Raw genomic sequence first — 54,168 nt, 5'->3', positions numbered from 1 at the left:
CCCGAGCTGGGCGGCGCGGAAGCGCTCCCGGGCGATCGCCGTGCGCTCCGGCAGCGTGGCGAGCGCGAACAGGCTGGCCACGATCCGGCGCTCGATCTCGAGCGTGCCGCTCGTGACGAGGCGCGCGAGCCCGACCCTCGGGTTCGGCGGCAGGCTCGCCTGGACGAAGTCCGCCTCGGCGACGCCGAGCCCGGCATACGCGGCCTGCAGGCCGCGATTGGAGAGCAGGGCCACCTGCACGGCGGCGTCCGGGCCGAGCGGCCGTGCCAGCAGGGCGTCGGCGCGCGCCTCCGCGGAGGCGACCTCGTCGGGCGCGACGACGCGCTCGACATCGGCCGCGAGCTCGGTGCGGACGATCTCCTGGACGGCGCTCATGCCGCCGTCGGGCGACAGGGTCTGGCAGCCGGCGAGCAGGGTCGCGCCGGCGAGAACGAGGGCTTTGCGGATCACGGCATCACCTCCCGGGGGGCCACGCGGCGGTTCACCGCGCCCCAGTCGAGGGGCTGAACCGGGCGGAAGGAGACGGTGCCGGCATCGACGGCGGTGTAGCCGGCGATTGCGGTGGGTGCGGCCGGGTCGGCGGCGCGCACGAGATGCGCAGGCGGGTTCGTGGCGCAGGCCGTCAGGCCGAGCGCCGCCGCCGTCGCGAGGACGGGCTTGAGCATGGAATTCTGGTGTCCGTATCGGAGCGATGGCGCCGTCTCGACGGGCGCGCATCGGCGACGAGGGAATCGGGTGGACAGCGGGCCGGACGGCCCATCGGCGTGTGCGCCGGGGTCAGGCCCTCGGCGGGCGCTCGATCCGGGCGGACAGGCCGTCGTCCACGAGCGCGTCCGCGCCCCAGGCACCGGAGACCAGCACCGCGAGCGGCACGCGGTGCGGGTGGACGCCGCGCACCGAGATGAAGGGATGGCACATCGCCATCTCGCACAGACCGACCTGGCCGGCCGATTCGGAGGCGCCACCGCAAGGATTGGGGATCACGGCGTCGTGGTGCACGGCGCGGTGCTCGCCCGGAGCGTTCAGCGAGCCCGATTCGCACGATCCCGCGCCCGAGGAGGCAGCGAGGTCCGCATGCGCCCCGCCACCACTCGCATGCGCATCGCCGTAGGCGGCGAGCAGCGGAGCCGCCGCGACCGACAAGGCGATGAGGAGAGCGAGGAGGACGGTGACGCGGCGCAAGAAAAGACTCCTAATCCCTCCCTGAGCAATTACCCGATCCCGGCGCAGTCGGGCAAGTGGCGGTTCTGCCACAGCCTTCCGGAAACCGGTGGCCGTATCGCGCCCGGTGCGAGCCGCGCACGCCGCGCCCGGAGGGCGGAGCGGCGGCCCCGCTCTAGACGGCCGGCTCGAAGCGGCCGATCGGCCGAAGGGCGGCCTTCTTGCCGCCGCCCTCCCCGCCATGGCGCTCCCCGCGTCGCGCAACCGCGCCGGAGCGCTTCGTCGGCGTCGCCCGGACCGGGGCCGCGGCTTCCAAGTCGTGCAGGATCGGGCAATCGGGCCGGTGGTCGCCGTGGCAATGCGCCGCCAGGGTCTCCAGGGTGGCGGCCATCTCCTCGAGCTCCCGGATCTTGCGGCGCAGGTCGTCCACCTGCGCCGTCGCGAGCCGCTTCACGTCGCCGCTCCGACGCGAACGGTCGCGCCAGAGACCCACCAGGTCGCCGATGCCCTCGACGCTGAAGCCGAGGTCGCGCGCGCGGCGGATGAAGCGCAGCATGTGGACGTCGCGCTCGCTGTAGACGCGGTACCCCGCCTCCGTGCGCGTCACCGCCGGGATCAGGCCTATCGACTCGTAGTACCGGATCATCTTCGCCGACACGCCCGAGGCGCTCGCGGCTTCGCCGATGTTCATGCCGTCCTCCTGTCGTCGTGCCGCAGCCCGGGGCGGCCGGCGCGGCCGCTCCGGGTGGCGAGGACGACCGCTGCCGCGGCCGTCCTGCGTCCCTCACTCCCCGGGCGCGAGGCGCGCACCGGCCAGTCCGGCGGGCTGCCTCGGCTCGCGCATCGGCGGCGCCCACCGCCGCAGTCGCAGCGCATTCCCGAGCACGAACACCGAGGACAACGCCATCGCGCCGGCGGCGAGGATCGGCGAGAGCAGGATGCCGAAGCTCGGCCAGAGGACCCCGGCGGCGACGGGGATCAGGGCGGTGTTGTAGGCGAAGGCCCAGAACAGGTTCTGCTGGATGTTCGTCAGCGTCGCCTTCGACAGCGCGATGGCGTTGGGGACGCCCTTCAGCGACCCGGACATCAGCACCACGTCGGCCGCCTCGATGGCGACGTCCGTCCCGGTCCCGATGGCGAGCCCGACATCGGCCTCGGCGAGAGCGGGAGCATCGTTGATGCCGTCGCCGACGAAGGCGAGGCGGCCGTGCTCGGCCTTCAGCTTCTTGACGGCATCCACCTTGCCCTGCGGCAGGACCTCCGCGACGACATCGTCGATGCCGAGCCGCCGCGCGATGGCCTCGGCGGTCCGGCGGTTGTCGCCGGTGATCATCGCGACCTTCAGCCCGAGATCGTGCAGGGCGCGGATGGCCGCCGGCGTCGTCTCCTTGATCGGGTCCGCGACGGCGACCACGGCGGCGAGGCGACCGTCGATGGCGGCGTAGAGCGGCGACTTGCTCTCGTCGGCGAGCCGAGCCGATGTCGCGGCGAAGCGCCCGACGTCGTGGCCGAGGCTCGTCATGTACCGATCGGCGCCGATCTCGATCCGCACGCCGCCCGAGAGAGCGGAGACGCCCATCCCGGTGACGCTGTCGAAGTCCGAGACCTCTGGCAGGACCAGCTTCTCCTGCTCGGCCGCCGCCACGATGGCACGCGCGATCGGGTGCTCGGACTTCGCCTCGACGCCGGCGATCCGGGCCAGCACGTCGGCACGGTCGAAGCCGTCGGCGACCTCGAGGTCCGTCATGCGCGGCTCGCCCTCCGTGAGCGTCCCCGTCTTGTCGAGCGCGACGACGCGGGCTTCCTTCAGGAGCTGGAGCGCCTCGCCCTTGCGGAAGAGGACCCCCATCTCGGCGCCGCGACCCGTGCCCACCATGATCGAGGTCGGCGTGGCGAGCCCCATGGCGCAGGGGCACGCGATGATCAGCACCGCGACCGCGTTGACGAGGCCGAACGTCATCGCCGGCTCGGGCCCGAAGAAGAACCACACCGCGAAGGTCGCCGCCGCGAGCGTCATGACCGCAGGCACGAAGTACATGGTGACCTTGTCGACGAGCGCCTGGATCGGCAGCTTCGAGCCCTGGGCTTCCTCGACCATCCGGATGATCTGCGCCAGCATGGTGTCCGCGCCGACCGCGGTCGCCCGGAAGGTGAGCGATCCCGTCTGGTTGATCGTGCCGCCCACCACGGTCGCACCGGCCTCCTTCGCCACCGGGATCGGCTCCCCGGTGATCATCGATTCGTCCACGTAGCTCCTGCCGTCGACGACCGCGCCGTCCACCGGCACACGCTCTCCCGGGCGGACCTCGACGATGTCCCCGGGTGCGACGTCCGCAACCGCGATCTCGTGGACGGCGCCGTCCCGGCGTACCCTTGCCGTCTTGGCCTGGAGCCCGGCGAGCCGCTTGATCGCCTCGGAGGTTCGTCCCTTGGCGCGCGCTTCCAGCCAACGGCCGACGAGGATCAGCGTCGCGATCACCGCCGCGGCCTCGAAGTAGACGTTCACGGTCGCCGAAGGCAGCAGGCCGGGCGCGAAGGTGGCCACCACCGAGAAGAGGTAGGCCGCCGCCGTCCCGACGGCCACGAGGCTGTTCATGTCGGGCGCCCCCTTGGCGAGCGCCGGAAAGCCCTTGACGTAGAAGCGCAACCCGGGTCCGAGGAGGACCACCGTGGTGAGGGCGAACTGCGTGTACCAGTTGCCCTTCATGCCGATCGTCGCCATGACGAGGTCGTGGATCGCCGGGACGAGATGGCTGCCCATCTCGAGGACGACCACGGGCAGGGTCAGGAGGCCGGCGATCAGCACGTCCCGAGCCAGCGCACGCGACTCGCGCTCCCGCTTCTCGGCGGCGGCGTCGTCGTTCGCGATGCCGGCTCCGTAGACCTTCGCGGCGTAGCCCGCAGCCTCGACAGCCGCGATCAGCGCCGACACGTCGGCGGTTCCCTTGACGCTGGCTCGCTCGGTCGCGAGGTTCACGCTGGCTTTGGTCACACCCGACACGGACCGGAGGGCACGCTCGACACGCCCGACGCAGGAGGCGCAGGTCATGCCTTCGATCGCGATCTCCGTCGAGGTCGCGGGCACGTCGTAGCCGACGTCCTCGATCGCCCGAACCAGGGCGGCGCGGTCCACCGGCTCGGCGAGCTTGATCTCCGCGCGTTCCGTGGCGAGGTTCACGTTCGCCTCGGCGACGCCCGGCACGGCGCGCAGCGCACGCTCGACGCGCCCGACGCAGGACGCGCAGGTCATTCCCTCGATGCGCAGCGTGACCGGGGATGGTGTTGTCGACGTCATCACTATGGCTCTCCTGCGGGCCGATTCCTTGTCGACCATGACCCTGCTCCTTCCAACAATGGGAAGGTCAAGGCGCTCATGCGCCTTTTTTCGCTGCGAGGCTCATATCCCGTCGCTCACGCCGGCGCGCCTCGCTCTGCGGGCGCCGCGGACGCGACCGGGCGAGCGTCCGGCGTGAAGAAGACGTCGGCGTGGATGTCTCCGATCCCGAGCGAGGCGCGCGCCGCGACCTGCAGCATCGCCTCGACCATCGCCGGCGGGCCCGCGAGATAGGCTTTCCAGCCGGTCAGGTCCCGGTGGTCCGCGGCAACCGCGTCGGCGACGAGGCCGGTGCGATACGCGCGGCTCGACGCTCCCGACAGGACGGGCGTGAACGAGAGGTTCGGGTGGCGTGCGGCCAGGGCCTCGAACCTCCCGATGTCGTAGAGGTCCCGATCGGTGCGAGCCCCAAAATAGACGTGGATGTCCTGGCGCATGCCGAGCGACAACGCCGTCTCCACGATGGATCGGATCGGCGCCAGCCCCGAGCCGCCGGCGACGGCGAGGATCGGGCCCGGATGCCCGATGCGAAGATGAGACGACCCGAAGGGGCCCGTCAGGACCACCTCGTCCCCGACCGCCAGGCGGTCGTGGATCGCCTCGGAGGTCGCGCCGCCCGGCACCCGGCGAACGTGGAACTCCAGTTCCCGGTCTCCCGGCCGGTTCGCCATCGAGTAGTCTCTCGGCGGTGTGCCCGGCACCGCCAGGCGGGCGTACTGGCCCGCCGAGAATGCGAGCGGGGCCCCCGGGATCGAGAGGCGCAGGCCGCGAATGTCGTGCGTGAGCGGATCCGCGGCGGCCACGCGCGCCGACACGGTCCGCACCGGATGGCCGCCACCGGCGTCCTCGTCGCCGAGCCAGACCACGGACACGTCGCCCTCGGGCACCGCCCGGCAGGCCAGGATCAGGCCCGCGGCCTTCTCCTCGGCGGTGAGCGCGAACCGCGAGTGATCCAGCAGCGTCACGCCTGCGCCGGTCACCCGGGCCTTGCAGCTCCCGCAGCGCCCCGAACGGCAGCCGTGCGGGAAAGCGACGCCCGCCTCGAGCGCGGCGTCAAGGATCGTCGTGCCGGCCGGAACGGGGATCGAGCGCCCCTCCTGGAGCAAGTGAAGCTCGTGCATGTGCCAATGTCCTCGAGAGCGTCGGTGAAGCGGCTCCGTCGCGAGAGCGCTTGGGAGAGCGGGATGGGAGGGACGGACGCGGAGGCGCAGGGCGTACGGCGCCGAGACGACGCGACGTCTCCGCCCGCCTCCGGGCAATGGCTGCCTCGGGGCAGCGCCCACTGCGATCGGCTCTGCGCCGTGCGCGGCGCCGCGTCGTGTCGCGGCCGTCCGGCACGTCCGAAGGCCAGAGGAGGCGCGCTAGGCGGGTCGGTGGCGTTCTGGTCCGGGCCGGGACGAGTCCCGATGGAGCGGACGGTTCCGGTATGCGGTCACGAGAGCCTCCTCTTGCGCGTCCATGATCCGCATTCGGGGGTCGGCTATTCCAGCGTTGGAAGGTCAAGCGGAAAGGCGGTCGGCTCGGGCGGGCAGGTGCGCTCGACCTCACGGGCACCTTGACCTTCCAGTCGTTGGAAGAACTAGACGATGCCGGGACGGGGCGACCGCGCCGTCGACCGTGAAAGAGCAGGAGACGAGAGATGGAGTTCCGGGTCGAGAACATGACGTGCGGCGGCTGCGCGAAGAGCGTAACGAAGGCCATCAGGAGCGCCGACCCGCAGGCGGACGTGACGGCCGAGCCCGAGCGGCGCCGGGTCGAGGTTCGCTCGACCCTTCCGCGCTCGGCCTTCGAAGCCGTCCTGAAGGAGGCGGGGTATCCCGCCGCGCCGGCGACCTGACGATGGCGACGGCCGCCGGTTCGCGCGTCGAGCCGGCGGCCCGGCTTCGAGCCGGGCGACGGGATCGCTGAAGCGTGACCGCCCCCCGGCCTACCGACAGACCTGCCCGAGGAACGTCCGTGCTCGATCGGATGCCGGGTCGGAGAAGAAGCGGTCGGCGGGCGCGCACTCGACGATGCGGCCGTCGCTGAGGAAGACGACCTCGTGGCAGACGCGGCGGGCGAAGCCCATCTCGTGGGTCACGACCACCATCGTGCGCCCGTGTTCGGCGAGCTGCGTCATGACGTCCAGGACCTCGCCCACCGATTCCGGGTCGAGCGCCGAGGTCGGCTCGTCGAACAGAAGCACCTGGGGCTCCATCGCCAGCGCCCGCGCGATGGCGACGCGCTGCTTCTGCCCTCCCGACAGCTGCGCGGGGAACATGCGCGCCAGCTCGGCCATGCCGACCTCCGCCAGCAGGCGGTGCGCCCGGTCCTCGGCCTCGGCGCGGGGGAGCCTCAGGTTGATCCGGGGCGGCAGCGAGACGTTCGCGAGGACGTCGAGGTGCGGGAACAGGTGGAAGCTCTGAAACACCATCCCGACCCGTCGACGCAGGGCGACGAGGTCGCCGGGGCGGCTGCGCACGCGGGTCCCCGCGATGCGCACCTCGCCTTCCTGCCACGTCTCGAGCCCGTTCAAGCATCGCAGAAGCGTCGACTTCCCGGAGCCGGAGGGACCGCAGAGGACGGTGCTGCACCCCCGCGGCACGCGCAGCGAGACATCGTCCAACGCCAGGAAGGTGCCGAACCACTTCGAGAGGCTCGCCACCTCGACCGCGACGTCCGTCATGCCGATCTCCCTCGCTCGCGTCCGCGCCCGATGTCGCGCTCGATGCGCGCGCTCACCCGCGAGAGCAGGAAGCAGAAGGCCCAGTAGACGAGCCCGACGAAGACGTAGCCCTCGGTGGCGAGACCCAGCCAACGCGGGTCCGCGACGGCGGCGCTGACGATGCTCAAGAAGTCGAACAGGCCCACGACGAGGACGTAGGTCGTATCCTTGAACAGCGCGACGACCGTATTGAGGATGCCCGGAACGACGGCCATGAGCGCCTGTGGGACGACGACGTACCGCTGCGCGGACCAATAGGTGAAGCCCAGCGCCGAGGCCGCTTCGCCCTGGCCCGCACCGAGGCTTTGCAGGCCGCCGCGGAAGACCTCCGCCAGGTACGACGAGGTGTAGAGCGTGATGCCGACGAGCGCGAGCACGAGGCGGGGCAGCTCGGTGCCGGGAGGCAGGGCCAGCGGGACCATGACGACGGCGATGAAGAGGACGGCGATCAGCGGCAGGCCGCGCCAGATCTCGATGAAACCCGTTCCCAGCAGACGCAGGGCCGGCAGCGACGAACGCCGGGCGAGCGCCAGGCCGAGCCCGATCGGGAAGGCGGCCACGAAGGCGACCGTCCCGACGAAGACCGTCATCGTCATGCCGCCCCATTGCGAGGTGGGAACGCGGGGAAGCCCGAGCAGGCCCCCCAGCAGGAGGAGGCCGGCGACCGGAGGATAGAATGCCAGAGCGGCGGCAACGACCGCCGCCCGGCGCCGAAACCCCGGCCCGAGGGCGATCGCCAGGGACACCAGCGGCCACGCGAGGGCGACCGCCGCGCGCCAGCGCTCCTCCGGAGGATAGAAGCCGAACGCGAACTGCGGCAGGCGATTGACGACGAAAGCCCAGCAGGCTCCGGCCGGATCGCATCCCGCTCGGTCTTCCGCCACCCAGGTCGCGTCGACGAGCGCCCACCCGACGATGTCGGGGAGCGTGATCCCGGCCGCGACGAGCGCAACGGCCCAGGCGAGCAGGCTCGAGGCGCTCCGGCGGGAGCCGAGTCCCCGCACGAGCCGATGTCCACGACCGACGTCGGGAACGTGCGTCTTCATCCTCACCGTTCCTTCAGCTTGGATCGCGCATTCCATGCCGCGGACACGGATGCGACGGCCAGGCACAGCGTCAGGTAGACGCCCGCCGTCATGGCCACGATTTCCACTGCGCGACCGGTCTGGTTGAGCGCCGTTCCGAGGAACACGGCGACCAGGTCGGGGAAGCCGACGACCGTCGCCAAGGACGACGCCTTGATCAGGTGGACGTATTGGTTGGTCAGCGGCGGCACGATGAGGCGCATCGCCTGGGGCAGGACGATGCGGCGCCGGATGAAGCTCGGGCGCAGGCCCAGGGCCATCGCGGCCTCGACCTGGCCGCGGTCGACGCTCTGGAGGCCGGCGCGAACCAGCTCGGCGATGAACGAGGCATTGTACAGGGTGAGCGCCAGCAGCAGCGCCGCGAGCTCCGGCATGAGCTTCGCGCCGCCCGTGAAGTCGAAGCCGCGGAGCGCCGGGCGCTCCCAGTCGACGAAGGCGACGGTCGAGACCAGCAGCGCCGAGCCGATGGCGGCAGCGGCAAGTGCGGCTCCGACGTCCTTCGAGGACAGGATCGGCGTCCGCGGGCGGAGCAGCCAGGCACCGACGACGAAGCCGGTTCCGAGAACGACCGCCACGCCGGCCGCGAGCGCGTGGTCGTCTCGGGGCCAGGGAAAATAGATGCCCCGATTGCTGAGGTAGACCGTATCGGCGAACGAGACGGCCTCGCGAACCACCGGCAGGGATCGCAGGACGACAGCCTGGATGAAGATCAGGACGAGCAGGAGCGGCAGGTTCCTGAGCAGCTCCACGAACAGCGCCGCCGCCCCGCGCACCGGAGCGACGGTCGAGGTTCGAGCGAAGCCGACGACGAAGCCGAGGGCGGTGGCGCTCACGAGCGCGAGGGCGGCGATGAAGATCGTGTTCGAGAGGCCCGCCAAGAAAACCCGGCCGTAGGTCGAGGATTCGCTCACCTCGATCAGGCTGAAGCTCATGGCGAAACCGGCCTCCTCGCGCAGGAAGCCGAAGCCGCCCGCCATGCCGCTCGCCTCCAGGTTCCTGGCGACGTTGCCGGCGAGATAGGCGAGGCCCGCCGCGACGAGGGCGAGCACCAAGGCCTGCTGCCCGAGCGAGCGCCAGGGCAACCGCCGCCGGGGCGGCCTGCGCGGCGTCGGCGCAGCAGCGGGTGCCGCGCCGATGGATGCGCACGTCGGCATGACGGGACGCGTCACCGGACCGGCGGGGCGTACAGGAGACCGCCCTCCGACCAGAGGCGATTGACTCCGCGGGCGATGCCGGCGTCGCTCTGCGATCCGAGCGTGCGCTCGAACAGCTCACCGTAGTTCCCGGTCGCCTGGATGACCTTGACGGCCCAGTCGTTCGGCAATCCGAGCTTCGCCCCGAACTCGCCTTCGGCACCGAGGAACCGCCGCATCTCGGGCCGTTGCGTCGTCGCTGCCGCCTGCGCGACGCCGTCCTTGGTCAACCCGAACTCCTCGGCGATGACGAGCGCGTAGAGGGTCCACTCGACGACGTCCTCGAACTGCGGATCGTCCTGACGGACCACGGGCCCGAGCGGCTCCTTCGAGATGACGTCCGGGAGAATGGTGTAGGCCGCGGGGTCCGAAAGCCCCAGCCGATAGGAGGCGAGGCCGCCGACCTCGTTGGTGTAGGCGTCGCAGCGGCCCGCTTCGAGATTGGCGATCGACTGGTCGGGCGAACCGACCGTGATCGGCGTGTAGCTCATGCCCTTGGTGCGGAAATAGTCCGCGAGGTTGAGCTCGGTCGTCGTGCCCGAGGTGACGCAGATCGAGGCGCCGTCCAGCTGCTCCGCGGACGTGACGCCGCTCGCCTTGCTCACGAGAAAGCCCTGCCCGTCGTACAGGTAGACACCCGCCCACTCGAAGCCGAGTTCGGCATCGCGCGAGAGGGTCCAGGTCGCAGAGCGCGCGAGCATGTCGACGCTCCCCGATTGCAGCGACGCGAACGCGTTCTTGAACTCCAGCGGGACGAACTCGACCGCGGTCGCGTCGCCGAGAATGGCGGCGGCGACGGCGCGGCAGAAATCGGCTTCGAATCCCGTCCAGTTGCCGGAATCGTCGAGGGTGCTCTTCCCGATGGAAGTGCCGGTGCTGACACCGCAGTTCAGCACCCCACGAGCCTTCACGGCGTCGAGAGTCGGGCCGGCCTGCGCCGCCACCGGCAGCAGGGCCGCCGTGCCGGCGATCAGTCGAAACAGCACGTTCGTTTTCATGTCGTCACCCCTCCGTGCGCCATGAAGCATCACCCCGGCGCGGCGCTTCGCCGGAGCGCTGGCGGTCAGCCCGCCCGAGCGATTGCGCACGTGTACCGAGCAAGGCCCCGTTCCAGGTCGGCGCGGAGGTCCGCCTCGGCTTCCAGCCCGATGCAGATGCGCACGAGCGGTCCGGTTTCCGCCCAGTCGGGCGTGCCTCGCAGGGCCTTCATCTCCGCGGGCGCGAAGAGGCTGTGCAGGCCGCCCCAGCTGGCACCGATGCGGAAGATCTCGCAGTTCTCGAGAAACGCCGGCAGGTTCGCGTCCAGCGAGCGATCGAGCACCACCGAGAATACCGCGCCGGCTCCCGTGAAGTCGCGCGACCAGAGCGCGTGGCCGCGGTCGCCCGGAAGCGCCGGGTGCAGAACGCGCGTCACGCCGGGTCGGGAGCGCAGCCAGTCGGCGATGGCGAGCGCCGTCCCGGCTTGCCGTTCCAGTCGTACGGCCAGCGTTCCGAGCCCGCGCAGGGTCAGCACGCAGTCCTCGGGAGAGACCCCGTAGCCGAGCGCTTTGGAGCGGTCCTTCAGGGCTCGGTAGCGCGCCTCGTCGGGCACCGCCACCGATCCCATGAGGACGTCGGAATGGCCGCTGACGTATTTCGAGAGCGCCTGGACCGCGTAGTCGACACCGTGGTCGAGGGACCTCAGGCCGAGCGGCGAGGCCCAGGTGCCGTCGACCGCCACCGCAACTCCCGCCCGTTGCGCGGCGGCGACGATGGCGGGAATATCCTGCATCTCCATGCCGAAGCTGCCGGGCGCTTCGATCCAGACCAGCTTCGTGCGGTCGGTGAAAAGCCGTCCGACGTCGGCATCGGGAGCGTAGTGACGCACCGACATGCCCATGGCGCGAAGCAGGCCCTGCCCGGCCTCTCGTGCGGGGCCGTAGGCGCTCTCGGGGATCAAGACCTCGTCGCCTGCGGACAGGACCGTCATGTTGACCAGCGTGATCGCCGCCATGCCGGACGGTGTCAGCAATGCACGCGCCCCGCCTTCGAGTGTCGCCATCGCCTTTTCCAAGGCCCGGCTGGCCGGGTGCCCGTAGAGGCCGTACGAGTACCCGTCGTAGAAGCCGGCGTGCCGCTCGTTGAAAGCCGCGACGGTGTCGAACAGCAACGTCGACCCGCGATGGGGAGGCACGGACAGGGAGCGGAACGGGAGGTCGTCGCCCCAATCCTTCAACAAGACGGTTTCGCGGTTCATGTGCGCCTCGGACGTTGCCGAGTAATGAGCGCATGCGGCTTCCATAGCCGCAAATACAAAAACATCCGCAGGCTATCCAAAAACCTGATAGGGTGCGGGCATGAATTTTCGTCAGATCGAGGCCTTCCGGGCCGTCATGCTCTGCGGGACCGCGAGCCGGGCGGCGGAGATGCTCCGCATCTCGCAACCAGCGGTCAGCCGCCACCTGGCCGAGCTCGAGGGCAGCACGAGGCTGACGCTCTTCCTGCGCGAGCATGGACGGCTCAAGCCCACCGCGGAGGCGCATGCGCTGCTCGAGGAGGTTCAACGCTCGTTCGTCGGCCTCGAGCGCCTCCGGTTCGCGGCCGAGAACATCCGCAGCTTCCGAGGTGCGCGCCTGAGAATCATCAGCCTCCCGGCCCTCGGGCACGCGTTCCTGCCCAGGGTCGTCGGCCGGTTCGCGACCGAGTTCCCCGACGTCCCGATCCTGCTGCAGATCCGCAGCTCGGAATACGTCAGGGAGGAGGTCGCCGCCGGCAATTTCGACCTCGGCTTCGCCGCCGACGAGATCAGCAAGGCGGGGCTGGACGTGCGGCCGTTCGCGAACGCACCGGCCGTCTGCATCATGCCCAAGGATCACCGCCTGGCCGGCGAGGACGTGATCGGCCCGGGCATGCTCGCCGACGAACGCTTCGTCACCCTCGCGAGCGAGGACGCCGCGAGAGCGAGGTTCGACGCGATCTTCGCGCGAGAGGGTGCGAAACCCCGCGTCGTCTGCGAAACGCAGTACTCGCTGACGATCAGCAGCCTGGTCCGGCACGGGGTGGGCCTCGCCCTGGTCAACCCCTTCTCGTTGGACGGCCTGGACCTGACCGATGTCGCCGTCAGGCCGTTCAGGCCCGCCGTGCACTTCAAGTCGTTGCTGGTGCGGCCACCGGAAGCGCCGACCTCGCGGATCGTCGAGGTCTTTCTCGAGGCGGCGGAGCGCACCCGGGACGACATGGCCGCGCGCGGCTATCTCGCGCAGTGACGCGCGACGGACCGCGCGAAGGGGCCGGCGCGACGACACGCCGGCTCGCCCGCCCATCGTGCACGCTCGACCGCGACCACGGCGCCTCAGCCCAGAAGGGCGCCCGGGACACCGATGCCGAGCGCGGCGTCGGTCTTCTTCATCGACGGACCCGCCGTCTCCGACAGGCCGGTCAGGGCGCGGATCGCGTCGATGGTCTCGGGGATCACGATGGCCTGGTTGTCGACCATGTAGGCGTAGAAGAGCTCGTCACCCTCGACCGTCAGCATGTCGGACCACAACGCGACCTCGTAGAGGTTGTCGTGCGGCCGGCCGAGATCGGCCATCATCTCCTTGACCGCGTTGATCGCACCGAGCCCGTCCCGCATGCGCACGAGCGCGATGCGCGAGGAGGCCGCGAAGGCGGTGAGGACATCCTCCTTGCGCGTCGGGCGCTCCAGCCGAACCGACCAGTAGTGCAGGTGCGCCAGCGTCTCGGGCACCTTGACCGCCATCGTGATCACGTCCAGCTCGGGGTCCACGCTCTGCGCGTCCGGCCCCTGGTGGCTGGGGATCTCCGCTTCCGGCACGAGCGTGTTCATGATGCCGCCCAGATGGCTTTCCCACGGATCGGTGGCGCGGCGCAGCAGCGTGCCGCGCGCCCGGCCCGCCAGGCCGGCCTTCTTCAGCGCGGTCAGCGTGCGCACGATCGAGGTCGTGTTACAGGAGACGACCCGTGTGCAGTCGCGCCCCAATGCGCCGTCGAAGCTCGCTTCGGCGACGAAGGAATGCCCCGTCACCTCGTGCTTCTCGCCGCCCTGGACGATGAACCGCTTGCCGAGGCGCCGATAGGTCTCGACGTTGCGCGTGGCGACGCCCTTCGGCGTGCAGTCGACGACGACGTCCGAGGCCGCCAGAAGATCGTCGAGCGTGCCGGCGACGGCCAGCCCCGATGCGCCGATCCGCTCGGCGTGCTCGGCGGAGGCGCCGAAATAGGCCAGTCCCCTGTGCCCGATCATCCGTGCACGCCAGTCCGTCGCGATGTCTGCCACGCCGGCCACGACCATGTCGTCCTGGGCGGCGACCGCATCGGCCACGCGCTTGCCGATGACGCCGTAACCGTTGATCGCCACGCGGATTGCCCGCCTGCTCGCACTCATGGTTTTTCCTCGTGTTCTGGATTGATGGGGTCCGGACCGCCGTCGGCCGCAGCCCCGGACCGCTGCTTCCGGCGGGCGCGCTCGGCCGCCTCGCAGCTGCAGTCGAGGAAGCCGTGGACCGGGCAGGTCAGGCACATCTCCTGCAGCCGTCGCTTGAGCGCCTGCCGGCCGCGGTGGAGCCGGACCGCCAGGTTGTTGAGGGTCAGGCCGAGGTCGGCGGCGACGCGCTCGCGCCGTTCCTCCAACAGGTCGATCCGCCAGATCACCTCGGCATAGTCGCCCTTGAGCGTCGGCAGCAGCGTGTAGAGGCAATTGCAGATCGCCTCCTCGATCTCCGCGTCAGCCTCCACGGGGATGTCGGCGAGGTCGTGCGGATCGGCGCTCGTCTCGCGCCCGCGCCGGCGCGCGGCGCGCCGCTGGTGGTCGGCGATGCTCGTCGCCAGGATGCGGCTCAGCCACCCGCGCACGGACGCGACGTCTTCGAGCTGGTGCGAGCGCTCGACGGCGCGCAGCATGAACGCCTGAAGCACCTCTTCGGCATCCTCGGCGCTGCCCAGCCGGCGGCGCAGGAAGCTCGAGATCTGCCCATGGCTGTCCTCGAGCGCGCGTCGCACCGCCGTGCCCGGCGGCTTCTCCGCCGCATCGTCCCCGTCGTCCGCCACATCGGACGGACGCACGTTCGTGCCTGCCATGGTCCACCTCCACGGCAAGAGACGCCGAGAGCGGACGGTCGTTACAGGGAGAGCGCCGCGCCGACGGCCGCTCGCGACCCGGAAGTCCCGGCCCGGGCCCGATGCCGAGGTCGGCCGGCGCGACCGCCGGGGATCGCGTGGGGCGACGCCCCGGGATCGCCGAAATGCACGGGCTCCGATCGTAAGGCGGCCCGCGGCCCGACGTCCTTGACCGGTGAAGCGCTCGGGCGGATCGGAAGCTGCGTCGCACGACGAGACGGCGGCTCGGGCGGACACCATCCTTTTCGAAGGCCATTGCCGCCATGCGCGTGCTTTTCGTCACGTCGGAGCTTCACCCGCTGATCAAGACCGGCGGGCTGGCCGATGTCTCGGCAGCCCTGCCGGCGGCTCTCGCGCACGCCGGAACCGATGTCCGCATCCTCATGCCGGGCTACGCGTCCCTGATGGAGAGGGTCGGGCACGAGGGCCCGAGCCTCGCGCTGTTCGAGCATCCGGCTCTCGGTGGGGTTCGCCTCGCGACGGCCAGCGTTCCCGGATCGGGACTTCCTCTGTGGCTGGTCGATTGCCCGGCGCTCTATGGTCGCGAGGGCGGCCCCTATCGGCGACCGGACGGGGTCGAATGGTCGGACAACGACCTGCGGTTCGGCCTCCTCGGTCTCGTCGCGGCCCGGCTCGCCCGGGGCACGCATGCCGGCTGGCGCCCCGATATCCTCCACGTCAACGATTGGCACGCAGGCCTCGCGCCGTTCCTGCTCGCGCGCCGGCCCGACCCGCGCCCGGCCACCATCATGACGATCCACAACCTGGCCTTCCACGGGCTTTGCTCGCGCGAACGCCTGGCGAGGCTGGGCATCGATCCGGCGGCGCTGCGCGGCGAGGCCGTGGAGCACGGGGGCCTCGTCTCGCTTCTGAAAGCCGGCCTCTCCCATGCCGACCGCGTCACCACCGTGAGCCGGACCTATGCGCGCGAGATCCAGTCGGAGGAGCACGGCTGCGGGCTCGATCCGCTGCTGAGCCGACGCGCGGAGCACCTGATCGGGATCCCCAACGGGGCCGACTACCGGATCTGGAATCCGTCGACGGACCATGCCCTGCCGCGGCGCTACGACAAGGCCGGGCTCCTCGGCAAGCGGATCTGCAAGCAGGCGCTCCAGCACAAGATGGGCCTCGAGGTCGAGGCCGACACGCCGATCATCGCCTTCATGAGCCGGCTGACCGAACAGAAGATGGCCGACCTCGTCGCCGAGGCGGTTCCGCAGATCGTGGCGGCCGGAGCTCAGTTCGCCCTGTGTGCCGAGGGCGATGCCGATCTGCAGACGCGATTTCGGGCGCTGGCGGAGCGGTACGGCGGCCGTGTCGCGGTCGAGATCGGCTACCACGAAGCCGACGCCCGGCGCCTCCTGGCGGGAGCCGACATGGTGCTGCATCCATCCCGCTTCGAGCCGTTCGGTTTGGTCCCCATCTACGCGATGCGCTACGGCACGCCGCCGATCGTGCGCCGGACGGGAGGCATGGCCGACACGGTCGTCGACCACGACGGCGACCCCGCCGCCTCGACCGGCTTCTCGTTCCCGGGCCGGCAGCTGGAGGACCTCCTCGCCTGTGTCCGACGGGCACTGGGCCTCTATCGGCAGCCGCTGGCCTGGCGCCGGCTGCAGGAGCGGGCGATGGCGCAGGATTTCTGCTGGGCGCGGCCCGCGGCGGCGTATCGCGCCGTCTACGACGAGCTCGCCGCGCACCGTCGCCGCCCGTGCGACGCGACGCCTTCGGGCACGCGCGCCGAGCCGCGAGCCGGCGGCCGCATGGCCGGAACCGGCCCGATCGACCACCACGAGCGCATTCGCGACCATGCGAAGGAGGATGCGATGACGGAAGACCGAGACAGCAGAATTCGCCGGCGGGCCTACGACCTCTGGGAAGAGGAAGGCAGGCCGGACGGTCGAGCGGACGAGCATTGGGCCTGGGCCGAAGCGCAGCTGATGGCCGAAGCGGACCCGACCCAGACGACGGCCGAACGGCGCGAGGCGGAGCCGGCCGCGAGCGACGACGCGGCGCCCTCAGGAGCAGAGCGGCCGGACGAGGCCGTCGGCCAGCGCGGTTTCGGCCGGTAGCGCGGCCGCGCACCCGATCCGACGGGGGCGACGGCCGAGCGATCCGATCGCGCGAGGCAGAGGCGCCTCGCATGGTGACGGAGCGCTTCGCGGCGTGGTGAGCGCGCTCGTGCACGGCGGCCCGCCGGTGAGGGCGAGCCGCCGCGGCCGCGCTTCAGCAGCAGTCGCACTCGGCGAAGCGGCCGTCGCCGCAGGTCGCGCAGACAGCGGCGATGGCTTCCTTCAGCGCCTGCCGGGCCCGGTGGAGCCGCACACCGAGGTTGTTCGCGGTCACCCCACAATCTTCGGCGACGGCGGCCCGCGGCTCCTGGTCGAGGTAGACGCGGCGGATCAGGTCGGCCTGATCGGCGCGCAGGCTGGCCAGAGCGGCGGCCACGCATCGGCAGGACGGCGTATCGTGCGCCTCCGCGCCGGTCTCGGTGTCTCGCGGTTCGAGACGATAGGCCTCCTCGCCGCGCCTGCGGGCGGCACGGCGGCGATAGTGGTCGACGATGGTCGACCGCAGGACGCAGCGCAGCCAGACTTCGGCATCGGGAACCCGGCTCGGCACAGCAGCGCTTCGGATCGCCCTCAGGCAGAAGTCCTGGAAGGCGTCTTCGGCCTCGTCGGGCCGGCTCAGGCGCCCTCGAAAGTAGCGCAGATAGTCCTTCCGGTGTTCGAGAAGGAAGTGATGAACCGCAGTGACGGGCTCGGGGCAGGCCGCGCCCGATGCGGAGCCGGCGGCATGATGGACGGACATAGGACGTCTCCGGACACAAGCTTGCAAGACGGCCAGCACGCACACGCGGTGCAGCGCTGGCGACTTTCTCAGGCTCGGGTCCGAAGACGGGGCGGCTTGAAATGCGGGTAGGCGGGGCCGGGCGGATCCCTCTCGCCGAGGCTCATGGACAGGCGGGCGGCGGCGAGGACGCGGCCCACCTCGACCGCTGCCGGCGGAAGATCGACGGCACAGGTCCCGGCGAGGCTGCAGCACCGCTCACCGGCCACCGATCGGTCGGTCCCGCCTGCATCTGTCGGGCCGGACCACCCATCCGCCTCGGCGGATGCCGAATGCCAATGGGCCACACCGCCCTCGACCGACAGGGCGGGCCCGGGAAAGCCGAGCGCCACGGCGAGCAGGACGGCGACAACCAGCCACAGCGCCCCGGCGCGCGAACGCGCCGAGCACCGATCCGCTCCCGCCGGTTTCCGCCACAAGCCCATGGGTCTCGCTTCTCGAGGTCGAAACGCCAGCCTCGACGATGGCGCAAGGCCCTGCCTTGACCTCGATCAATGTCACGACATCTCCGGGCCTGTCACGCGCTCGTGACGAACGCCGGCCCGCGTCAGCGCGACGCCGGGTGTGCACGGCCACGTTTCGGACATCGTTCATGGCAAAGCTCCTCGTCGGGCGAGCCTCTGCCGCCGCTTCGCCGAAGGGGCGCCGCAGGGCGGTGTCTATCCTGCACGCAACGAGACGAGCGATCCGGAGACGCGAATGGACAGGGGCGGTTGCCGACGGCTCGGCGAGGAAGCCGGCATCGAGGGGGTCGCGAGATGACCGCGGCGACGGGTCGCGGCGCCGGCCTCTCGAGGCGCTGGACAGGACCGCTCGGACGCAACCTGGCCGTGATCCTGCTCGCCGCGGCGCTGGTCGCCGGCTTCCTGGCCGTTCACGCCCAATGGAGCCCGATGCATCGCTGGAACCGGGCGTTCGGCGATGCGTCCTTCCTGCTCCTGGCGCTCGCCATGGCTGTCGGCGCGACGGCGCGCCTCTGGCGGCCGGCCGGCCGCGTCATCGCCTTCCGGCGCGAGCTGGGCGTCTACGCCACGCTGCTCGCCATCGTGCATCTCGTCGTCATCCTGGCCGGATGGGTGACATGGGATCTGTGGCGCCTGTTCGGCTTCGAGTTCCACCCCCAGCTCGGCCGCTACGTGATGGTGCAGCACGGTTTCGGGCTCGCGAACGCCGTCGGCCTCGTCGCGCTGGCGCTCGCGATCCCTCTGGCGCTGACGTCCAACGACATGTCCGTGCGGCGGCTGGGCGCGCAGACGTGGAAGGTGCTGCAGATGGGCGCGGTGCCGCTGTGGTGGCTCGGCATCGCCCACGTGGGCTATTTCCTCTTCGCCCATTTCCTGAGCTTCCACCGCCAAACGCCCGACCCCAACCCGCTGCAATGGCCGTTCGTCGGGCTCGTGCTCGCGGTCGTGACGCTGCGGCTCGCCGCCTTCGCGGCGGCGACCGCCCGCCCGCCGCGCGACCTGCGCCGTGCGGCGTGAGACACGGCCGGCTGTAATGGCCCGGCGCCGGGAGCGTCCTTGGCGGTGAGAGGATCGGCCGGGCGTGCCGATCGCCACCGAAGGAGGCTCGACCATGACCAGGGAACAGCACGCGGGCGTGCAGCCGCAAGAACGCCCTCCGGCCGCCGTCGAGCAGGCGGGTGGCAAGGCCGGCTGCTGCTGCGGCGGAGCCGGCGAGAAGGAACGGGCCGCCGCTCCGCCGCCGTCCGAGGATCGCAAGACCGGGTGCTGCGGCGGCGGCACGGCGCCGGACGCGGAGCCGCGGGACCGCCGATCGTGACCGATCAGGCCCCCGCCTGCGATCGAGACCCGACGGTCGATCGGGTCTAGCCCGGAGGCGATCACGACGCTGCGACGGCGGCTCCTCGGCGGCCTGCCGCGGACGGTTCCGCATGCAGGCCGCAGCCGATCGCCATGCGCCGCCGATCGAGCCCGCGCCTGCGCGCCGATCCGACCCCGAACCGGCCCGGAACCGGACGGCCGAGTGGACCACACGAGCGGCCGCCACACCGCCCCGTGGCTCGGCACCGGCCCGAAAGACCGGCGGAAATCCATAGATGCCAGTCCCGCCCCGGCTTCTGGCCATTGTCGTCATGGCGCTGTGGGCAGCCTGCTATCCGTTGATAGCCGTCGCGCTCGAGGATGCGCCGCACCTGACCTTCGCCGCCCTGCGCGCGGCGCTCGGCGGCGCGGCGTTAATGGCGGTCGCCCTGGCGACCGGCGCCGCGCGGCCGGCGACGAGGAGCCAGTGGCGCTGGATCGCCGTCGCCGGGATCGGCATGACCGGGATCGGCTATTTCGGCATGTTCCACGGCGCCGAGTTCGTCTCGCCGGGGCTGGCGACGGTCGTCTCCAACGCCCAGCCGCTGATCGCCGGGTTGCTCGCGGCCCTCGTCCTGGGAGAACGGACCGGCGCGCTCGGGTGGAGCGGCCTCGCGATCGGTCTCGTCGGCATCGCCGTCATCGCCCTACCGAGCTTCGCACCCGCCACGGGCGGCACCAGCCCGATCGGCCTGGGCTACGTCCTGCTGGCGACAACGGGCGTGGCCGTCGGGAACATCGCCATCAAGCGGCTCGCGAACGAGGTGGCGCCCGTCATGGCGATGGGACTGCAGCTCCTGATCGGCGCCGCCCTTCTCGCCGCCCTCGCGATCCTCTTGGAGGACCCGACCAGCATCGACTGGACCGGACGCTTCGTGGCGGCGCTGCTCGGTCTCGCCCTGCCGGGCACGGCGCTCGCGTTCTGGCTCTGGCAGATCACGCTGGCACGGCTCGCGGTCTCGCAGGCCGTGGCCTTCGGCTTCATCGTCCCCGTGATCGGCCTGACGGTCGGCTGGGCCTTCTTCGAGGAAACGGTGACGGCCCTCACGATCGCCGGCGCCGCGTTGTCGGTCGTCGGCGTCTATCTGGCGGCGGGGCCGCTCGGCGGGCGCCGAACCTGAACGCGTGACGATGCGCAGGCTCGGCATACGCGAGGGCTCGGCACGACGCGAAGACCCGGCGCGGTGCGACTCGGCCCGCGGGCCCGACCGGCCGCGTCAGACCGCGGCGACCGCCTTGGCCAGCATGTCGCGCACCTGGCCGGCGACCCTGCCGAGCTCCGCGTTGTCGATCGCCTGCATCGACGCGACCGGATCGACGGCACTGACCTCCACGCCCGCGTCGGTCTGGCGCAGGATCACATTGCAGGGCAGCATGGCGCCGACGCGCGGCTCGATGCCGATCGCCTCCCACGCCATCTTCGGATTGCAGGCGCCGAGGATCCGATAGGGCGCCATGTCCTTGTCGAGCTTGCTCTTCATCGTCTTCTGCACGTCGATCTCGGTCAGCACGCCGAAGCCGTGCTCGGCCAGCGACGCACGGAGCTTCGTGTCGACGGCATCGACATCACCGCCCTCGATGGTGCGGTTGATGGTGTAGCTCATGGGATACTCCTCGTAGCAGGCCCGGCGCAGAAGGCCCCCTGCCGCGGCGCGGGACCGGCTGCGCCCGGCCGGGCGCGGGCTCGGACGATCCGCTTCGTCATGACGAAATCCTCGTCGTCCCGTCATGGTTCCGGGCCCGCCCCGCGGTTCGGCACGCGACGGCGTGCCGCTTCCGTCCGCGTCGTGGCCCCGCGCTGTGCGCCGCTGTAAGGCGCGGTGCCGGGGCGCGTCCTTGGGGTGAAACCGGTCTGCCACCGGCGAGGCGCAGCGCGTCTCGAGATCGCGCAAAGTTTGAAACGAGGCGGCACGGGATGTCGGCCATGATCACGAGGAGCATACGGGTGACGGAGGAACGCGTGGCTCGGTTCGAAGCCGTCTGCGGCGGCACCGTCCCTCTCGTTCCGAGCACGCGCCGCGTGGCGGACGGGGAGCAGCGGCTCGGGGCGCCGATGCTGCGCCGACGGGGCGAGGTCGCGAGATGAAGGTCGTCGTCTTCGAAACCGAGGAATGGGAACACCGGGCCTGCCTGCGGCTGGAACCGGCGCACGAGCTGAGCTGCACGCGCGATCCGCTCGACGCCCGCACCGCTGCAGACCATCCGGATGCCGAGATCGTCAGCACGTTCGTGAACTCCAAGCTCGACGCCGAGGTGCTGGCGCGATTGCCCTCCCTCGCGCTGATCGCCACGCGCTCGACCGGCTTCGACCATATCGACCTCGACTGGTGCCGGGCCCATGGCATCGCCGTGGCCAACGTGCCCGACTACGGCGATTCGACGGTTGCGGAGCACGCTTTCGCGCTGCTCCTGGCCGTGGCACGGAACCTGGTCGCGTCGGTCGAGCGGACCCGCCGGGGCGACTTCTCGCAGAGCGGGCTGCGCGGCTTCGAGCTGCGCGGCAAGACGCTCGGTGTCGTCGGCACCGGGCGGATCGGGCGCCGCGTGATCGAGATCGCGCGCGGCTTCGGGATGACGGTCGTCGCCCACGACGCCCAGCCGGACGCGGCCACGGCGGCTCGGCTCGGCTTTTGCTATGCCGATCTCGACGAGGTCCTGGCCTCCGCCGACGCGCTGACCCTCCACGTGCCGGCGACACCGGGCACGGTGGGCCTGATCTCGGACCGCGCGTTCACCCAGATGAAGCCGGGCGCCATCCTGATCAACACGGCGCGGGGCAATGTCGTCGACGTGCCGGCCCTGGTCCGCGCGCTGGCCGACGGCCGGCTCCGAGCCGCCGGGCTCGATGTCCTGCCGGAGGAGCCGCTCATTCGCGAGGAGGCCCAGATCTTCCGGCAAGGCTCGACCGACGGCCTCGACCTGAAGGCGCTCGTCGCCAATCACGTGCTGCTGCGGTTCCCGAACGTGATCGTCACGCCGCACAACGCCTACAACACGCAGAGCGCCGTGCAGCGCATCATCGACACCACGCTCGACAACATCGAGGCCTTCGCTCGTGGCGAGCCGCGCAATCTGGTCGGCCATGGCTGAAGACGAGCGGCCGGGATCGTCGGCGGACGGCGAGGGCGGGCGCAGGATTCAGCGCTCCCCCCTCCCCTCCGCATGCGATCCGGTAGCGGCTGCCACACCGCCGAAGCCGGACCACGGTCCCGTCCGGATCGGGCCCGGCGAGCCGCTGCCGCTCGGGCTGCACGACTGCTGCGACGGCTCGAACATCGCCGTCTTCAGCCGGCACGCCACGGCCATGACGCTGCTTCTCTACGACACGGCCGGCGCAGCGGAGGCGAGCCTTCGCCTGCCTCTCGATGCGCGGCGTCACCGGACCGGCGACATCTGGCACGCCCGCCTGACGGGCGACCTTCGCGGAAGGTTCTATGCCCTCCAGGCCGATGGGCCACGTTCGCCGGCGGACGGGCACGATTTCGACCCGGATCGCACGCTGCTCGATCCCTATGCAGGCTCCGTCACCGGCTTGTCGGGTGATGCGGGCCCCCGCTGCGTGATCGCCGACCAGGACTTCGACTGGGCCGACGACGCGCCGCCCGGTCGTCCGTGGAGCGAGACGATCCTCTACGAGACCCATGTGCGCGGGCTCACGATCGATCCGTCCTCCGGCGTTCGCCGACCGGGAGAGTATCTCGGTGTCGTCGAGAAGATCCCCTATCTGCGGCAGCTCGGCGTCACGGCGCTCGAGCTGATGCCGGTCCAGGCCTTCGACCCCGAGGCGGCGGGCCGGCACGACCCGCTCAGCGGGACGCGCCTGCCGGACTACTGGGGCTACAACCCCGTCGCCCTGTTCGCGCCGATGCCCGGCTATGCGGGAGCCGTCGCGCCGGGAGGCGAGCTCGACGCCTTCAAGACGATGGTCCGCGAGCTTCATCGGGCAGGGATCGAGGTGATCCTCGACGTCGTCTTCAACCACACGGCGGAAGCGGGACGGGACGGCCCGACCTACAGCTTCCGCGGCCTCGACAACGCGATCTACTACGTCCTGACGCCCGAGGGGGACTACGCGGACTATACCGGCTGCGGCAACACGGTGAACTGCAATCATCCTGTCGTGCGCAGCCTCGTGGTGGATTGCCTGCGGCACTGGGTGATCCACTTCCATGTCGACGGCTTCCGCTTCGATCTCGCCTCGGTGCTCGGGCGCGACGCACAGGGCAACCTGCTGGCGAACCCGCCCTTGCTCGAGCAGATCGCCGAGGACCCGATCCTGCGGAACGTCAAGCTGATCGCCGAGGCCTGGGACGCCGGCGGCGCCTTCCAGGTGGGGCGCTTTCCCGGCCGGCGCTGGGCCGAATGGAACTGCCACTTCCGCGACGATGTCCGCCGCTTCTGGCGCGGCGACCCGGGCACGATCGGGGCGTTCGCGACCCGTCTCGCCGGTAGCAGCGATCTCTACCAGTCGGGCGGCGAAAGCCCGCTCAACAGCGTCAACTTCATCAGCAGCCATGACGGCTTCACGCTCAACGATCTCGTCAGCTACGCGCGCAAGCACAACGAGGCCAACGGCGAGGACAACCGCGACGGCCTCGACGAAAACTACAGCGACAACAACGGCGTCGAAGGCCCGACCGTCGATGCGCGGATCGAGACGATTCGGCTGCGGCAGATCAAGAACCTGCTCGCCACCCTCCTGCTCTCGCGCGGCGTCCCGATGCTGCTCGGCGGCGACGAGTTCCGCCGCACCCAGGCCGGCAACAACAACGCCTATTGCCAGGACAACGCGGTTTCCTGGTACGACTGGTCGCTCGCGGAGCGCAATGCGGAGCTCGTGGCGTTCGTCCGGCGGCTGATCTCCTTCCGCCAGGCGCATCCGATCCTGCGCGCCGAGAGCTTCTACACGGATGCGGAGGTCACCTGGCTGGGGCCGGCAGGCGGCCCGCCCGACTGGCACGGCCCCGACAACCGGCTCGGATGCCTCGTCCGGGATCGCGGAACCACCATCTGCCTGCTCTTCAATGCGCACCCCACCCCCTGCCGGTTCACCCTCCCGAGCGTAGCGGAGAGCGGATGGGAGGTCGTGATCGACACATCGACAGACACCACCGCCGACACGCCGTCCGGCGCGGGGCGGGAGACGACCGCGGGCTCGATCCGGCTCGACGCGCACACGACGATCGTCGCGGTGAGCCGCTCCGAGGATGTCGAGGTGTAGCTCCCGGGAGAGCCGAGACCGGACCGTCCGCCGCGGACGTCGACGAGAGCGACCGCGCGATCTACAGCCGTCCCGAGCGGGCGATCGCCCGCATCAGCCGGAACGACGACAGGAACGCGAGCGCGTAACCGAGCAGCGCGAACAGCGGCAAATCCCCGAGGACGCGCGGCCCCGCGCTGTCCAGCATGAGCAGCGAGGCCGCGACATAGAGGCCGAGCGTGACGATCGCCAAGGCGAGCCGGTTGCCGACCCGGTCGAGCTGCGCCTCCGGGCTCGCATGCCGCATGGCAGCGAGCGGTCCCCCGCCCTCGCGCTGCGCGCGGTGCAACCAGCTCGCGATGGTCCCCGGCAGGTCCTGCGCAGCCAGGGCGGCTTCGGTCTTCAGCCGGGTCGAGGCCGAGGTGGGCGGTCCGCCGCGCAGGACGCCCTCCATCATGGCGCCGCCCCGCGCCAGCAGCATGTCCAGCACCTTGAAGTCCGGGTCGAGGGTTCGCAGCGCGCTTTCCACCAGGAACAGCGCCCGCACGAGCACCACGAGGTTCTGCGGCAGGACCAGGTTCTCGCCCGAACCCAGCCGGGCGACACGCAGCACGGCCTCGGCGAGGGACCAGTCCTTGAGCGGCCGCGTGGCGAAGTCGGACAGGATCTCCTCGATCCCGCGGGTGAAGACGGGACGGTCGATCGAGCCGCCGAGCAGGCCCAGCTCGACGGCCGCGTCCAGCATCCAGGCGGCGTCCTTGCTCACGAACGCCTGGAGGTAGACCGCCAGCGAGCGGCGGGTGCGGCCGTCGAGGTAGCCGACCAGCCCGAAGTCGTGGAAGCAGAGGCGTCCGTCCGGCATCACGAAGAGGTTGCCCGGATGGGGGTCGCCGTGGAAGAGCCCGGCCACGAAGAACTGATGGAGATAGGCGTCGATCAGAACCCGTGCGAGCCGCGGACCGTCGACGGAGGGGTCGCCGATGCTCCGTCCGCCGCTCATCTCCTGCACCAGAACGGCCTCGGAATAGAGATCGTCGATCGCGTCCGGCGCGCTCACCGTCGGCCACTCCCGGAAGGCTTCGCGAAAGCGACGGATGTTCCTCGCCTCGTGGCGGAAGTCGGTCTCCTTGCGCAGGTTGACCCAGATCTCGTCGACGATGCGGAGCGGCTGGTAGCGGCGAAGGCCCGGAGCCAGGACCAGGACGAGGCGAGCTATGGCGACGAGCGCACGCATGTCGCGATCGATCTGGTCCCGGATGCCGGGACGCCGGATCTTGACGATGACGGCACGTCCGTCCGGCAACCGCGCCCGGTGAACCTGAGCGATCGAGGCCGCAGCCATCGGCTCCGCCTCGAACGCAGCGAAGATCTGCTCGGCGGGTCGGCCGAGCGCAACCTCGACCGCGTATCGCGCGTCCGCGGCGGGGAAAGGCGCAACATTGTCCTGCAGCCGGCTGAGCTCGACGAGCCACGAATCGGGCAGCAGGTCCCGGCGCAGGCTCAGCGTCTGTCCGAGCTTCACGAAAGTCGGCCCGAGCCGCTCGAGTGCGAGGCGGAGCCGCCGCGGCAGCTGCGACCTTTCCGGGGCCGTTGCGCGTGCACGCTCGACCGCCGCCGTCCCGAGCAGGCTCGTGGCCGCGGCACCGATCCGAAGGAGCCGGCCGCCGATCATGAAGCCGACGCTCGCTCGGCTCTGGTCATGCCACGGCTTCCTCCGGCCGAGCGTCGAGGTTCTCCCGGTGGGCGATGTAGTCGCGCGTCAGCGGGACCGTGTCGCGCCGGCGCGCGAGCTGGAGCTGGAACACCATCATCGGGCCGTTGCGGAATGCTGCCTCGCAGGCTGCCAGGTAGAACTCCCACATCCGGCAGAAGCGCTCGTCGTAGATCGCGTTCGCGCGGTGGCGGTTGGCCTGGAAGCGCACGAACCAGTGCCGCAGCGTCTCGGCATAGTGCAGCCGCAGGATCTCGATGTCGGTCACCCAGAGCCCCGACCGCTCGACGGCCGCCAGCGCCTCCGACAGCGCCGGGCAGTAGCCGCCGGGAAAGATGTACCGTCGCAGCCAAGGGTCGGTGGAGCCCGGCGGATCGGCCCGGCCGATCGCATGCACGAGGGCGATGCCGTCGGGCTTCAGGCGCCGGCGCAGCGTGTCGAAGTAGGTCCGGTAGTGCGCCACCCCGACATGCTCGAACATGCCGACCGAGACGATCCGGTCGTAGGTTCCCTGCTCCTCCCGGTAGTCGCGCAAGGCGAAACGCACGCGCGAGGACAGGCCGGCCGTGGCGGCGCGCTCGTTTGCGACGAGGAGCTGCTCCTGCGACAGCGTCAGGCCCGTGACGTCCACGGCTTCCGTCCGCGCCATCTCCAGCGCGAGCCCGCCCCAGCCCGAGCCGATGTCCAGCACGCGCATGCCGGGCTCGAGCAGGAGCTTCGCCATGATGTGGCGCTTCTTCTTCTCCTGCGCTTCCTCGAGCGTCTCGGCGCCGGTCGGGAAATAGGCGCACGAATATTGCCGATCCTGATCGAGGAACAGGTCGTACAGCGCACCGGAGAGATCGTAGTGATGGGCGACGTTCGTGCGGGCGCGTCCGATATGGTTGTTCTGCTGGAGGCGGCGTAGCCAGCGGTCGAGATCGCTGCGCAAGCCGGCGATCGGATGCCGGTCGAGCGCCTGGAAATTGCCGGTGCAAAGGTGGAGCAGGTCCGGCAACGTCCCCTTCTCGATGGTGATCGTGCCGTCCATGTACGCTTCGCCCAGCGCGAGCGACGGGCGAAGCAGGATCCGCAGCGGGACCAGCGGATCGTGGAGCCTGACCGTGACCTGCGGTCCATTGTGGCCCGGGCCGAAGCTGTGGCTCCGACCCGCCCTGTCGACCACCGTCAACCGGCCGGTCCGGACGAGCTTGCCGAGAAATCCGGAGATGAAGGGCAACGGAGAGCGGACGGCTCCTTCGGGATACGCGGCCGGATCGTTCGTCTGGGGCTGAGTGGGCATCTCTTCGCTTCCGCGGACATGCTTTGCGTTTTCCGCGCGATCACTGCGCAGGGCGAGGTGACGTTCGGGGGGCGGCGTGGGGTATTCGCTCGCGACGCGGCACCACCGGCCGGTCGTCACAGCGCCACGTCGTTCTCCAGCAAAAAGACGTGGTAAGCCGGCAGTCCTTACAGGCGAGGCCCGGCAGACGCGGCCGGTGTCCCGGCGGCCTCCCGGAGGCGTCCGCGCGAGCGCCGCGGCACCCCCGCCCCGCTCCTCATGCGGCGCCGATCCGTTCCGCGAAGCGGCCCCAGCGCGCCAGGGAGCGCCGCGACCGCCGCATGTAGAGGGCACCGAAAAGGCCGCCGAGGAGGCCGCCCAGCCCATCCATGACGAGGTCCCACATCGTGTCCTCGAGCGGCGCCATCACGGGCGATCCCTGCGCGCCGGCGTCGAGCGCGAGGTCCATCCCGAACTCGACGATCTCCCAGAGCGCCCCCGCGCCGAGGGTCAGCAGGAAGATCGCCGTCAGGTTCAGGACGAAGCCGGTCCTCATCCGGCAGGTCATCGTCAGCGCGTAGATCGCCAGAAAGGAGACGATCGCCAGCAGGCCGGAGTTACCGAAGTGGATGACCTTGTCGTAGAACGGCACGAGGCTGTACAGGTCGAGAAAGCGGCCGAGCGTCATGTCGGTGACGAGCCACCAGAGGACGAACAGCTCGATCTCGACGGGAATGGTCAGCCTGGCCGAGCGCGCGACGAGGGAAGGCGCGAGGATGAGCGCCAGCGCGCCGAAGCAGAGAAGCCCGAAGAGAAACGCGCCCTCCAGGACGTGGAAGACACCCGTCGCCACGATGAGGGCGCGCAGGAGCCAGGCGAGCCGGATCTCCCACGGTGCGGCCACGCCCGGGCCGTCTCGTGCGGCGGCCGTGACGCTCGAGCCGCGTCGCGGCGGTGCCGGCGCGTCGGGGCGAGGCGCCGATGCCTCCGCGCGATCGCGGAGGCTCACGACGGTTTCCGCCTCGGCGGTCGGCCCAGCCTCGGGACGAAGCCGGGCACGTGGGCCGCGTAGCGCCTATAGCTCTCACCGAACGCGACCAGCGCCGCGCGCTCCTCGCCCCTGGCCAGCCGCACGTACATGACGACGAGAACCGGGAACATCGCCAGGGTCAGCAGCGTCGGCCATTGCAGCAGAAAGCCGAACATGACCAGGATGAAGCCGACATATTGCGGGTGGCGCACGTGGGCATAGGCGCCGGACGTCGCGAGCGTGCGTCGGCGCTGCGCCTCGTAGAGCACCTTCCAGGCGGTCGAGATCAGCACGAAGCCGCCGCCGACGAAGGCGAAGCTCAGCAGGTGGAACGGCCCGAGATGCGGGTTCGCCTCCCAGCCGAAGAGCATCTCCAGCAGATGCCCGGCATCGTGCGACAGCCAGTCCACGCCGGGGAAGCGGCTCTGCAGCCAGCCCGAGAGCAGGTAGATGGTCAGCGGGAAGCCGTACATCTCCGTGAACAGCGCAACCAGGAAGGCGCTGAAGGCGCCGAAGGAGCGCCAGTCGCGGGCCGTCTTCGGCTTGAAGAAGCTGAAGGCGAACAGGATGAAGATCGCCGAGTTCACGACGACCAGGAACCAGAGGCCGTAGGCAGGGGCGGTTTCGGTCATCGCGGCCATGTCCGTTCGGTGGATTCAGTGGTGATGGCCGCCGGGCTCGCGGCCGCCTCCCGGCGGCGGATCGCCGTCGTCGCTGCCGGGCCCGTGCCCGTGCCCTGCGTGCATGAAGAAGTGCATCACGACGCATAGGCCGAGCAGGAGCAGCAGCGGCCCGACGCCGACGAGGTGCGCCCGGTGCTCGGCGACGAGGTAGAAGGCGCCGACTGCCAGGAAGACCAGCAGGACGATGTTCGCGCGCGGGGAGAAGGATCCGCGCCCTTTGTCTCCGTGGTCCATTCCATCCTCCCACGCCGACCGCAGCGTCGCTGCGCAATCCGAAGGTCCTCGCCCGGAGCAGGCCTCATCCGACCGCCTCGGCCGGGCGTGCGCCGGCCGCCTCGGCGGGACGGCCACGGCCCACCCCCTCCAGCCGCGTGCGCTTGAGCAGCAGCGCGTTGACCGCGACGAGCGCCGAGCTGCCCGACATCGCGATCGCCGCCACCTCGGGGCTGATCACGAGCGGATAGAAGACGCCGGCGGCGGCCGGGAAGGCGACGACGTTGTAGGCGACCGCCCAGAACAGGTTCTGATGCATCTTGCGGAGCGTTGCCCGCGACAGCTCGATCGCGCCGACGATGTCGTAGGGGTCGCTCTTCATGAGCACCACGTCGGCGCTCTCCATCGCCACGTCGGTGCCGGCGCCGATGGCGAAGCCGACATCGGCCTGGGTGAGCGCCGGCGCGTCGTTGACGCCGTCGCCGACCATGCCGACCCGCTTGCCCTGCGCCTGCAGCTCCTTGACCTTGTCGGCCTTCTGTCCCGGCAGCACGTCGGCGAGCACGATCTCGATGCCGAGCTCCGCAGCGATGCGCTTGGCGGTGCCCTCGTTGTCGCCGGTCAGCATCGCGACCTCCACACCGCGCTCGCGCAGCTTCGCCACGGTCGCCTTGGCGCTCGGGCGTGGCGCATCGGCGATGGCGACGAGGCCGAGGAGCTCGCCGCCACGGGCGACATGGACGACCGTGCGGCCGGCGCCCTTGAGGCGGTCGGCCTCTCCCGCGAGCGGACCCAGGTCGATCCCCTCCTCGTCCATGAGCCGACGGTTGCCGAGCCAGGCCGTCTGCCCGTCGACCTCGGCGCGAGCCCCCTTGCCTTCGAGGTTGAGGAAGCCGCGCGCCGCGGGGACGTCGAGGCCCTCGGCGCGCTCGACGATCGCCAGCGCGAGCGGGTGGTCGGACCCGCGCTCCACGGAAGCGGCCGTCCGCAGGACCTCGTCCTCGCTGCGCCCCGCCGCCGCCACGACGTCGACGACGCGCGGCTGGCCCATGGTCAGCGTGCCGGTCTTGTCGAAGACGATCACGTCGAGCTTGGTGGCGTCCTCGAGCGCGCCGGCGTTCTTGAACAGGATGCCGTGGGTGGCGCCGAGGCCGGTGCCGACCATGACCGCCATCGGCGTCGCCAGCCCGAGCGCATCCGGGCAGGCGATGACGAAGACGGTGATCGTCAAGGTCAAGGCGAACAGCAGCGGCTGGCCGATCCACCAGAACCAGACCGCGAAGGTCGCGAGCCCGATCAGGATGGCGATCAGCACCAGCCATTGCGAGGCGCGGTCGGCGAGGAGCTGCGCCGGCGCCTTGGAGTTCTGCGCCTCCTGCACCAGCTTGACGATCTGCGCCAGCGCCATGTCGGCGCCGACCTTCGTCGCGCGGTATCGGAAGCTGCCGCTCTTGTTGATGGTCGCGCCGATGACCTGGTCGCCCGGCCCCTTGTTAACCGGCATCGACTCGCCGGTCAGCATGGACTCGTCGACGAGGGATTCGCCCTCGATCACCTCGCCGTCGACGGGGATCTTGTTCCCGGGCCGGATGATCACGGTCTCGCCGGCCTCGACCTCCGAGGTCGGGACCTCGACCTCCCGCCCGTCCCGCAGGACCGTCGCCATCGGCGGTGCGAGATCGAGCAGCGCCCGGATCGCCGCCGAGGCGCCGGCGCGGGCCCGCATCTCCAGCCAATGGCCGAGCAGGATGAAGACGAGCAGCACCGCCACCGCTTCGTAGAACTGCACGCCGGGGAAGAAGAAGGTCGAGCCGACGCTGAAGAGGTACCCCGTGCCGACCGACAGCACGACGAGCACCGCCATGTTGAGCACGCCGTTGCGCAGGGCCCGCCAGGCGGCGGTGAAGAACGGCCAGCTCGGGTAGACGATCGCGAGGCTGCCGAGGAAGAACAACCACAGATCGAGGCCGAGGCCGAAAGGCGGCTCGGGCGGCACGAACATCCCGCCCATCGGCGAATAGACGAAGATCGGTATGGTGAAGGCGAATGCGATCCAGAAGCGGTTGCGCATGTCCCGCACCATGGCGGCCATGTCCATGCCCGCGCCGTGGCCCATCTCGTGCGCCATCTCGTCGTGCGCCGGCGTCGGCCCGCCGTGGCCCGCGTGGCTCGGCTGCGCGGGCGGCGCCTGCGTCGGCGCCGGTGCGGCCGGCTCGCAGACATGCCGCGGGGTCACGCGCCCGCCGCAGCGAAAGCCGCAGGACCTCACCTTGCGCTGCAGGGTCTCGACGCTGGTGACCGCCTCGTCGTAGTCGATGGTCACGCTGCCGGACGCAGGGTTCGCCGAGGCCCGGCGGACACCCTTCTCGGCGCGCAGCTGCTTCTCGACCCCGAGGTGGTCGAGCTCTTCGAAGAGGCCGCAGACCTCCAGTGTTACTGTGCTCACGGTCAAGCTCCCGGAACGCGCGGTTCGTCGTGGGTCGAAGGTCGGTCGGGCGTGGGTCGGGGTGGGTCGTCCATCGGCAGCCTCGCGACGTGCGAAACCCGCCCTCCCCCGGCCCCCTCGATCGGCTAGCTGCCGCAGCAGGACGATCCGGTCCCGTTCGCCGGACCGGCCCTCGTAGAGTTCGTTTCCGTGCGCATTCCCGACTTCCTTCGATACGCAGGACCGCGCGGCACACGGCCCGAATGGAACCGCCATTCGGTACTACGGACGCAACGAGGGAGACGGCATTACGGCTCGGCGACAATCGCGCAGCCGGGTGGCGACGACACGGGCCGACGGAACGCTCCACCCCGGCGCCGTCGTGTGCGATGATGCGCGCCAGGCGATGCCGGGAGGCCGAGGGATGAAGGAGCCGTCTCGAGTCGAGCTCGTCCGGCGGGCGCCGCATCCGGCGCTCGCGAGCGTGGTCGCCTCGCTCGCCGGCTATCGCGAGATCGCGCCCGGGCCGCGGGTCCAGCACGAGAGCGCGACGCTCGTCGTGCCGGTGATCGTCTCATTCGGCCGCCCTTTCCGGATCGCCTTCGGCCGCGCGCCGACGGAGGACGATGTGCAGCCGAGCTTCGTCGCCGGCCTGCACGCCGGCCCCGTCGAGATCCGCTCCGACGGCGGCGCGGAATGCCTCCAGATCGACTTCACGCCGCTCGGCGCGCACCGCTTCCTCGGCGGCCTCGCCGGAGAGATCGCATCGCGGATGGTCGACATCGAGGACGCCCTCGGCCCCGCGGGGCGGAACCTGCGCCGGCGCCTCGGCGAGGCGGCGACGTGGGACGAGCGCCTCGATCTGGCGGAGGCTTTCCTGCTCGCGCGCACCCTTCCCGCGGCGCGGCCGGAGATCGCGCATCTGTGCGCGGCCGTCGCCCGGACCGGCGGCGCCGTCTCGATCGCGGGTATCGCGGCCGACATCGGCATCTCGCGCAAGCACCTCGCGGCGCTGAGCGCACGGCATCTCGGCGTCGGTCCGAAGACGCTGGCGCGCATGGTCCGCTTCCGCCGGGCCTGCGTCGTCGCGACGTCCGCGACGTCCGGGGCTGCCATGTCCGCCGGGCCTGCCTCGTGGGCGGACGTCGCCGCCTCCTGCGGCTTCGCCGACCAGGCGCATCTCGTGCGCGAGTTCCGGTCGCTGGCGGGGGCGACGCCGACGCAATGGCTCGGCCGCATCGGCCGCGGCGCGGAGGCGCTACGTGCGGGCGAGGCGGCGGGCTGAGGTGACAAACCATCAAGACCGGCCCCACGGCCGGCGGTAGCGTGCGGGTCTCTCACGAACGGAGACACCGATGAGCACCCTCGAGACCGCACCTTGCCTCTTCCCCACCCTGCGCTGCGCCGACGCGGACGGGATGATCGCCTGGCTCGCCGAGGCGCTGGGCTTTCGCGAGCGCGTCGTCTACCGCGACGGGGACGGCGACGCAGCCCTGGTGGCCCATGCGGAGCTCGTCCTCGGCTCGTCGATCCTGATGATCGGGCAGGAGCGGGACGACGCCTACGGCGCCGACATCGGCCCGCGCGACGGCCGACGGACGGACGCCCTCTACCTCGCCGTCGCGGACATCGATGCCGCGTACGCGCGGGCGAAGGCCGCGGGCGCGCAGATCACCGCCGAGGTCCGCGACACGCCCTACGGCACCCGCGACTTCGCCTTCCGCGATCCCGAGGGCAATCTCTGGAGCGTCGGCACCTACTGGCCGACGGCCGACAGCGCGCCGCTGTAGCGCGGATCCCGCCCCGGCCGCCGGCGACGCCGCTTCAGGCGAGCCCGTCGATCAGCGCGCGGATCACCGTACGGCAGTCCTCGGGGGCGGCGCCGGCCGCCATCGCCTCCGCCGCACGCTCCAGCGCGGCGGAGAGGACCGGCGCCAGGACCGCGAGCGGCAGGGGCTGCAGGGCGCCGGCCGCGATGGCCGCCGCGAGCCCCTCGCGCAGCGTGGCGTCGCCGCGGGTCTCCTCGATCGTGCGCCGATCGCTTTCGCCGAGAACAGCGGGCGCCTCGACGAGGAGGAGGCGCGTGCGGCCGGGCTCGGCCATGGCCCGCAGATAGGCGTCCGCACCGGCGAGAAGCCGCTCGAGGGGCGACGCCGCCACGTCGTCCGAGGCTTCGATCGCCTCCGCGACCGCCGTCGCTTCCGCCTCCACGACCGCCCTGAACAAGGCCCGCTTGTCGACGAAGTGATGATAGAGGGCGCCACGGGTCACGCCGGCGGCCGCGACGAGGGCCGGCGTGCTCGTCTCGGCGAAGCCGTGCTCCGCGAACAGCGCCCGAGCGGTCGCGATCAGCGTGTCGCGCATCGCGCGGGTCCGCTCCGCGTTCGAGCGGCGCTCGGATTTCATTTGCATACAGAGTGCCTGTTTGTTAAAGCGATCGTCGACATGCAGAATGTATGTTTCTGGCGAGGATGGAAAGCATGAACGTCACGAGCTGGTACCCGGTGCTCATGGTGTCCGACGTCGCCGAGACGGCGCGGTTCTGGATCGCCCATTTCGACTTCGCCGCCGCCTTCGAGGCCGATTGGTACGTGCACCTGCAATCCACGAGGGACCCGAGCATCGCTCTCGCGATTCTGCAGGGCGACCACGAGACCATCCCGGAGAGCGGACGCGGGCGCGCCGCGGGCGTGTTGCTCAACATCGAGGTCGAGGACGTCGATGCCGTCCATGCGCGGCTCACCCGCGCCGGGCTGCCGATGCTCCTCCCGCTGCGCGACGAGCCCTTCGGCCAGCGCCATTTCATCACCAGCGACCCGAACGGCGTGCTGATCGACGTGATCACGCCGATCCCGCCGAGCGACGAGTTCGCGGCGCAGTACCGAGCCGACGCGTTGCCGCGGTGAGCCGGGGCGTCACGCCGGCAACCGGGGGGCTGCCCCCATCGCGGCCGCCCCCAGCCGCCGGCGGATCGCCCAACGCCGGAGCGCGGAGAGGCGGTCCACGAAGAGGCGTCCGTCGAGGTGGTCGATCTCGTGCTGGAGGCTCACCGCCGCCATGCCCACGAGGTCGCGCTCGAAGGGGCACCCCTGCGCGTCCTGCGCCCGCACGCGCACCCGCGTGTCGCGCCAGACGCTGGCGACCACGCCGGGCAGCGACAGGCAGCTCTCCTGGACGAAGCCGAAGGCGCGCCCCCGTGCGACGATGCGCGGATTGACGAAGGCCTCCGGCGCGGCGCCGTCGCCCTGCGGATCGATGACGGCGATGCGCCGCGCGTCCCCGATCTGGGGTGCGGAGAGGCCGATCGCCCGCCGGGCGCACATGGTCTGCGCGAGGTCCGCGATCGCCGCCGCCACGGTCTCGTCAAACGCGTCGACCGGGGCCGAGACGGCGCGGAGCGCCGCGTCGGGCGCGGTGAGGATCGCGCGCACGGTCATGGCGCGGGCCGTGCCCGGGCGGACGCGGAGGCCGCCTCGTGCATCTCGCTCCTCTCCCGTGCGACCGCACGGCGCGCGAGCGGCAGGGCGGCGGCGATGGTGACGACGAGGAGCACGATCTCGAGGCCGTAGACCGCGATGTATCCCGCCGCCGCCCCGCCGAACGGACCCGCCGTCTCCAGCACGTCCGCGGCGAGCGTGACGACGTCGCGGATCACGCCCGCGAGCGCCAGCGCGACGCCGGCGGCGGTGGCCTGGACCGCGCCCCAGGCGCCGAGCGCGAGGCCCGCCTGGCCGGGCGGCGCGAGGTTCATCGTGGCGGTGAGCGTCGCGTGGCCGAACAGCGCCGCGCCGAAGCCGATGAGGACGTTGCCGGCGAGGAACGAGGCGGCGAAGCCCGTCGGGGCGGCGAGGATGACGAGGCCGAAGGCCGGCACGCCGATCGCCGCGGCGACGAGCGTCAGGCGGTACGGATCGCCACCGCGGCCGAGCGCCCACGAGGCGGTGGCGAAGCCGGCGAGCCCGCCGAGCGCGAGCAGCGCGGTGAGCTTCGTCGTCGCCGCAACGCTCCAGTCGAGGACCTCGCCGCCGAAGGGCTCGAGCAGCACGTCGGCCATCCCGAAGGCCATCGTCCCGACGCCGACCACGACGAGCCGGCGCATCGCCCGCCCGCCGGCACGAAATCGCACCCAGCTCTCGGCGAAGCCCGGGTCCGGGGCGCGCGCCCGTCCGCGATGCGGGTCCCGCGGCTCCTGCTTCCAGAAGGCGATGCCGTTGAGGACGATGCAGGCGACCGCCGCGCCCTGGATCACCTGCACGAGCCGGCCGGGGGTGAAGTCCTCCAGCGCCGCGCCGAAGACGAGGGCGCTCGCGATCATGCTCAGCAGCAGCGTGACGTACATCAGCCCGACGACCTTGGCGTGGGATTCCGGCGGCGTCAGGTCGGTGGCGAGCGCGAGCCCCGCGGTCTGGAGGACATGCGCGCCGGCACCCACGAGCAGGAAGGCGAGCGCCGCCGCGCCGAGCCCGAGCCAGGCCGGGGCGTCCGCCGCCTGCCCGGCGCCGGCGAGCACCAGGAGCGCGAAAGGCATGATGGCGTAGCCGCCGAACTGGAGCTGGGTGGCCTTCCAGACGAACGGCACGCGCCGCCAGCCGAGCGCGCAGCGGTGCGTGTCGGAGCGATGGCCGATCAGCGCCCGGAACGGCGCGGACACGACCGGCAGCGCCACCATCACGGCGACGACGCTCGCCGCGACGCCCAGCTCCACGATCATCACCCGGTTGAGGGTGCCGACGAGGAGCACGAGCGTCATGCCCACCGAGACCTGGAACAAGGACAGCCGCAAGAGCCGCCCGAGCGTCAGGTCCGGGGTCGCCACGTCCGCGAACGGGAGCCAGCGCGGGCCGAGGCCGGCCCAGAACGCCACGAGTCGCCGCCGAAGGAGGATCATGCCCGGCCTCGCAGGATGGCGAGCGCGCGCCGGCGCGGCGCGGCTACTGCTTTCTCGTCAGCACCGGCAGGCCGAGGAAGGAGGACAGCGGTGCGGCCTTGCGCGAGAGCAGCGGCATGCCGAAGCTCCTCGTCCACGCGCGCTTGGGGGCGGTGAGGGTCGGCAGCCCGACGGCCGAGGACAAGGGCGCCGCGCTGCCGGAGAGCATCGGCATGCCGAAGCTCGTCGTCTTGCGCTCGGCCGGCCGGCTCGTCAGCGTCGGCATCCCCGTCGCCTGCGAGAGCGGCGCGGGCCGGCGCGACAGCATCCGGATGCCCAGGAAGTCGGAGAACGACCACTTGCTGATCAGCTCGGTGTGCGAGCGCGAGCCGGTGAGGACCGGCAGGCCGAAGGCGGTGGAGAACGGGGCCGGGTTGCGCGGCGGCGGTGCCGCGGGCGGGGCCTCGTAGCCCTCCGCGCGCCGCACGATCGCTTCCGCCGCGCCGCCTTCGCCGAAGGGCGCCTTGACGCTGACGACGACGGCGCCCTCGCCGAGCAGCCGTCCGTAGAGGCGGGCGAGGCCGGGCGGCAGGAAGCCGTCCGCGGTGGCTCCGCGCGCGATCGTCTCGTTGTCGTCCGCCTGCGGACGGATCACCCGTCGCTCCACGAAGCCGGCGGCCGCGAGGGCGCCGTCCGCGGCGTCTGCCGCGGGCTCGGAACGAAAGATGCCGATGACCTGTGTCGACCCCGTATCCATGTGCCCGCTCCCGTTCCTGCGATCTCCTCGCACACACGTCGTCGTTTGGCCCCTCGTCACGCGCCAGCGCGCCGCCCGGCACCGGAGGAAGGGCATGCGCAGCGTCGGATAGGCCGCGGGAGGCGGGCGCCTGCGCCCGCCCCTCGGCAGCGGTGGCCCGGGGGATCGGCCGGCCGCGTCAACCGCCCTGGAAGAAGGCGGGGAACCACGTGGTGTTGCCGAGAATGGCGAAGTGGACGACGAACGAGATCAGGGCCACGGCTCCCAGGAAGAGCGGCAGCCCGACCGTCGGGCTCACGACGCACCAGATACGACCTTGGTTCATGATGGATCTCCCTCAGCCACCCCAGGGCGTGAAGACGTAGGCGAGGATGTGGGCGATCAGCGAGATCACGAAGAACACCCGAGCGCCGTCGATGACGTGCTTGTGGAGCTCCTCGGACTCGCGGATGGTCAGCCCGGTCGGCCAGATGCGGTCCGGATCGTCCAGATCCAGCGTCTGCTTTTCGCTGTACATGCGCGCACTCCTTTCGGAATCGCCTGCGGGAATGAGCCCGATCAGGCCCGCGCATCCTATGGCCGAGCTTCCCGAGTGTCAACGGAATGTTACAGAAATTACTGTAAGGACCACCTTACACGGCACTGGGCCGATCCCTGAGGCCAGCCTGCGCCGCGCCGGAGAAGGCGAGAGCGCGCATGAGGTTGCACGGCGCATCGCCGAAGCGGCGCCTGCCGCTTCGCGCCGCCGACCGGGAGATCCGTGTCGTTCCCGACGGGACCGACACGGACGCTCGCCGCGTACTGGCGCGACGACTTGTGCCTCCTCCGGTCGGCGTCGCGGCCGTCTCCCGGAGGGAGGCGACGGCGTCAGATGCAGCGGCCGCCGTCCACCTCCATGCACACCCCGGTGAGGAACTCCGCCTCGTCCGAGCACAGGAAGAGCGCGGCGTTGGCGATATCGGCGGGCTGAGACAGGCGGCCCATGGGGATCGTGGCGCGGAACTGGGCGCGGCGCTCCTCGGTGTCCTCGCCGAGGAAGGTGGCGAGCATGCCGGTCTCGCCGGCGACCGGATTAATGGCGACGACGCGGATCTTCTCGGGCGCGAGCTCCACCGCCATGGCGCGGGTGAGCGTGATCGCCGCACCCTTCGAGCCGTTGTACCAGACGAGGCCCGGGCGCGGGCGCACGCCCGCCGTCGAGGCGATGTTGAGGATCACGCCGCCGTTCCCCTGCGCCCGGAAGACCGGGATCGCGGCGTGCGCGCCGTGGAAGATCGCCTTGACGTTGACGTCGTAGATTCGGTCGAACGTCTCCTCGTCGACCTCGAGCATGGGCCGGTTGCGGTGGGCGAAGCCGGCGTTGTTGACGAGGATGTCGAGCCGCCCGAAGGCGGAGACCGCCTCGTCCACCATGGCCTGCACGTCGGCGGCCCTGGTCACGTCGGCGCGCACGAAGCGCGCGGCCTCGCCGATCTCGGCGGCGACGCGCCGCCCGCCCTCCTCCGCGATGTCGGCGACGATCACCTTCGCGCCCTCCCGCGCGAACAGCTTCGCCATCCCCTCGCCGAACCCGGAGCCGGCTCCGGTGATGACGGCGACCTTGCCTGCCAGACGCATGTCGTTTTCTCCTGATGATATCCGTCGCGCCGCGCCGCCGATCGAGGCCGCCGCGGGTCTCCCCTTTCACTCGTCGAGAGGGGAGCTCCCGATCGCCGGTCGTCGGCGTCGGGGCTTCGAGGCAACCGCTAGTCCCTCACCCGCGGCTGGACGTCACTCGTACTTCATGGCCACGGTCTTCAGCTGGGCGAAGCCGTAGAGGGCCTCGAAGCCCTTCTCGCGGCCGTGGCCGGACTTGCCGACGCCGCCGAAGGGCAGCTCGACGCCGCCGCCGGCGCCGTAGTTGTTGACGAAGACCTGGCCGGCGCGCAGCCGCTTGGCCATGCGCAGCTGGCGCCCGCCGTCGCGGGTCCACACGCCGGCGACGAGGCCGAAGTCGGTGCCGTTGGCGATGGCGATCGCCTCGTCCTCGCCCTCGAAGGGGATGAGCGAGAGGACCGGGCCGAAGATCTCGTCGCGGGCGAGCTCGGCCTCGGCGTCGACCGGGCCGAACAGGGCGGGCGCCACGTAGAAGCCACCGGCGGGCGCGTCGTCCAGCACCCGGCCGCGGGCGAGGATCCTGGCGCCGCCGGCCTCGGCGCGCTCGATGAAGCCCTTCACGCGGTCGCGCTGGCGCCCGTTGACGATGGGGCCGACGTCGGGATCGTCGAGGGCGGGGCCGACGGTGAGCGCCGAGAAGCGCTCGACCAGCGCCGAGACCACCTCGTCCCAGATCGGCTTCTCGATCAGGATGCGCGAGCCGGCGGAGCAGGTCTGGCCGGCGTTCTGCACGGAGGCGCGCACCAGGAAGGGCAGCGCCGCCTCGAGGTCCGCGTCGGCGAAGACGAGCTGGGGCGACTTGCCGCCGAGCTCGAGCGTGACGGGCACGACGTTGCGCGCCGCCATCTCCTGGATCTTCTGGCCGACCAGCACGGAGCCCGTGAAGGAGACGTGCGCGACGTCCGGATGCGAGGCGAGCGGCGCGCCGGCCTCCTCGCCGTAGCCGGTGACGATGTTGAGCGCGCCCTCGGGCAGGCCGGCCTCGAGCGCGATCTTGCCGATCATCAGCGCGGTGAGCGAGGCGTCCTCGCCCGGCTTGACGACGCAGGCGTTGCCCATGGCGAGCGCGGCGCCCACCGAGCGGCCGATGATCTGCATCGGGTAGTTCCACGGCACGATGTGGCCGGTGACGCCGTGGGGCTCGTACCAGGTCATCACCTGGTAGCCGGCCTGGTAGGGGATGGTGTCGCCGTGGACCTTGTCGGCGGCGCCGCCGTAGAACTCGAAATAGCGCGCGCAGGCGAGCGCGTCGGCCTTGGCCTGGGCGTGTGGCTTGCCGACGTCGCGGGCCTCCAGGATCGCGAGGTCGGTGGCGCGGTCGAGGATGCCCTGGGCGATCCGGGTGAGGATGCGCCCGCGCTCGGTCGCCGTCATGCGGCCCCACGGCCCCTCGAGCGCCTTCTTCGCGGCCTTGACGGCGGCCTCGACGTCGGCCGCGCGGCCGCGGGCGAGCTCGCCCAGCGGCTCGCCGGTCGAGGGATCGATGACGGGGATGCGCTCGCCGGAGGCGGCGTCCTGGAAGGCGCCGCCGATGAGCAGCTTGGGCGCGGGAACGGTCATGTGCGCTCTCAATACGCGAGGTTACGGAAGAACAGCGTCAGCTCGGGGACGTAGGTGATGATCATCAGGCACGTCACCACCACCAGCACGAAGGGTACGAGATGGCGGATGATCCGCTCCAGGGGAACTTGCGCCACCTGGCATGCGGCGAAGAGATTGACGCCGAAGGGCGGGGTGATCATCCCCAGCGCGAGGTTGACGACCATGATCAGCCCGAAATGGACCGGGTCGACGCCGAAGGCGATCGCGACCGGCGCGAGGATCGGCGCGAGCACGATGATCGCCGCCGAGGTCTCGATGAACATGCCCACCAGGAACAGGAAGACGTTGACCGCGAGCAGGAACATCGCCGGGTCGGAGACGACGCTCGTGATCCACGACGAGATCGCCGCGGGGACGCCGGCGCGGGTGATCAGGAACGAGAACAGCCCCGCCGCCGCGATGATGAACATGATGATGGTGGACGAGATCACCGAGCGGCGCAGCACGCCGACGAGGTCGCGCCACGAGATCGCCCGGTAGACGAGGGTGCCGACGAGGAGCGCGTAGACGACCGCGACGACCGAGGCCTCGGTCGGCGTGAAGACGCCCTGGTAGATGCCGCCGATGATGATCACCGGCATCAGGAGCGCCCAGGCGGCCTCCTTCGTCGCGGCGAGGAGCGGCAGGCGCCCGACGTGGTCCTCCTTGCCCCAGCCGTTCACGCGGCAGGCGACCAGCACGTAGAGGATCAGCGCCGCCCCGATGAGGAGCCCCGGCCCGATGCCGCCGACGAACAGCTCGCCGATCGAGACTTCCGCCGCGACGCCGTAGAGGATGAGCGGGATCGAGGGCGGGATGATCACGCCGAGCTCCGCCGAGGTCGCCTGCAGGCTCGCGCCGAAGCTCTTCGGGTAGCCGTGCTTGACCATCGCGGGGATGATGATCGCGCCGATGGCGAAGGTGGTCGCCACCGACGAGCCGGAGACCGAGGCGAAGATCATGCAGGTGAGCACGCACGACGCCGCGAGCCCGCCCTGCACGCCGCCGACCAGCGCCTTGGCGAACTCGACGAGCCGGCGCGAGATGCCCCCCGCCTCCATCAGGTTGCCGGCGAGGATGAAGAACGGGATCGCCATCAACGGGAACGAGTCGATCGTCGTCATCAGCTTCTGCGCGACGAGGACGAGCGGCAGCGGGGTGAAGAAGGCGATGCCGCCGATCGAGGCGGCGAGGATGGCGATCGCGATCGGGGCGCCGAGGGCGATGAAGAAGACCATGCCGGCGAGCATGAAGGTCGACATGGCGGGTCAGGCTCCCTCGCTCTCGAGACGGGCGCGCGCCTCGGGGACCGGAACGGCCGCGCCCTTGCGCACGCGGTCGACCTCCTCGGCGAGGCGGGCGACGACGGCGACGATGGAGAGCGCGGCGCCGACGGGGATGGCGGTGTAGACGAGCGCGATCGAGATGCCGCCGCCCGTGAACGGGTTGTCGACGCCGGCCAGTGTCTGGAAGCGCACGCGCTCGGCCATGCTCCAGCCGTGCCAGAACATCACGGCCAGGACGCCGAGGTTGAGGCCGGCCACGGCGCAGATCACGACGAGCTCGAGCCGCTTCGGGGCGAGGCGCTGGAGCATGTCCACCGCCATCAGCGAGCCCGTCCGGAAGGCGGCGACGAGGCCGAGATAGACCATCCAGATCTGCAGGCTCCGCGAGGTCACCTCCGACCAGGTCGAGGGCTGCTCGAACACGAAGCGGGTGATCACCTGGTAGAACGACACGCCCGCCATCGCGACGAGCAGCACCATCGCGAGCGTGAGCGCGACGTGGAAGACGGTGCGGTCGACGAGCTTGAGGGCGGCGAGCATCGTGCACTCTTCGAGTACCCCTCTCCCGGAAGGGAGAGGGGCAGGGGTGAGGGAATGCCGGTGGAGGTGTGGCGAGCGGCTCGCGTCGTGCGGCGAGCCGTACGCCCTCACCCCCGGCCCCTCTCCCGTCCGGGAGAGGGGAGCGACGTCACATGAGACACGTCACATGCCGACGGCGCGGATCGCGTCGATCTTGTCCTGGCCGAAGCGCTCGGCGAACTCCGCGAAGGCGGGCTGGAGGGCCGCCTCGAAGGCCGCACGGTCCGGGTCCTCGACGACCTGCATGCCCTGCTCCTTCAGCATGGCGACGCCGTTGTCCGCGTCCTCGCGCACCTTCTCGCGCATGGCGGCGGCGCCCGCGGCGGCGGCCTCGCGGAACCAGCCCTTCTGCTCGTCGGACAGGCCCTCCCAGACGATCGGCGAGAGGATGATCAGCGCCGGCGAGTAGACGTGCTGGGTCAGCGTCAGGTGATCCTGCACCTGCGAGAAGTTCGCCGACAGGATCACGCCGATCGGGTTCTCCTGGCCGTCGACCGTGCCCTGCTGGAGCGCGGTGAACAGCTCGGGGAACGCCATCGGCGTCGGCAGCACGCCGAGTTCCTGGAAGGCGCGCATGTGCACCTGGTTCTCCATGGTGCGCACCTTGAGCCCGCGCGTGTCCTCCGGCGTGCGGACCGGGCGCACGTTGTTCGTCAGGTTACGGAAGCCGTTCTCGCCCCAGGCGAGACCGATGAGCCCGTGGTTCGGGAACTGGTCGAGGATCTCCTGGCCGATCGGCCCGTCGAGCACGGCATGGGCGTGGTCGTAGTCGCGGAACAGGAAGGGAATGTCGGTGATGAGCGTGTCGGGCACGAAGTTGCCGACGGGACCCGTCGAGGTGATCACGATGTCGACGGTGCCGATCTGGGCGCCCTCGACCATCTCGCGCTCGCCGCCGAGGGCGTTCGCGGGGAACTGCTCGATCATGAACTCGCCGCCGGAGAGCTCCTCGAGCTTCTCCGCCATGGCGGTGGCGCCGACCCCGTAGTGCGAGGTGGGGGCGAGCGAGTAGCCGAGCTTGAGCGACTGCTGCGCCTGGGCGCCGCCGATGCCGAGCGCCAGGATCGCCGCGCCGGCGAGCGCGGCCTTCAGGGTCGTGTGGAACATGGGGTCTGTGTCCTCCCGTTCGTTTCTTGGCTCGTGACCGCGAGCGCGCGACGGCGCCCGCTCCTTCCCGCACCCGCACGCGTCAGCGTAGCGCCTCCAGCGCGCGGGCGAAGAAATCCTCTCCTCCGAAGTTGCCGCTCTTCAGCGCGAGCGCGAGCGCCCCCGCCGGCGCGCCGAGCGCGAGGGTCGCCGGCACTCCCGGCGCGATCTCCGCGCCGATGCGCAGGGCCTTGACCTGCAGCGCCTCGACGACGGCGCCGGAGGTCTCCCCGCCGGCGACGACGAGGCGGCGCAGGCCCCAGGCGACGAGGTGCTCGGCGATGCGCGCCATCAGGCTCTCGAGCGCCGCGCCCGCGACCCGTGCGCCGAAGCGTGCCTGGACGGCGGCCACGGCGTCCGGATCGGCGCTCGTGGCGATGGCGACGGGACCGGAGGGCAGCTTCTCGCGGGCGAAGGCGAGCGCGTCGGCCAGGGCACGCTCGGGATCGGCGACCGCGGCCGCCGCGTCGATGCGCAGCACCGGCATCAGCGCCTGCGCCGCCGCGAGCTGCGCGCGCGTCGCCGCCGAGGTCGAGCCGGCGAGCACGACGGCGGGGCCGCCGACCTCCGGCAGTGCCGCGGCCGCGCTCTCGCGCGCACGGCCCGATGCGATCAGCGCCCGCGCGAGCCCGTGGCCGAGACCGGACGCGCCGGTGGAGACGGGGTGGCGCAGGGCGGCCTCGCCGAGCGGGATCAGGTCGTCGTCGCAGATCGCGTCGACGACCGCCGCCCCCCTCCCCTCGCCGGCGAGCGCCTCGAGCCGCCGGGCGATTGCGTCGGCGCCTGCGCGCACGGTCGCATGCGCCACGAGCCCGACCGGCGCGGCGCTCTGGCGGGCGAGCACGCGCACGAGGTCGGCGTCGCGCATCGGGTTGAGCGGGTGGTCCTTGAGCGGGCTCTCGGAGAGGAGCCTGTCGCCGACGAAGAGGTGGCCCTGGTAGACCGTCCGGCCGGTGCCCGGGAAGGCCGGGCAGACCGGGACGATCGCCGCGCCGGCGTCCGCGCGCAGCGCGTCCGTCACGGGGCCGATGTTGCCGGCATCCGTCGAATCGAAGGTCGAGCAGATCTTGTAGAGGACGTGGCCCGCCCCCGCGCCGACGAGGGCGTCCCGGGCCGCGCGCGCCTTCGCGACAGCCTCGTCCGCCGGAACCGAGCGGATCTTCAGGGCGACGACCCGCGCGTCGGTCTCGGGCACGGCGACGTCCGGCCCGGGCACGCCGATGGTCTGCACCACGGAGAGGCCCGCGCGCGCCAGCGTGTTCGCGAGGTCGGTCGCGCCGGTATGGTCGTCAGCGATGCAGCCGAGGGCGAGCCCGCGCGTCGTCGCGCCCGCCTGTGCGTGACCGTCCATCATCCTCCCCGCGAGGCGCCGGGGCGCCCTCTCGTTCGGGGTACGTTAGACAGTCGCGACGGCCGCGGCAACGGGACAGTTTCCCGGCCTTTCGGCGCAGACGGATTGGAAAACGCGCCCGAATCGCGGGGTTTTCGTCGCCTCTCGCAATTCGCGGGCGTTTCGCGGCCGCTTCCGCGCCTCAGTCGCCCCGCGCGTAGGCGGCGATGATCGGGCCGAGCGGCGCCCAGCCGTCGCCGGTGCGGCCGAGATGCGGGGCGTAGAGGCTCGGCACGAGGCCGCCGTCGAGAAAGAGCGCGTCCTCCGTGCCGAGCCCGTCCCGGAACAGGCGGGCGAAGGTGTGGAAGGAGACCGGCTCCTCGGAGATCGCGAACCAGATCTCCCCGTCCTGTGCGACCCCGACGCCGTTGCGGCGCTTGAGCGAATCGGAACCGGGGATGAAGCGGGGATGGATCTCCCCCTGGATCACGAGCATCGGCCCCGACTGCGTCGCGAGCGTCGCGTCCGGCCGCGCCGCGACGTAGGCCTCGGTGCTCATGACCCCCGCGCGGCCGTTCTCCACAAAGAAGACGCCGTTGGGCTTCATGTGGAAGTTGCCCGGCCCGTCGTTGGTGTTGACGGGCACGATCGTCTCGCCCTCCTCGACGTGGAGCCCGATCGGGTCGAGCTCGGCATCGTACATCCCCGCGTTCATGGCGAAGACGAGCGGCGCCCCCTCGATCTCCCGCGGCAGGTTGGCGAAGCGCCCGAGCGGCCGCCCGTCCTCGCCGGCCGCGAACAGCCGCAGGACGTGATCGCGCGGATCGATCACGCACACGGTGAAGCGCGCGCCGTCGAAGGTCCGCGGCGCGCAGGGCTCGGCGGGCGAGGCGGCGGCGGGCTGGGCGGCGGCGGGCTGGGCGGCGGCGAGGAGCCCCGAGAGGAGGGTGCCGAGGATCGTCGTCGGACGCAGCCGCATGCTCACCGCACCAGCTCCCGCATCGCCCGGTCGAGCCCGTCCAGCGTCAGCGGGAACATCCGCCCGCTCATCAGGCGCGAGACGAGGCCGATCGACTGGGTGTGGCCCCAGTGCGCCTCCGGCACGGGATTGAGCCAGGCGGCGCGGCCGAAATGGGCCAGCAGGCGCTCGAGCCAGACCTGGCCGGGCTCCTCGTTCCAGTGCTCGACCGAGCCGCCGGGGATCAGGATCTCGTAGGGGCTCATCGAGGCGTCGCCGACGAGCACGCAGCGATAATCCGGCCCGAAGGTGCGGATCACGTCGAGGGTGGGGATCGTCTCGGCGTGGCGGCGGCGGTTGTCGCGCCACAGGCCCTCGTAGGGGCAATTGTGGAAGTAGAAGTGCTCGAAATGCTTGAACTCCGCGCGTGCGGCGGAGAACAGCTCCTCGGCGCGCTCGACGTGCCAGTCCATCGAGCCGCCGACGTCGAGGAAGAGCAGCACCTTCACCGCGTTGCGCCGCTCGGGCCGCATCCTCACGTCGAGCCATCCCTGGCGCGCGGTCTCGCGAATCGTGCCGTCCAGGTCGAGCTCGTCGGCGGCGCCGGTGCGGGCGAAGCGGCGCAGCCGCCGGAGCGCGACACGCATGTTGCGGGTGCCGAGCTCGACCTGGTCGTCGAGGTCCTTGAACTCGCGCTTGTCCCAGACCTTCACGGCGCGAACGTTGCGGTTGCCGTCCTGGCCGATTCGGATGCCTTCCGGGTTGTAGCCCCAGGCGCCGTAGGGCGAGGTGCCGGCCGTGCCGATCCACTTGTTGCCGCCCTGGTGGCGGCCCTTCTGCTCGGCGAGGCGCTGCTTCAGCTCGTCCATCAGCCGGTCCCAGCCCTTGGCCGCGATCTCGGCCTTCTCCTCGGGCGTGAGGTAGCGCTCGGCGATCCTGCGCAGCCATTCCTCCGGGATCTCCGCGGCCTCGAGCGCCTCGCCCATCGTGCCGAGGCCCTGGAACACGCGCGAGAACACCCGGTCGAACTTGTCGAGGTTGCGCTCGTCCTTCACCAGCGCGGCGCGGGAGAGATAGTAGAAGTCCTCCACCCGCTTGCCCGCGAGATCGCGCTCCAGCGCCCCAAGCAGCGTGAGGTACTCGCGCAGGGTAACGGGAATGCGTGCGGCGCGCAGCTCGGCGAAGAACGTGGTCAGCATGATGCGCAGTGTGGGGGCGCCCGGTGGCGCGTGCAAGCGCGACGGCTGGACGGATGGCTGGTGGCCTGATATGTAATGCTATAGTGTTACATACGTCGACAGAACGACCGGCTGCGGCGGCTTGACGCGCGCGAGCGGGAGTATAGTGTTCCGCCGTCGGTTCCCCGCGAGGGGACGAAGAGGGAATCCGGTGAGGGCCGGCCGCGCGAGCGGCGGGCGCGAATCCGGGGCTGCCCCCGCAACTGTGAGCGGAGAGCCTCCTCCCATCATGCCACTGGCCGCCGGGCGTCTCGCCCGAGGGCCGGGAAGGCGGGAGGCGGCGACGACCCGCGAGCCAGGAGACCTGCCGACATCGACGCCACGAGACGGGCGGGGAGGCCCGGAGGAGTGACCATGACCCGTGACCCACGGCGAGCCCCCCGCTCGCCTTCCGCATCCACATCCGCAGCGACAGAGACGACACCATCACGATGAGCGACCCGTCCCTCGAGGGCCGGGTCGTCCTCTCCGTATGCACCCGCTGCCGCGACGGCCGCGAGGATTCGCACGGTGACGTGCGCGGCGGCGCACGGCTCGCGGGCGCGATCGCCCGTGCCGCCGCCGGCCGTGGCGACCTGCCGAACGGCCTCGCCGTGCGCGGCGTCGCCTGCATGAGCCAGTGCCGGCGCCCCTGCACGATCGCGCTCTCCGGCCACGGGCGCTTCACCTACGTGTTCGGGGATCTCGACCCCCATCGCCACGCGCACGCCGTCCTCGACGTGCTCGCTCCCTACGCGGCGACGCAGGAGGGCTTCCTCGCCCGCGGCGAGCGGCCGGAGCCCCTGCGCGCCGGCATCCTCGGCCGCATCCCGCCCATCCCGACGACGAGCCCGCTCGTCGGCCCCCTCTTCCGCGAAGACCTGGAAACGCCAGCATGATCCGCCTCTCGCCGACCCGCCGCACCCTCCTCGCCATCGCGCTCCTCGCCGGCACGGCGCTCGTCGTCGCCCCGCCCGCCATCGCCGCCGATCCGGCGCCGCTCGTCGTCGCCAAGACCTTCGTCGCAGAGAGCCTCGACCCGATCGACGGCTCGGCCGGCTGGGCGCTCATCTCCCACGGCATCGCGGAAGGGCTGTTCACCGTCTCGCGCGAGGGCACGGTCGTGCCGCTCCTCGCCGAGCGCGCCGAGCGCCGGGACGACGGCGCCTGGATCGTGACGCTGGCCGAGGGCCGGATGTACTCGGACGGCACGCCGGTCCACGCCGAGGGGGTCGCCGCCGCGCAGAACCGCACGGGCGACCGGAACCCGGCGGCACGCGCCAGCGCCGGGCGCCTGACCTTCACCGCGCTCGACCCGCGCACGCTCCTCGTCGAGACCGAGCGGCCGACGCCGATCCTGCCCTCGATCCTCGCGGAATGGGCCTTCCCGGCCTACCGGCAGACGGACGCCGGCCCGGTCTTCACCGGTCCCTACGCGGTCGCGTCGTTCGAGCCGGGCGCGCGGATCGCGCTCGAGCCGAACCCGCACTACCCGGGCGCCGAGGCCCGCGCGCCGATCGACCTGCGGCATGTCGGCGACGGGCAGGCGATGGCGCTCGCCCTCGCCTCGGGAGAGCTCGACCTCGCCTTCAACCTGCCGGTGGAGACGCTCTCCATGCTGCGGGCGCGCGACGGCGTCACCGTGCGCTCCTTCCCAGTCGCCTACCAGTACATGATGTTCATGAACACGCGCGAAGGCCCGCTCGCCGACGTCGCCGTGCGCCGGGCGATCGACCGCGCCATCGACCGCACGACGCTCGTGGCCGCGATCCGCGCCGGGCGCCCGGCGACGGGCGCCTTCGCCGAGGCCTACCCGTTCGCCGCCGACGTCGTGCCGGCCCTCGACCCCGAGGGCGCCCGGCGCCAGCTCGAGGAGGCCGGCTGGACCCTCGGCGCCGACGGCGTGCGCAGCAAGGACGGCGTGCGGCTCGTGCTCGACCTCGTCGCCTACCCGCAGCGGCCCGACCTCGTCACGCTCCAGCCGGTCCTGCGCGCCGCGCTCGCCGAGATCGGCATCGGGGCGACGACCCGCGTCACGGAATTGCCGAACGAGATCGCGTCGAGCGGCGACTTCGACCTCCTGCTCTGGGCACAGCACACGGCGCCCGCGGGCGATCCGGCCTTCTTCCTCTCGCTCTTCCTGGGCAGCGAGGGCGCGCGCAACTACGCCGGCTGGTCGTCGGGCGAGCTCGACGCGCTCGTCGCCGCGCTCGCGAGCGCGGAGGACCCCGCCGAGCGCATCCGCCTCGCGCGGGAGGCGCAGGCGGTCGCGGCGGCGGACGCGCCCGTCGCCCATCTCGTCACGCCGGAATGGCACGTCGGCCTCTCCGGCCGGCTCGCCGGCTACGAGCCCTGGGGCTCGGACAACTACGTCATCCGCCCCGACCTCCTGCCTGCGGACTGAGCGCATGGCGACGGCGCTGCGGAGCGGTGCGGAGTTCCTCTGCGCCTGGCTGCTGGTCACGGCGGCGGCGTTCGCGCTCGTGCGCGCCATGCCGGGCGACCCGGTCGAGATGCTGCTCGCCGCGGGCAACGTCGCGCCGACACCCGAGGCCGTGGCGGCGCTGCGCGTCACCTTCGGGCTCGACCGGTCCCTGGCGGCGCAGTTCGCGACGTGGCTCGGCGGCTTCCTGACGCTGGACTGGGGCGTCTCGCCGGTGACGGGCCGGCCGATCCTCGCCGACGTGGCGGCCCGCGCGCCGTGGTCGGCGGCGATCGGCGCGGGCGGGCTCGCGGCGGCGGTCGCCGGCGGCTTCGCGCTCGGATTCGCGGCGGCGGCGCGGCCGGGCGGGCTCGCCGACCGGGCGAGCCGCGTGCTCGCCGTCTCCGCCCAGGCGCTCCCGGCCTTCGCCGTCGGCCTCGTGCTGCTGTGGCTCGTCGCGGTGGAATGGCGGCTCCTCGCGCCGCTCACGGGCTCGCCGGCGGAGCGGCTCGCCCTGCCGATCGCCGTCGTCGCGCTGTTCTCCGTGGGCGCCGTGGCCCGCGTCGCGCGCGTCGCCTTCGCCGAGGCCGCGGGCGCGCCGTACATGATCACCGCGCGGATGAAGGGCCTCTCGCGCACCCGCGCCCTCTGGCGCCACGGGCGGCGGCACGCGGCGCTCACCGTGCTCGCGGCGATCACGCCGGAAGCGGCCTGGATCGTCGGCGGCACGGCGGTGGCGGAGATCGTGTTCTCGGTGCCGGGCCTGTCGGACCGCGTGGTGGACGCGGTCGCGACCCGCGACTACGCGCTGCTCCAGGCCTATGTCGCCCTCGTGGCGTTCTGGCTGCTGTCGGTCCACGCCGTCGCCGCCCTGGCGCGCCGGCGCCTCGACCCGCGGGTGGCCGCTTGAGACGCGCCCGGGTCGCGCTCGCCGCGGGCGTCGTCGTCGCCGCGATGCTCGGCGGGCTCGCGCCCCCGGGGGATCCGCACGCCATCGACCTCGCCCGAACCCTCGCCCCGCCCTCCCCCGCGCATCCGCTCGGCACGGACCATCTCGGCCGTGATCTCCTCGCGCGCCTCGCCGCCGGTGCGGGGCCATCGCTGCTGGCGCTGGCGATCGGGCTCTCGGCGACGCTCGGGCTCGGCATCGCCGCGGGGAGCGCGATCGCGCTCGGGCCGGGCCCGCTCGCGCTCGCCGTGCGCCGGCTCGCGGAGGTGGCGCTGGCGGCGCCGACCCTCGTGGTCGCCCTCGTGCTCGCGGCCCTGCTCGGCGCGGGGCCGGCCACCGCCGGCCTGGCGCTCGCGGCGAGCGCGTGGGCGCCCTACGCCATCACCGTCGCGGCGCTGCTCGAACGGCTCGTCGCCGAACCCTATTGGCGCGCGGCGGAAGCGCTCGGGCTCGCCCGCCCGTGCGCGCTCGCCCGCCACCTCGTCCCCGCGCTGGCGGGACCCGTGGGTGCGCTCGCCGGCGCGGACGCGGCGCGGGCGGTGACGCTCGTCGCCGCGCTCGGCTTCCTCGGCCTCGCGGCGGACACGGGCCGGCCGGAGTGGGGAGCCATGATCCACGAGTACCGCCCGTTCCTGCTCGAGGCCCCGCGCCTGCTCCTCGCGCCGCTGGGCGCGATCGCCGCGCTCGCGCTCGCCGCCCATGCGGTGCTCGACCCGGGCGCCGAGCGCGAGGCCGGACGGCCGTGAGCCCGCGTCAGGCGATCGCCCGCCAGTCCCAGCCGCTCTCCTCGACGATGCCGCGGGCGGTGCACCGGCGCTCCGCCGCCTGCACGATCGCCTCGTCGTAGTCTGCCGGCGGCGCGAGCGGCAAGCCCGCGCGCGCCAGGGCGTCGGTGGAGGGCGGGTCGGGGGGCCCGTCGGCGACGAGCCGCGCGTTCCGAGAGAGCAGCCGCCGCACGACGACCCAGGTGCCCGCCGTGATCCGCTTCGTCACCGGCCCGGCGCCGCACAGGGTCAGCGTCGTGCGGAAGATGTCGAGGAGCGCGAACGCGATGGTCGCGACGCCCGCGGCGGCGAAGGCGAAGGGGAGAAGGAAGTCGATCATAGGGACGGGTCGGGAGCCTCGCGGGAGCACGTCTGTGGTGCGGCAAGGCCCGAGCGCGGACAGGGTTCCGGGCTTCGGCGCGCCCCTCACGTTCCCGGAAGGTCGAGCGTCGCGCAGAAGCCTTCCGGCCCCGTCCCGCAGGCGAGCGTCCCGCCCCAGGCCTCGGCGATCTCCAGGACGATGGCGAGGCCGAGGCCCGCGCCGGAGCCCCGCGCGTCGAGGCGCCCGCCGCGGAGGAGGACCGCGTCGAGCGCGTCCTGCGGGATGCCCGGCCCGTCGTCGATCACGCGCAGGCGGATGCGCCCCGCCTCCGATGCCGCGTCGACGCGCACGACAGCGCGCGCGTGGCGGGCGGCGTTCTCGACGAGGTTGCCCAGCGCCTCGGTGAGGTCGTCCGGGTCGATGCGGGCCTCGAGCGTCTCGGGGATCGCGACCTGCCAGGCTTTTCCCGCGCCGTCGGGCGTTCGGCGCACCACGGCGACGACCCGCTCCGCGATCGGCCGCACCGCCGCGCGGGCCGCCGCCGAGCGCCCGGCGAGGCGCGCGCGGGCGAGCTCGCGCTCGACGTGGCGGCTCATGGCGGCGACGACGGCGGCGATGTCGTCGGCGAGCGCGTCGTCGCCGCGTGCGCGCAGGCGCGCGACGTCGCCCTCGAGGGCCTGGAGCGGCGTGCGCAGCCCGTGGGCGAGATCGGCGGCGCGGGCGCGGGCCGTGGCGACGTCCGCCTCGCGCGCGGCGATGAGCGCGTCGAGCTCCCCGGCCAGCGGCGCGACCTCCGTGGGGAAGCCCGCGCCGACGCGGCGCGCGGTCCCCGCCCGCACCGCGGCGACCCGCTTCGCCACGCGCGCGAGCGGGCGCAGGCCGACGCGCACCTGCGCCACGCTGGCGAGCGCCAGCACCAGGCCGACGACGAGGAGGTAGGGGAGGAGATCGGCGCGGAAGGCGGCGGTCGCGCGCGCCACCTCGGCACGATCGAGGGCGACCGCGACGCGCGCGCCCGCCTCGCCCAGGCGCGGCGGCAGGATCACCCGGCGCTCGACGGCGAGGAGCGTCGCGTCGGCGGGACCGGGGATGCGGTGGACGTGCACGGTGCCGTCCGGCACCACGTCGACGGGCAGCGCGAGGCGCTCGTCCCACAGAGAGCGCGCGCGGAGCTCCGTGCCGGCGACCTCGACCTGCCAGTAGAGGCCCGAAAGCGGCTGCGCGAAACGCGGGTCGCCGGGCTGGCGCACCACGACGAACCCGCCATCGGGTCCGCGATCGAGCCCGGCGACGAGCTGGTCGAGCTGCACGGAGAGCTCCGCCACGAGCCGGCGCTCGACGTGCCGCTCGAACAGGAGCGAGAGGCCCGCCGCGGACAGCGCGAGCGCGAGGGCGATCGAGGCGAGCCCCGCCGCGACGAGGCGCGTGCGCAGCGAGCGGATCATCCCGGTCCGTCCGGAATTGTGTAGCCGAAGCCCCGGCGGGTCTCGATCACGCCCGGCCCGATCTTGCGGCGCAGCCGGGCGACGAGTGCCTCGAGCGCGTTCTGGTCGCGCGCGTCGTCGTCGCCGTGGAGCTGCTCCATCAGCTCGCCCGCGGGCACGACGCGCCCGCGATGATGGGCGAGGTAGGCGAGGAGCCGATACTCGAGCGGGGAGAGGGAGACGGGCGAACCGGCGCGGCTGACGCTGGTGCGACGCGGGTCGACGACGACGTCGCCCACGACGATCGCCGGCGCCGGGTGCCCGGCGGCGCGGCGCACGAGGGCGCGGGCACGCGCGACGAGCTCCTCCATGCGGAACGGCTTGGGCAGGTAGTCGTCGGCGCCCGCGTCGATTCCGCGGACCCGCTCCACCCACGAGCCGCGCGCGGTCAGCACGAGGACGGGCATCGTCCGCCCCGCGGCGCGCCAGCGCTCGAGCACGGAGAGGCCGTCGAGCGCCGGCAGGCCGAGGTCGAGCACGACGAGCGCGTAGTCCTCCGTGTCGCCGCGGAACCAGGCGTCCTCGCCGTCGCGGGAGACGTCGACGACGAAGCCCGCCGCCGAGAGGGCGGCGCCGACGTCGGCCGCGATGCGGGGATCGTCCTCGACGCAGAGCACGCGCATGTCAGTCCTCGTCGACCTCCATCTCCAGCACCCGCGCGGTCGCGGCGTCGACGACGAGCTCGCGCACGCGCCCGTCCGCCGCGACGAGGGTGATCTCGTAGACGAGGAGGCCGTCCTCCCGCTCGAGCTCGACCTCGATCACGCGGCCGGCGACGTGCGGCGGGATCGCGGCGAGGATCTCCGCGAGCGGCAGCGCCTCCCCGCGGCGCACCGCCTCGCGGGCGGCCACGTGATCGTCGTCGTCGGAATAGCGGTGCGCGTCGGCCGCCGCGCGCCCCGGCGGGAGCGCGAGGAGGCAGCCGAGGAGGCCTGCGAGGAGCATTGCGAGGGCGGGTCGGGAGGCCATCGGCCGATCCTGCGCCCCTCCCGCTGACGGGATGCTGACGGCCGCCGTCAGGACGGCATCAGACGGGGTACGCCAAGGTCCGCTCGTCGCCGC

At 71.9% G+C, this 54,168-nt stretch carries 53 protein-coding genes, 1 pseudogene and 1 riboswitch; of the genes and pseudogenes, 15 read left to right on the top strand and 39 right to left on the bottom strand.

Annotated features, from left to right (window positions below; genetic code table 11):
• The 6 genes and pseudogenes from G407_RS0110020 to G407_RS0109995 form a co-directional block, all read right to left on the bottom strand.
• Positions 1-450, bottom strand: a pseudogene (locus G407_RS0110020) (TolC family protein); the annotation flags it as partial.
• The gene (locus G407_RS26895; RefSeq protein WP_043539402.1) at positions 447-665 is read right to left on the bottom strand and encodes a hypothetical protein; all 219 of its coding nucleotides are present in this window, start codon (positions 663-665) and stop codon (positions 447-449) included. The gene G407_RS26895 and the pseudogene G407_RS0110020, both read right to left, overlap by 4 nt.
• Before the next feature lie 112 nt (positions 666-777).
• Entirely contained in the window at positions 778-1,182 is a 405-nt protein-coding gene (locus tag G407_RS31700; protein WP_029030696.1) for a hypothetical protein, read from the bottom strand.
• 154 nt (positions 1,183-1,336) lie between these two features.
• A complete protein-coding gene (cueR, locus tag G407_RS26890; protein WP_052341183.1) occupies positions 1,337-1,852 on the bottom strand; it encodes a Cu(I)-responsive transcriptional regulator in 516 nt (171 codons plus the stop codon).
• A 93-nt stretch (positions 1,853-1,945) separates the two neighbouring features.
• The gene (locus tag G407_RS26885; RefSeq protein ID WP_052341182.1) at positions 1,946-4,456 is read right to left on the bottom strand and encodes a heavy metal translocating P-type ATPase; all 2,511 of its coding nucleotides are present in this window, start codon (positions 4,454-4,456) and stop codon (positions 1,946-1,948) included.
• 116 nt (positions 4,457-4,572) lie between these two features.
• Positions 4,573-5,616, bottom strand: coding sequence for a 2Fe-2S iron-sulfur cluster-binding protein (locus G407_RS0109995; protein WP_052341181.1), 1,044 nt, complete (start codon positions 5,614-5,616; stop codon positions 4,573-4,575).
• 518 nt (positions 5,617-6,134) lie between these two features.
• On the opposite strand from G407_RS0109995, the gene G407_RS0109990 reads away from it, so the two are divergent.
• Positions 6,135-6,332: a heavy-metal-associated domain-containing protein gene (locus G407_RS0109990; protein ID WP_029030694.1), complete on the top strand. Its 198-nt coding sequence runs from the start codon at positions 6,135-6,137 to the stop codon at positions 6,330-6,332.
• Positions 6,333-6,422: 90 nt separating this feature from the next.
• Here G407_RS0109990 and G407_RS0109985 read toward each other — a convergent pair whose 3' ends face one another.
• The 5 genes from G407_RS0109985 to G407_RS0109965 form a co-directional block, all read right to left on the bottom strand.
• Positions 6,423-7,160, bottom strand: coding sequence for an amino acid ABC transporter ATP-binding protein (locus tag G407_RS0109985; RefSeq protein ID WP_029030693.1), 738 nt, complete (start codon positions 7,158-7,160; stop codon positions 6,423-6,425).
• Positions 7,157-8,245 (bottom strand): amino acid ABC transporter permease, encoded by a 1,089-nt coding sequence (locus tag G407_RS0109980; RefSeq protein ID WP_029030692.1) that lies wholly within the window; start codon positions 8,243-8,245, stop codon positions 7,157-7,159. The genes G407_RS0109985 and G407_RS0109980 overlap by 4 nt, the downstream gene beginning before the upstream one ends.
• 2 nt (positions 8,246-8,247) lie before the next feature.
• Positions 8,248-9,333, bottom strand: a complete 1,086-nt coding sequence (locus tag G407_RS0109975; RefSeq protein WP_169728775.1) for an ABC transporter permease subunit — start codon at positions 9,331-9,333, stop codon at positions 8,248-8,250.
• Positions 9,334-9,449: 116 nt separating this feature from the next.
• On the bottom strand, positions 9,450-10,475 hold the full coding sequence (locus G407_RS0109970; protein WP_052341179.1) for an amino acid ABC transporter substrate-binding protein: 1,026 nt from the start codon (positions 10,473-10,475) through the stop codon (positions 9,450-9,452).
• A 65-nt stretch (positions 10,476-10,540) separates the two neighbouring features.
• A complete protein-coding gene (locus tag G407_RS0109965) occupies positions 10,541-11,713 on the bottom strand; it encodes a trans-sulfuration enzyme family protein (RefSeq protein WP_029030689.1) in 1,173 nt (390 codons plus the stop codon).
• A gap of 100 nt (positions 11,714-11,813) precedes the next feature.
• Between G407_RS0109965 and G407_RS0109960 the strand changes: the two genes are divergently transcribed.
• Positions 11,814-12,722 (top strand): LysR substrate-binding domain-containing protein, encoded by a 909-nt coding sequence (locus G407_RS0109960; protein WP_029030688.1) that lies wholly within the window; start codon positions 11,814-11,816, stop codon positions 12,720-12,722.
• 86 nt (positions 12,723-12,808) lie between these two features.
• Here the strand turns inward: G407_RS0109960 and G407_RS26880 are convergent, their stop codons facing one another.
• Together G407_RS26880 and G407_RS26875 are read right to left on the bottom strand one after the other, a co-directional pair.
• Complete coding sequence (locus G407_RS26880; protein WP_043539401.1) at positions 12,809-13,861, bottom strand: type II glyceraldehyde-3-phosphate dehydrogenase; 1,053 nt, start codon at positions 13,859-13,861, stop codon at positions 12,809-12,811.
• Positions 13,858-14,553, bottom strand: a complete 696-nt coding sequence (locus tag G407_RS26875; protein WP_084327430.1) for an RNA polymerase sigma factor — start codon at positions 14,551-14,553, stop codon at positions 13,858-13,860. Before G407_RS26875 ends, G407_RS26880 begins: the two co-directional genes overlap by 4 nt.
• A gap of 302 nt (positions 14,554-14,855) precedes the next feature.
• Here G407_RS26875 and glgA point away from each other — a divergent pair, with 302 nt between their 5' ends.
• Positions 14,856-16,664, top strand: a complete 1,809-nt coding sequence (gene glgA, locus G407_RS26870; RefSeq protein ID WP_052341178.1) for a glycogen synthase GlgA — start codon at positions 14,856-14,858, stop codon at positions 16,662-16,664.
• A gap of 154 nt (positions 16,665-16,818) precedes the next feature.
• On the opposite strand, the gene G407_RS26865 is transcribed toward glgA, so the two are convergent.
• On the bottom strand, positions 16,819-17,403 hold the full coding sequence (locus tag G407_RS26865; RefSeq protein WP_052341177.1) for an RNA polymerase sigma factor: 585 nt from the start codon (positions 17,401-17,403) through the stop codon (positions 16,819-16,821).
• Positions 17,404-18,200: 797 nt separating this feature from the next.
• Here G407_RS26865 and G407_RS26860 point away from each other — a divergent pair.
• The 3 genes from G407_RS26860 to G407_RS0109925 all read left to right on the top strand — a co-directional run bounded on the left by G407_RS26860 (position 18,201) and on the right by G407_RS0109925 (position 20,386).
• Entirely contained in the window at positions 18,201-18,923 is a 723-nt protein-coding gene (locus tag G407_RS26860) for a ferric reductase-like transmembrane domain-containing protein (RefSeq protein WP_052341176.1), read from the top strand.
• 64 nt (positions 18,924-18,987) lie between these two features.
• Positions 18,988-19,224 (top strand): hypothetical protein, encoded by a 237-nt coding sequence (locus G407_RS31695; RefSeq protein ID WP_156917539.1) that lies wholly within the window; start codon positions 18,988-18,990, stop codon positions 19,222-19,224.
• 277 nt (positions 19,225-19,501) lie between these two features.
• Complete coding sequence (locus G407_RS0109925) at positions 19,502-20,386, top strand: DMT family transporter (RefSeq protein WP_029030686.1); 885 nt, start codon at positions 19,502-19,504, stop codon at positions 20,384-20,386.
• A gap of 96 nt (positions 20,387-20,482) precedes the next feature.
• Here G407_RS0109925 and G407_RS0109920 read toward each other — a convergent pair whose 3' ends face one another.
• Positions 20,483-20,869, bottom strand: a complete 387-nt coding sequence (locus tag G407_RS0109920; protein WP_029030685.1) for a DUF302 domain-containing protein — start codon at positions 20,867-20,869, stop codon at positions 20,483-20,485.
• A 478-nt stretch (positions 20,870-21,347) separates the two neighbouring features.
• Between G407_RS0109920 and G407_RS0109910 the strand changes: the two genes are divergently transcribed.
• Both G407_RS0109910 and glgX read left to right on the top strand, forming a co-directional pair.
• On the top strand, positions 21,348-22,355 hold the full coding sequence (locus tag G407_RS0109910) for a hydroxyacid dehydrogenase (RefSeq protein WP_029030684.1): 1,008 nt from the start codon (positions 21,348-21,350) through the stop codon (positions 22,353-22,355).
• The gene (gene glgX, locus G407_RS26855) at positions 22,348-24,486 is read left to right on the top strand and encodes a glycogen debranching protein GlgX (protein WP_052341175.1); all 2,139 of its coding nucleotides are present in this window, start codon (positions 22,348-22,350) and stop codon (positions 24,484-24,486) included. Before G407_RS0109910 ends, glgX begins: the two co-directional genes overlap by 8 nt.
• Positions 24,487-24,547: 61 nt before the next feature.
• Here glgX and G407_RS26850 read toward each other — a convergent pair whose 3' ends face one another.
• The 6 genes from G407_RS26850 to G407_RS0109875 all read right to left on the bottom strand — a co-directional run bounded on the left by G407_RS26850 (position 24,548) and on the right by G407_RS0109875 (position 31,809).
• Positions 24,548-25,987, bottom strand: coding sequence for an ABC1 kinase family protein (locus G407_RS26850; RefSeq protein ID WP_210163099.1), 1,440 nt, complete (start codon positions 25,985-25,987; stop codon positions 24,548-24,550).
• Positions 25,988-26,162: 175 nt separating this feature from the next.
• Positions 26,163-27,578: an SAM-dependent methyltransferase gene (locus G407_RS26845; protein WP_245259067.1), complete on the bottom strand. Its 1,416-nt coding sequence runs from the start codon at positions 27,576-27,578 to the stop codon at positions 26,163-26,165.
• 136 nt (positions 27,579-27,714) lie between these two features.
• A complete protein-coding gene (locus tag G407_RS0109890) occupies positions 27,715-28,341 on the bottom strand; it encodes a DUF2238 domain-containing protein (protein WP_029030683.1) in 627 nt (208 codons plus the stop codon).
• Between the two features lie 101 nt (positions 28,342-28,442).
• Positions 28,443-29,099 (bottom strand): methyltransferase family protein, encoded by a 657-nt coding sequence (locus tag G407_RS0109885; protein WP_029030682.1) that lies wholly within the window; start codon positions 29,097-29,099, stop codon positions 28,443-28,445.
• Positions 29,100-29,123: 24 nt separating this feature from the next.
• Positions 29,124-29,384, bottom strand: a complete 261-nt coding sequence (locus tag G407_RS26840) for a DUF2933 domain-containing protein (protein WP_043539400.1) — start codon at positions 29,382-29,384, stop codon at positions 29,124-29,126.
• Between the two features lie 64 nt (positions 29,385-29,448).
• The gene (locus tag G407_RS0109875) at positions 29,449-31,809 is read right to left on the bottom strand and encodes a heavy metal translocating P-type ATPase (RefSeq protein WP_029030681.1); all 2,361 of its coding nucleotides are present in this window, start codon (positions 31,807-31,809) and stop codon (positions 29,449-29,451) included.
• Between the two features lie 403 nt (positions 31,810-32,212).
• On the opposite strand from G407_RS0109875, the gene G407_RS26835 reads away from it, so the two are divergent.
• Positions 32,213-33,073, top strand: coding sequence for a helix-turn-helix domain-containing protein (locus G407_RS26835; RefSeq protein ID WP_052341173.1), 861 nt, complete (start codon positions 32,213-32,215; stop codon positions 33,071-33,073).
• A gap of 70 nt (positions 33,074-33,143) precedes the next feature.
• Positions 33,144-33,578, top strand: coding sequence for a VOC family protein (locus G407_RS0109865; protein WP_029030680.1), 435 nt, complete (start codon positions 33,144-33,146; stop codon positions 33,576-33,578).
• A gap of 34 nt (positions 33,579-33,612) precedes the next feature.
• Here the strand turns inward: G407_RS0109865 and G407_RS0109860 are convergent, their stop codons facing one another.
• A complete protein-coding gene (locus G407_RS0109860; protein WP_029030679.1) occupies positions 33,613-34,200 on the bottom strand; it encodes a TetR/AcrR family transcriptional regulator in 588 nt (195 codons plus the stop codon).
• A gap of 68 nt (positions 34,201-34,268) precedes the next feature.
• Between G407_RS0109860 and G407_RS0109855 the strand changes: the two genes are divergently transcribed.
• Positions 34,269-34,694 (top strand): VOC family protein, encoded by a 426-nt coding sequence (locus G407_RS0109855; RefSeq protein WP_029030678.1) that lies wholly within the window; start codon positions 34,269-34,271, stop codon positions 34,692-34,694.
• A 9-nt stretch (positions 34,695-34,703) separates the two neighbouring features.
• Here the strand turns inward: G407_RS0109855 and def are convergent, their stop codons facing one another.
• The 13 genes from def to G407_RS0109790 form a co-directional block, all read right to left on the bottom strand.
• Positions 34,704-35,225: a peptide deformylase gene (def, locus tag G407_RS26830; RefSeq protein ID WP_052341172.1), complete on the bottom strand. Its 522-nt coding sequence runs from the start codon at positions 35,223-35,225 to the stop codon at positions 34,704-34,706.
• Positions 35,222-36,676 (bottom strand): MFS transporter, encoded by a 1,455-nt coding sequence (locus G407_RS26825; protein WP_052341171.1) that lies wholly within the window; start codon positions 36,674-36,676, stop codon positions 35,222-35,224. The genes def and G407_RS26825 overlap by 4 nt, the downstream gene beginning before the upstream one ends.
• Before the next feature lie 43 nt (positions 36,677-36,719).
• Positions 36,720-37,412, bottom strand: coding sequence for a hypothetical protein (locus tag G407_RS30375; RefSeq protein WP_029030677.1), 693 nt, complete (start codon positions 37,410-37,412; stop codon positions 36,720-36,722).
• A gap of 178 nt (positions 37,413-37,590) precedes the next feature.
• A complete protein-coding gene (locus tag G407_RS30370) occupies positions 37,591-37,737 on the bottom strand; it encodes a light-harvesting protein (protein ID WP_052341170.1) in 147 nt (48 codons plus the stop codon).
• A 12-nt stretch (positions 37,738-37,749) separates the two neighbouring features.
• Positions 37,750-37,929, bottom strand: a complete 180-nt coding sequence (locus G407_RS0109830) for a light-harvesting protein (protein WP_043539398.1) — start codon at positions 37,927-37,929, stop codon at positions 37,750-37,752.
• A gap of 350 nt (positions 37,930-38,279) precedes the next feature.
• Positions 38,280-39,029: an SDR family oxidoreductase gene (locus tag G407_RS0109825; protein WP_029030675.1), complete on the bottom strand. Its 750-nt coding sequence runs from the start codon at positions 39,027-39,029 to the stop codon at positions 38,280-38,282.
• 153 nt (positions 39,030-39,182) lie between these two features.
• Positions 39,183-40,628, bottom strand: coding sequence for an aldehyde dehydrogenase family protein (locus tag G407_RS0109820; RefSeq protein WP_029030674.1), 1,446 nt, complete (start codon positions 40,626-40,628; stop codon positions 39,183-39,185).
• 8 nt (positions 40,629-40,636) lie between these two features.
• On the bottom strand, positions 40,637-41,911 hold the full coding sequence (locus G407_RS0109815) for a TRAP transporter large permease (RefSeq protein WP_029030673.1): 1,275 nt from the start codon (positions 41,909-41,911) through the stop codon (positions 40,637-40,639).
• A gap of 6 nt (positions 41,912-41,917) precedes the next feature.
• Entirely contained in the window at positions 41,918-42,475 is a 558-nt protein-coding gene (locus tag G407_RS26815) for a TRAP transporter small permease (RefSeq protein ID WP_052341169.1), read from the bottom strand.
• Positions 42,476-42,637: 162 nt separating this feature from the next.
• Positions 42,638-43,621 (bottom strand): TRAP transporter substrate-binding protein, encoded by a 984-nt coding sequence (locus tag G407_RS0109805; protein ID WP_029030672.1) that lies wholly within the window; start codon positions 43,619-43,621, stop codon positions 42,638-42,640.
• 82 nt (positions 43,622-43,703) lie between these two features.
• The gene (otnK, locus tag G407_RS0109800) at positions 43,704-45,011 is read right to left on the bottom strand and encodes a 3-oxo-tetronate kinase (protein ID WP_052341193.1); all 1,308 of its coding nucleotides are present in this window, start codon (positions 45,009-45,011) and stop codon (positions 43,704-43,706) included.
• 181 nt (positions 45,012-45,192) lie between these two features.
• On the bottom strand, positions 45,193-45,969 hold the full coding sequence (locus G407_RS0109795) for a phosphodiester glycosidase family protein (RefSeq protein ID WP_029030670.1): 777 nt from the start codon (positions 45,967-45,969) through the stop codon (positions 45,193-45,195).
• A gap of 2 nt (positions 45,970-45,971) precedes the next feature.
• The gene (locus G407_RS0109790; RefSeq protein ID WP_029030669.1) at positions 45,972-47,147 is read right to left on the bottom strand and encodes a vWA domain-containing protein; all 1,176 of its coding nucleotides are present in this window, start codon (positions 47,145-47,147) and stop codon (positions 45,972-45,974) included.
• A gap of 140 nt (positions 47,148-47,287) precedes the next feature.
• Positions 47,288-47,512, top strand: a riboswitch (cobalamin riboswitch).
• Positions 47,513-47,617: 105 nt separating this feature from the next.
• On the opposite strand from G407_RS0109790, the gene G407_RS0109785 reads away from it, so the two are divergent.
• Genes G407_RS0109785 through G407_RS0109770 form a run of 4 tightly spaced genes read left to right on the top strand, consistent with a single transcriptional unit; the run spans position 47,618 to position 51,282 of the window.
• Complete coding sequence (locus G407_RS0109785; protein ID WP_029030668.1) at positions 47,618-48,064, top strand: DUF1636 family protein; 447 nt, start codon at positions 47,618-47,620, stop codon at positions 48,062-48,064.
• On the top strand, positions 48,061-49,569 hold the full coding sequence (locus G407_RS0109780) for an ABC transporter substrate-binding protein (RefSeq protein ID WP_052341168.1): 1,509 nt from the start codon (positions 48,061-48,063) through the stop codon (positions 49,567-49,569). Before G407_RS0109785 ends, G407_RS0109780 begins: the two co-directional genes overlap by 4 nt.
• 4 nt (positions 49,570-49,573) lie before the next feature.
• Entirely contained in the window at positions 49,574-50,497 is a 924-nt protein-coding gene (locus G407_RS0109775) for an ABC transporter permease (RefSeq protein ID WP_052341167.1), read from the top strand.
• A complete protein-coding gene (locus tag G407_RS0109770) occupies positions 50,494-51,282 on the top strand; it encodes an ABC transporter permease (RefSeq protein ID WP_052341166.1) in 789 nt (262 codons plus the stop codon). The genes G407_RS0109775 and G407_RS0109770 overlap by 4 nt, the downstream gene beginning before the upstream one ends.
• A gap of 7 nt (positions 51,283-51,289) precedes the next feature.
• On the opposite strand, the gene G407_RS0109765 is transcribed toward G407_RS0109770, so the two are convergent.
• From G407_RS0109765 to G407_RS0109750, 4 genes are all read right to left on the bottom strand, one after another.
• Complete coding sequence (locus G407_RS0109765; protein ID WP_029030665.1) at positions 51,290-51,640, bottom strand: hypothetical protein; 351 nt, start codon at positions 51,638-51,640, stop codon at positions 51,290-51,292.
• Between the two features lie 86 nt (positions 51,641-51,726).
• On the bottom strand, positions 51,727-53,067 hold the full coding sequence (locus tag G407_RS26810) for a sensor histidine kinase (RefSeq protein ID WP_043539396.1): 1,341 nt from the start codon (positions 53,065-53,067) through the stop codon (positions 51,727-51,729).
• Positions 53,064-53,729, bottom strand: a complete 666-nt coding sequence (locus G407_RS0109755) for a response regulator transcription factor (protein WP_029030664.1) — start codon at positions 53,727-53,729, stop codon at positions 53,064-53,066. Before G407_RS0109755 ends, G407_RS26810 begins: the two co-directional genes overlap by 4 nt.
• A gap of 1 nt (position 53,730) precedes the next feature.
• On the bottom strand, positions 53,731-54,075 hold the full coding sequence (locus G407_RS0109750; protein ID WP_029030663.1) for a PepSY domain-containing protein: 345 nt from the start codon (positions 54,073-54,075) through the stop codon (positions 53,731-53,733).
• Positions 54,076-54,168 lie beyond the last annotated feature (93 nt).

The sequence above is a fragment of the Salinarimonas rosea DSM 21201 genome (assembly GCF_000429045.1).
GTDB classification, from domain to species: domain Bacteria; phylum Pseudomonadota; class Alphaproteobacteria; order Rhizobiales; family Beijerinckiaceae; genus Salinarimonas; species Salinarimonas rosea.
Note: the sequence above shows the minus strand (reverse complement) of the source record. Positions and strands in the feature narration are given on the sequence as shown.

Coding starts and splice junctions, on each gene's coding strand:
- G407_RS0109750 (WP_029030663.1), bottom strand. CDS start 54,075: ATGGCCTCCCGACCCGCCCTCGCAATGCTCCTCGCAGGCCTCCTCGGC.
- G407_RS0109855 (WP_029030678.1), top strand. CDS start 34,269: ATGAACGTCACGAGCTGGTACCCGGTGCTCATGGTGTCCGACGTCGCC.
- G407_RS0109830 (WP_043539398.1), bottom strand. CDS start 37,929: ATGTACAGCGAAAAGCAGACGCTGGATCTGGACGATCCGGACCGCATC.
- G407_RS0109820 (WP_029030674.1), bottom strand. CDS start 40,628: ATGACCGTTCCCGCGCCCAAGCTGCTCATCGGCGGCGCCTTCCAGGAC.
- G407_RS26860 (WP_052341176.1), top strand. CDS start 18,201: ATGACCGCGGCGACGGGTCGCGGCGCCGGCCTCTCGAGGCGCTGGACA.
- G407_RS0109980 (WP_029030692.1), bottom strand. CDS start 8,245: ATGAAGACGCACGTTCCCGACGTCGGTCGTGGACATCGGCTCGTGCGG.
- G407_RS0109785 (WP_029030668.1), top strand. CDS start 47,618: ATGAGCGACCCGTCCCTCGAGGGCCGGGTCGTCCTCTCCGTATGCACC.
- G407_RS0109775 (WP_052341167.1), top strand. CDS start 49,574: ATGGCGACGGCGCTGCGGAGCGGTGCGGAGTTCCTCTGCGCCTGGCTG.
- G407_RS0109805 (WP_029030672.1), bottom strand. CDS start 43,621: ATGTTCCACACGACCCTGAAGGCCGCGCTCGCCGGCGCGGCGATCCTG.
- G407_RS0109780 (WP_052341168.1), top strand. CDS start 48,061: ATGATCCGCCTCTCGCCGACCCGCCGCACCCTCCTCGCCATCGCGCTC.
- G407_RS0109815 (WP_029030673.1), bottom strand. CDS start 41,911: ATGTCGACCTTCATGCTCGCCGGCATGGTCTTCTTCATCGCCCTCGGC.
- G407_RS0109790 (WP_029030669.1), bottom strand. CDS start 47,147: ATGCTGACCACGTTCTTCGCCGAGCTGCGCGCCGCACGCATTCCCGTT.
- glgA (WP_052341178.1), top strand. CDS start 14,856: ATGCGCGTGCTTTTCGTCACGTCGGAGCTTCACCCGCTGATCAAGACC.
- G407_RS26825 (WP_052341171.1), bottom strand. CDS start 36,676: ATGATCCTCCTTCGGCGGCGACTCGTGGCGTTCTGGGCCGGCCTCGGC.
- G407_RS0109825 (WP_029030675.1), bottom strand. CDS start 39,029: ATGCGTCTGGCAGGCAAGGTCGCCGTCATCACCGGAGCCGGCTCCGGG.
- G407_RS0109865 (WP_029030680.1), top strand. CDS start 33,144: ATGAGCACCCTCGAGACCGCACCTTGCCTCTTCCCCACCCTGCGCTGC.
- G407_RS0109985 (WP_029030693.1), bottom strand. CDS start 7,160: ATGACGGACGTCGCGGTCGAGGTGGCGAGCCTCTCGAAGTGGTTCGGC.
- G407_RS26865 (WP_052341177.1), bottom strand. CDS start 17,403: ATGTCCGTCCATCATGCCGCCGGCTCCGCATCGGGCGCGGCCTGCCCC.
- def (WP_052341172.1), bottom strand. CDS start 35,225: ATGACCGTGCGCGCGATCCTCACCGCGCCCGACGCGGCGCTCCGCGCC.
- G407_RS26880 (WP_043539401.1), bottom strand. CDS start 13,861: ATGAGTGCGAGCAGGCGGGCAATCCGCGTGGCGATCAACGGTTACGGC.
- G407_RS0109970 (WP_052341179.1), bottom strand. CDS start 10,475: ATGAAAACGAACGTGCTGTTTCGACTGATCGCCGGCACGGCGGCCCTG.
- G407_RS0109925 (WP_029030686.1), top strand. CDS start 19,502: ATGCCAGTCCCGCCCCGGCTTCTGGCCATTGTCGTCATGGCGCTGTGG.
- G407_RS26815 (WP_052341169.1), bottom strand. CDS start 42,475: ATGCTCGCCGCCCTCAAGCTCGTCGACCGCACCGTCTTCCACGTCGCG.
- G407_RS0109885 (WP_029030682.1), bottom strand. CDS start 29,099: ATGACCGAAACCGCCCCTGCCTACGGCCTCTGGTTCCTGGTCGTCGTG.
- G407_RS0109990 (WP_029030694.1), top strand. CDS start 6,135: ATGGAGTTCCGGGTCGAGAACATGACGTGCGGCGGCTGCGCGAAGAGC.
- G407_RS30370 (WP_052341170.1), bottom strand. CDS start 37,737: ATGAACCAAGGTCGTATCTGGTGCGTCGTGAGCCCGACGGTCGGGCTG.
- G407_RS26810 (WP_043539396.1), bottom strand. CDS start 53,067: ATGATCCGCTCGCTGCGCACGCGCCTCGTCGCGGCGGGGCTCGCCTCG.
- G407_RS0109765 (WP_029030665.1), bottom strand. CDS start 51,640: ATGATCGACTTCCTTCTCCCCTTCGCCTTCGCCGCCGCGGGCGTCGCG.
- G407_RS26875 (WP_084327430.1), bottom strand. CDS start 14,553: ATGGCAGGCACGAACGTGCGTCCGTCCGATGTGGCGGACGACGGGGAC.
- G407_RS0109960 (WP_029030688.1), top strand. CDS start 11,814: ATGAATTTTCGTCAGATCGAGGCCTTCCGGGCCGTCATGCTCTGCGGG.
- G407_RS26835 (WP_052341173.1), top strand. CDS start 32,213: ATGAAGGAGCCGTCTCGAGTCGAGCTCGTCCGGCGGGCGCCGCATCCG.
- G407_RS0109795 (WP_029030670.1), bottom strand. CDS start 45,969: ATGCGGCTGCGTCCGACGACGATCCTCGGCACCCTCCTCTCGGGGCTC.
- otnK (WP_052341193.1), bottom strand. CDS start 45,011: ATGGACGGTCACGCACAGGCGGGCGCGACGACGCGCGGGCTCGCCCTC.
- G407_RS0109755 (WP_029030664.1), bottom strand. CDS start 53,729: ATGCGCGTGCTCTGCGTCGAGGACGATCCCCGCATCGCGGCCGACGTC.
- G407_RS0109920 (WP_029030685.1), bottom strand. CDS start 20,869: ATGAGCTACACCATCAACCGCACCATCGAGGGCGGTGATGTCGATGCC.
- G407_RS26885 (WP_052341182.1), bottom strand. CDS start 4,456: ATGACGTCGACAACACCATCCCCGGTCACGCTGCGCATCGAGGGAATG.
- G407_RS26840 (WP_043539400.1), bottom strand. CDS start 29,384: ATGGACCACGGAGACAAAGGGCGCGGATCCTTCTCCCCGCGCGCGAAC.
- G407_RS26895 (WP_043539402.1), bottom strand. CDS start 665: ATGCTCAAGCCCGTCCTCGCGACGGCGGCGGCGCTCGGCCTGACGGCC.
- G407_RS0109995 (WP_052341181.1), bottom strand. CDS start 5,616: ATGCACGAGCTTCACTTGCTCCAGGAGGGGCGCTCGATCCCCGTTCCG.
- G407_RS30375 (WP_029030677.1), bottom strand. CDS start 37,412: ATGGATACGGGGTCGACACAGGTCATCGGCATCTTTCGTTCCGAGCCC.
- G407_RS0109965 (WP_029030689.1), bottom strand. CDS start 11,713: ATGAACCGCGAAACCGTCTTGTTGAAGGATTGGGGCGACGACCTCCCG.
- cueR (WP_052341183.1), bottom strand. CDS start 1,852: ATGAACATCGGCGAAGCCGCGAGCGCCTCGGGCGTGTCGGCGAAGATG.
- glgX (WP_052341175.1), top strand. CDS start 22,348: ATGGCTGAAGACGAGCGGCCGGGATCGTCGGCGGACGGCGAGGGCGGG.
- G407_RS0109860 (WP_029030679.1), bottom strand. CDS start 34,200: ATGCAAATGAAATCCGAGCGCCGCTCGAACGCGGAGCGGACCCGCGCG.
- G407_RS0109910 (WP_029030684.1), top strand. CDS start 21,348: ATGAAGGTCGTCGTCTTCGAAACCGAGGAATGGGAACACCGGGCCTGC.